Genomic DNA, 52170 nt, shown 5'->3' on the forward strand with positions numbered 1-52170 from the left:
CCCTCCACCCCCGCCACCGAGGCCGGCGCCTCCGCCGCCAAGACAACCCCCAGGAGACTTCGGGCAAAAGTCGGACACGAGCTTCGCGCCTCCACCTCCGCCGCCGACGCGTCGATAAGAACTTTCGCGCATAACGTCCGTTTCGACCTGGCATCTGAGATTGCTTACCAAGCGATCCGGGAGCAGTATTTCGCACGTCTCAATAGAGTGCTTACAGGCGTACAAGTGTTCCTGGGCACGAGTGCTGCGGCCGCCATGTTGAGCTGGGTCCCGGGCTTGGCGGTGTGGCTTGTCAGCGCGTCTGCATTGGCGGGCGTTCTCCTGTTGGTTATGGACCCTGCCGGCGCCGCACGCGACCATCGTGCGTTGCGATCTCGTCTGCAGATGATTAGGGCGGGGCTTGAGGAGCACACCGACACTGAAGAGAGCTTGCGGCGCGCGCGTGCCGGAGTGATCCGCATCTGTGCTGACGCGCCGCCTGGTTATCGGGCGGCACAGGCGATAGCATTCAATAATGCAGTCAATGCATTTTATGACGAAAAAGCAGCGTCTCAGCACCGTTACAAAATAGGCTTTTGGCGTGGCTTGTTGGCAAACGTGTTCCCTATGAGAGGCCATCGTTTCGCAAAAGAACAAACGTTGCCTCACCGGATAGACAACGGCAGCGACGGTTCTGATCTCGTCAGCCATTGATTTTTTCATCAGGAAACTCTCATCGGCATCAGGACGAACAGCGGCTTGATGTCGACCTCGCCGACATCCTCCCGCTGGACCAGCGCCGGCGAGCCGGCGTCGCCCAGGCTGAAGGTCAGACGCTTGCCTTCGGCGGCGCCCAGCATGTCGAGGCAGTATTTCCCGTTGAAGCCGATCTCGACGGCCGAGCCTTCGGCATTCTCGATCGACACCTCGTCGTTGGCGCTGCCGGCATCGGGGTTGTTGGTGGAAAGCACGAGCATGCCTTCCTCGCCGGCGAAGTTGAACTTCACCGCGCTGCCGCGGCCGCTCGACACGGTCGACACGCGATCCACCGCTTTTGCAAGCGCGTCCCTGTCGACGGTGAAGTGGTTGGCGTTGCCCTTCGGAATGACGCGCTGATAGTCGGGGAAATTGCCGTCGATCAGCTTGGTGACCAGCGAGATCGGCCCGAAAGTAACCTTGAGCCTGGTGTCGGCGACCTGCACGGCCAATTTCTTGCCGTCTGCCTTCTGGGTAAGCTTGTCAATCAGCGCGACCACGGTGCGCGGGATGATGATGGCCGGCATGCCGTCGGCGCCGTCGGGAACGGCAAATGCGAATTTGGCCAGCCGGTGGCCGTCGGTCGCGACGGCATTAAAGGCGCAACCGGTATCGCCGGACGAGACGTGCCAGTGGATGCCGTTGAGATAGTAGCGGGTTTCCTCGCTGGAAATGGCGAAGCCGATCGTGTCGAGCATGCGCTTGATGATGCGCGCCTCGACCTCGAAACTGTGGCTGTAGCCGACTTCGTTCATGACCGGGAAATCGGTCGCGGGCAGCACCTGGATGCGGAACTTCGAGCGGCCGGCGCTGACGGTGGCGAAGTCCTTTTCCGCCTGGATGGCGATCTCGGCGCCGTCCGGCATCTTGCGCACGGCGTCGTGCAGCAAGGTGGACGGCAGGGTGAAGGATGCGTCCTTGCCGGCCTGGCAATCGACGCTGGTGCGCAGCTCGCAGTCCAGGTCGGTGCCGGTGATGGTCAGCCGGCCCGCCCCACTGTCCACGGCAAGCAGCATGTTCTGCAGCACGGGGATGGTGCTGCGGCGTTCGACGGCCTTGCTGACCAAGGCCAGCGCGGGAAGCAATGCCTCCCGCGCCAGGATGATGGTGTCCGCCTTGCTCACGCCGACATCTCCGGCGTGCCCTCGAAGGTCGGCAGCGCGGTCTTGTCGCGCGCCTCGGCCAGCGCATTGCGGACATGCTCGTTGATCGCCTGGTCGGGCCGGTAGATCTGATAGGACCACATGATCATCGGGCCGGCCGGCCGATAGCGCAGACGCACGGGGATGCGCACCTTGTCGCCCATGAAGAAGGGCGCGATGTTGAGCATGAACAGCCCTGGCACCTTCAGCGGCTTGCCTTCGGCGTCGTTGTGCGTCTCTTCCCAGGCGATCTGGCCTTCGCCGCTCTGCAGCGTCGTCGCCGTCTTCACCTTGGTGTCGATGTTGACCTTGAGCCCGCGCGACAACTCGACCACCTGCGCCGGCGTCGCGAGCTTGGTCTGGAATTGCTGCTCCAAAGTGACCCGCTCGTGCTCGGTCGGCGAGGAAAGCTCGGCGACGCGGTCCTCGAGGAAGTAGGCGAATTCCGCCTGCTTCATCGCCTCGCCGTCCATGTCGATCCACTTCTTCCACTCCTCGGAAAGCGGGAAGGCGTAGTGGACCCGGTGCTTGCCGAAGGCGGCCTGTGTGCCGGCTTTCTGATGATAATCGATCACGGCGGTGAACGAAGGATGCCGCCAGTCGGCATCGGCGAAGATCGCGCTATTCTCAGTCTTGTGCCGGTTCGTCAGTTCGCAGAACGATTCGAGCGTCTGCGCCACCGCCTGACCGGCCTTGCGTGCCGGGAACAGGCGGAAGTTCTCGAACAGGCCGGCGATGTTGCGAGCCTCCGGGCTCTTGCCGTTGATGAGCGCGACCGGGATTTGCTTCGGCACGCCGGCCAGGCCTTCGGGCGCGGGCAGCGTGGCGATCTCGATGGCGCTGGCGTCGGCGCCGAGCTGCGCCAGGGCTTTCACGTCGAGCCCTGCGGCCGGCGCGATCAGGGCGGCGTCCAGCGTTTCGGCGACAGGCGTGGTTTTGGCATTCATTGCTTTGGTCCTTTCTCGGGTTTTGGGAAGGGTCAGGCCTGCTGGCGATCGGCGGCCGCGCGCGGGCCGCTGAACATGTCGGTCTGCTGGGGGTGCTCGGTCGAAAGCGAGCCGTCGTCGAGGACCCAGTAGAAGGAGGATCCGCGCACCGGCTTCGGCCGCTTCGAATCGATGTCGCAGGTGATGGTGGCGGTGCCGGCCTCGACCTCGAGGTTGATCTTGAGCGACACGCTGCCCTTGACCTTGCTTTTCGGCCTATCGCCGCCAAGTTCCTTGAGCTTGGCCAGCGTGTCGGTGATCTCGGTGCCGAGTGCCGCGGCGACCTCGCCGCCCTCCAGCATGCCGATAATGGTTTGGGCGTCGCGAATGCGCTTCATCGTGGTCTCCGGTTCAGAAGGGGATGTTTTCGCCGTCGCGCTGGCGACGGGTGATGAGTTCGGCGTCGGCATCGGTGAGCAGGCCGCTCAAGACCCTGACGGTCTCCTGCAGGCGGACGTTGCGGTCCAGCGCGGCTTCCAGCTCGCGGTGCGTCTGCTCGTGCTCGCCATGCAGGAACGTGATGCGCGCCTTGAGCGCGTCGATCTGCTTCTGCTGGCTCGCCGCGAGCGAGCGCGCGTTTGGCTTCGCTGCCATGATCTGCCTCCTAAAAAGGGATTTCGTCGTCGAGCGCTTCGCGCATGCCGGGCGATTGCTGCTCGCGGCTCTCCTGCCGGTTCGACGTGCCGCCGCCGCGCTGCGTGCCGTAGTCGCCGGGGTCGCGAGCTGGATGCTCGGCCTTGTCGAGCATCTGGATTTCGCCGCGGAACTTCTGCAGGACGACTTCGGTGCTGTACCGGGCCTGGCCTGACTGGTCTTCCCATTTGCTGGTCGAGAGCTGGCCCTCGACGTAGACCTTCATGCCCTTCTTCAGATACTGCTCCGCGAGCTTGGCAAGCGCCGCGTTGAACACGACCACTGTGTGCCACTCGGTCTTTTCCTTTCGCTCGCCGGTGTTCTTGTCGCGCCAGCTTTCGGACGTCGCGATGCGGAAGTTGACCACCGGGTCTCCGCTGTTCATGCGGCGGATTTCGGGATCGGCGCCGAGGTTGCCGACGAGGATGACCTTGTTGACGCTGCCGGCCATGTCAGGCGGTCCTTTCATCGGAAGAGGGAAGCGCACCGGCCGGGGCGGCAGGATCTGGCGGAGGCGTCAGCACGGCGATCGCCTCGTCGATGTCGCAGAGGAAGGCGGCGCGCAGGCTGGCCATAAAGCCCGCTGCCGGCCTGATCTCGACCGACCTGTGCATGACGTGGCCGATCAGGATGCGGATCGGCTCGCCTTCGACCAGGCGCGCACGCGCAGCGCGGAGGCTTTCGAGATCGCTCATGCGGGCCTCACGACGATGCCGAGATACCGCTCGAGGCGGTCGATGAAGGCGATCTCGGCTTTCATCGCGCCCCAAGGCTCGATCGGTTGGGCCAGACGTGGCGGCGGCAGGTCGAGCTTGGGCAGGCATCGCCGGTCGGCATTCTGGCCAAACAGCGCCAATGCCTCGGCGACCAGCATGCGATTATCCATCTCTCGCACCTGCCGGACATAGATCGGCATGCGCTCAATGTCGGGCAACTGGGCCGCCGCGTAGATCGCCAGGTCGAGGGTGCGCCCTGCTTCCTCAATGGCGCGACGCACCAGTTTTTCGATGAAGTCTGGTCGGTTGAGGCCGGCGCTGACGGCGAGCTTCGCCACGTGGTATTGGATGACGTCGACGGCCGGCCGCGTGACGTCGCCAAACGGGTATTCGCGTCCGTCATGAAGCAGGAAGTAGCCGGCGAGCACGCTGTCGCCCTCTCGCGAAACAGCGCGTCGGCGCCCATAACGGAATGCTGCCCGACGACATAGGCCGGGCAGCGATAGATGCCGTTGAAGCGCGCGATCTTCGACAGCGCGTTGGCCATGTCGGCGAAGTCGATGTCTTCGGCGGTCGGATTGACCAGGTCGAAGGCCTTGCCGTCCGGGCGGAAGGCAGGAATGACGGCTGCCGGCTTGGTCTTGGCCGCGCGCTGCTGCTCAAGCCGTCTTGCGTCTCGCGGGGAAAGGGCCTGGTTCACTGGGTCACCCGCGGCAGCGTTTCGTCGACGGCCGCCAGCACCGCCTTGCGGGCGGTCGGGAAGATCGGCAGCTTGTCGAGATAGGCGGAGAGGACGGTGAGGCATCGCTCGCGCTGGCTGGACCACGGGTCCACAATCAGCGCCGCGCGGGCGGCGCAGTACTTTCCCCAGGCGATGACGAGCGCCTGCGTTTCCGTCGTGTCGCGCGGCAGCGGCAGCCGGTTCGGCATGGCTTGCCGCGCCTTCTCGATGATGTCCGCCATCAGGTCGGGGCGGATGGAGACGTGCCGGGTCGAGAGCTCGGTGGCGAGCTTGCCGGCGTCTTCCTTGAACTCGACGATCTCGGCCGAGGTGAAGCCGGCGCGGATCAGGTCAGCGAAGCGCACGCCGCCGCCGACAGCAAATAGCTCGCGCATGGCTTCTGCCATCTCCAGGCAGCGCGGATGTGTATCTGTGCCGCCCTCGGGCAGGACAGGGCGAGCCTGCGTAGTCGGGCGATGATAATCGAGCATTGGTTCAGGCCTCCTTGGCGAATGGAATGGAGACCGGCCGAGAGCCGGTCAGAGGGCTCCGGCGATGACTGCGGCGCAGAACAGGACGGAAGCGACAGCAGCGAGAGAGGCCAGATTCTTGGCCATCGTCGCCTGCTCGTGATAGCCTCGCGCCCTTTGAAGGCGCTCGCCTTCGATCACGCCGAGATTGCGCGGGGGTGCGACATGAAGCGACTGATGCTGGCGACGGCGCTCGTAACGGCTTGGGCCGGGATCGCGCGTGCAGATGACTCTTTCGACCGGGTCGCGGAAGTTTATGGCGAAGCCGCCGCGTTTGGGGAGATGTGTCCGGCGCTGAAGTTCAGCGACGCAGCCATGACTTTCTATGCTGGCGCGGCCGGCGTGAACATCGACGATGGCGTGATCAGCGAAGCTGGGTTCTTCCAACGCAAAGCGTTCGCCGAGTGGGGCACCAAGCCCGCCGGAATGGCCTGCGCGCAGGCGGACCGACTGTTCGGACCCTCGGGCAGCAAAGCCCCCAGCCTGCTTGTCCGGGAATGACATGAAGTGCTCCATCGGCTGAAAAGTCGATGGAGTGTGAATTACTCACATTAAAGTGTCAAGCAGCAATGTGAGAAAGTCACATTAAGCAGTTTTGAGGCGCAACGGACCTTGCCTGTTGACCTTCTTGAAGGCGAGCGGCGGCAGCACCGCAAAAATCTCGCCGACCCATTCCAGGATCACGTTCTCGATCGGTGCCGCATTCCAGGACAAAAGGTTCACGCCGTTCGCGCCGCGCATGATCGTTTTCAGGAAGCGGCGGCCGTCGGCCGTGCGCACTGCGGCTTCCTCGCCGAAGAATGCTTCGAGGGGCCTCTGCTGTTCTTTGTAGACGATGATGACTGACCCGTTCTTGTAGACCGGCAGCATCGAATCGCCGCGCACGCCAAGCGCTATCATCTCGTCGGGCAAGGGAAAAGGAACCTCAATGGTTTCAAGCCCTTCTTCGGGCACCTGTTCGAAGTCAGGTTCGACTTCGGCACCGGCGCCGACATAGCCCATAAGCTTGACCGTTCGCCTGTCAGTGCCGGCCGGGCCTTCGCCTTCCCCGGTCAGAAGCCAGCCTTCGTGAACCTTGAAGGCCTTGGCGTATTCCTTGGCGGCACGCGTGATGGCGGATTGCCCGCGTTCGTGCTGGGAATAGGTGTTATAGTTCCAATGGAATCGCTCAGCGGCTTCCTTGGCAGTCTTGAAGCCGCGCAGCTCGCGCACCTGGCGCAATCGTGCGGCCTGCTCATCAATCCGGGTAATATCCATAGCGTGAGTTTTTCACATTTCAGTGTGAGTTTCTGCTTGACAGATTGATGTGACTTTCTCACACTGACGGTATGTTCGAAGATCGCATCGACGTGGCCGCGCTTCGCGAAAGGCTAGGGTGGACGCAGCAGCAGCTTGCTGACTACTGCGACACCGACCGCTCGACCGTGTCGAAATGGGAGAGCGAACCGCCGACCAAAGGTCCGGCGCTTATCCTGCTGCGCCAGCTTCGCAACGGCGGTCCTGTTCTGCCGGCCGGTCCCGCACCCTCCCAAGCCGGGGCCGGCCATTGCGAGGTGGCGCGATGACGAGAGTGATCTGCTCGCCTTCACTGACCTTCCTGCAGCCTCCGGCCGACGACCGTCGCCGGCTCGGCGGGGACAGCGTGCGGCTGTTGAAGCTGCTCTCGGCCTTCGCCGGCGAGCATCCGATCGATTTCTGCGCGCGTCTGCTGCGCGAGGAGGCGCGGCGCGTCCTGAACCTTCCTCCGTTGACCTGTCAGGGTAGAGCAGCGGCAGCTCGCCTGGCTCATAACCAGGAGGTCGCGGGTTCAAATCCCGCCCCTGCAACCAATACACCCCGAGCGAAGAGAGGACCCGGGAGGGCAGGCTGCTTGCGGCTGCTCTCCCGGGGGCCGCCCGATTGACCGTCTGATTTGAAGCGCGGGTTTTCATGCCCGCGATCTGAACCCTAAAACCGCTGGCTGATCACGGAAACAATTTTCGCGATTGTTTCCTTGACCGGCGAAGCCTTGCCCGAAGGTCGCTATGGCAGACGCCGACGATATCCGCGCCATCCCGCGCCTGACAACCGACGCCGAGCGGCGCCACCTGAAAGGCCTGACCAGGACCGTCCTTGCCGGCGTCAACGGCGGCGACGCGTTCTCGCCCGTGACCCGCGTGGAGAAGGCCGTGCTGTCGAAATATGGCAGCATCTCCTTCCCCGATCACTTCATCCCGCTCGACGTCGCCGTCGAGCTCGATCGCTTTGCCGACGCGCCGACGCTGATCGGCGGCGCGGCCGCGATGCTCGGCTACCGGCTGGTGCCGACCGGCGACGCCGACGATGCCCACCAGTTGACGGTCGCCGATGCGCAGTCGGTGGCCAAGGAGACCAGCGAGGTCGTCACGCTTCTCCTCACCTTGCTTGCCAGCGGCAAAAAACTCGATGCCGCCGACCGGCAGAGCGTGATGAAGGAGGTAGTCGAGGCCAAGGCTTCGCTCTACCGGGTCGTCAACAAGCTGTCGGGCGGTGCCGCATGAGCTGGACCGCCGAAGAACTCGACTGCCTGAAGTCGCTCGCCGAACAGGGCTTGAGCGCCGGGCAGATCGCCTCGCATTTGCCGGGCAAGAGCCGCAACGCCGTCATCGGCATGCTGAAGCGCGGCAAGGGTGCCTATGGCAGCCTGCAGGGGAAGCCTCGAAACAATGCGCGCGGCCGCACTGCGCCGCCGGCTGAGATCAAGCTCGATCGGCCTGCCTTGCCGCCGCGCGCCAGGATCATCGCGCCGCCGCCGATCGCGCCCGCAGTTATCCAGCCGAAGCCGGAGCCCGTGGCGAACCTCCCGGCGCCGCTGCCGATCACCTTCCTGCAGGCCATCATGACTGATCGCTGCCTGCACTATGCCTGCGCGCCATTCGATCCCGACGGTCCCGACATGCCGGTCTGCGGTGCCGAACGGGCGACCGATCCTATTGGCACGCGCTATTGCCGGCGCCACCTCACCTTGCGCGTGCGGGTGGCGGCATGAAGCGGGCGAGCCGCAAGTGGGGGGTCCTGCGCAACCGTGACGGTAACTGGTGCTGGACGCCCTGGCGCGAATACGTCTTTGGCGGCGGCAAAAACGCGCCCTGCGAGCAGGAGGGCGGCGAGTGATGAAGCGGGCATTCCTCAATGGGCGTGTGACGCTGCACATCGGCGATTGCATCGATGTACTGCGGACCATGATGGCCGACTCCGTCGACTGCGTAGTGACTTCGCCGCCGTATTGGGGGCTGCGCGACTATGGCACGGCCACATGGGAAGGCGGCGACCCGAATTGCGAGCACCGCTCGCCAACGATTCGCGACGGCCGATCAGATACCCATCAGGCGCTTGCGGGCTCCGTATCTACGAATTCGGCGCAGCTGCGCCTGGCGCATAGGACGCCCTGCGGCAAGTGCGGCGCGATCAAGGTCGATCGGCAGATTGGGCTCGAGCCTACGCTGGGCGAGCACCTGGCGGTGCTGGTCGCGTTGTTCGAGGAAATCCGCCGCGTCCTCAAGCCGACCGGCACGCTGTGGATCAACTATGGCGATTGCTATGCCACGAGCCCGAACGGGCGCTCTGCTGCCGATACGAAGGCGACAAGCAACGATGACCGCACTTTCCGCGACAAGCCTTTCTCCACCATCGGCGGCGTGCTGAAGGCCAAAGACCTCTGCATGGTGCCGAACCGCCTTGCGATCGCCCTGCAGGAAGCCGGCTGGTGGGTGCGTAGCGAGATCGTGTGGGCGAAGCCGAACCCGATGCCGGAAAGCATCCGCGACCGGCCGGCGACCAGCCATGAGAAAATCTTCATGCTCACCAAATCGGCGCGTTATTTCTACGACGCCGAGGCTGTTCGGCAGGCGTCCGCAGTGTCCTCCGTAGGACGCTGGTCACAGGATCTCGAAAGCCAGGAAGGCTCGCACAGGGCGAATGGCGGTGCGAAGACCAACGGCACCATGAAGGCCGTCGGCGCACCGCGCCGGAAGCAAGAAGCCACGGCTCAGTCGGCAGCCGCCGTCGGCGGCTCATCCGGTCGTCGCATGGCTGGCTTCAATGCCAGATGGGATGCGTCGGAGCAGGATCAGTTTCGCGGCAACGGTCGCAATCTTCGCAACTATGAACCGGCGCCGGCGGTAGTCTGGAATATCGCGACCCAGCCGTTTTCCGACGCCCATTTCGCGACCTTTCCGCCAGAACTTGCCGAGCGCTGCATTCTTGCTGGCTGTCCAAAGAGAGGGCTGGTGCTCGACCCTTTCGGAGGTGCTGGCACGACAGCCCTTGTCGCCCTTCGTCACCATCGACGCGCCGCGCTGATCGAACTCAATCCTGACTACGCGGAAATGGCGCAACGCCGGATCGAACAGGAATGGAAGGTCTCCAAACCTGTTCACGCGGTACCTGAGTGGACGGGTACTCTGTTTGCCAACGGGGCGGCGGAATGATCGCTCATGCCGCCGCCGTTCAGGGAGAGAATTCAGGCCGCGTCCATCACGGACACGACCGCCGTTTTGCCGAGCGCCGCCAGCGCCGCCTTCATCAGCGCCAGCCCGGTCGGATGATCCGGATCGAGGATCCGGCGCGCCTCCGTCTCGCCACGGCCGATGCGCCGGGCGAGCTCGGACTTGGAAATGCCAGCCGCCTTGAACGCCTCGATCACCGCCAGCTTGAAGGCGGTGTCCGGATCAATCGCGACAGGCACCAGGTCTCGACCCTTGGCGCCAGGCGACGGCAACGGACGGCCATCCTGAAGAATGCCGCGCAGGGCCAGGCCGAGCGCTTCGGATGCATTGGCCAACGCCTCGGCCTCGTCGGCACCGCCGGTGATGGCTTCGGGTACATCCGGAAAGGTGACTTGAAACCCGCCTTCGGGGTCGGGCTCCAATTTCGCCAGGTACTGGTAAGTGGTCTTGTGCATTGCGCTTGTTCCTTGTTGTACGGTTCTTTTTGTTATTGCTTGTTTATTGTTGGGACCACGAAAGGCTGGGGATCAATCGATCCCCAGCTGCTTCCTTATGGTCCGTACTCTCAAATTCGTCAGTTCGCCGGATTGGATGGTGGTCATCTTGTCCCCGAACTTCACGCGGTAGTGCGAACCCTTCCCCTTGTTGGTGAAGACTTCGAAGGCCACGCCCCGCTCTCTGGCAAGGCCCCGAAGCTCCCGGATGAAGGCTTCTCTTTTCATTCGCTCCTCTATCGTCTCGATGAAAGGAATATCGCACTTCCATGTGCGAATTGCAAGAGGGATTCGCACATGCATGTGCGAATTTTTGGAGGTCGCGCATGACCTCCGCAATCGTCAAGGATGCCTTCGACCCGAACCATGTCGACTTCGACGTGTTCGCGATCTTCCTTGAGGCGCGACGCATTCATCGCGGCAAGACGGTCACGCGAGTGGCGAAAGAGGCCGACGTCGAGCCGGATGCCGTGAAGCGCGCCGCGCGCGGCCGCAACCCCGGTTCCTACGAGTTCTTCGCGCTCTGCGACTGGATCGGCGAGCATCCGGCCACCTTCCTGAAAAAGGAGCTGAGGCATGGGTAAGCTTGCCGGCTATGATTATCGCGGGCTGGGCAAAATCCTGCGCGCCCGTCTTGAACAGGACGGCCGTGGCTGGCGCGCCAGCGCCGCCGACATCGGCGTCTGCGCGTCCGACCTTTCCCGCATCTGCAACGGCCAGCCTGTGTCGGCGCCGAAGGTCATTGCCGTCTGCGACTGGCTGAGCCTGTCCTTCCGCGCCTTCTACGACGCGCCCGACAAGCCGGGCGCGCGTCAAATCGATGAAATGTTTCACGGGAAGAGCACTGAAACAGCCGAGGCCCCTGATGTCCGCTGAAGGCCGCTTTGTCTATTGGGTGCAACTGACGAACGGCTTCGGGCCGAAGGCCAAGGCCTTCGTCGTCATCTTCGAATGCCCCTATCCGTCCACTGCCGACATCGACCGCGAGCTTCGCCAGCACGGCATCGTCAACGGTTCGCGCCTGGAAACTGTCGATGACGGCAGGGGCGGGCGCCTCATCCGCGAACGCCGCGGCTTCATGTTCGGCGTCGCCGGCCTGATCGCGGTCCAACCCTACCACAAGCCATGCTGGGAGCCGGAAGAATGAAGACCCCTACGAACACCGGTCCGCGATTCGGCACGCCGGCGAGCATCGATCCGAAGAAGCTTTTTCGGCTGCCGCTCCCGATGCAGGCCGAAGGCGTGCGACTGCTCTTCGAGATGGGCCAGACGATTGGAGAGGTGCAGGCGCGCATCGGGCTCTCGGCCAATGAAATCCGGCAGCTCATCGAGATCGAGGCGCGGTTCAGGCGAGGCGGCGACGTCAACATAGTGGCGGAGGGCGTTTGATGCCCATCAGCCGTCTACTCAGACTAATCGTCGTTGGTCTCGACGAGGTAGTCGGACCAACGAGTGATCCGATTTTCCGCTTCCTCGGGCTGCACCGGTGGCTTGCCAACGGAATAAAAATTACCGTCGGCCCGAAGATCTCGAATGCCGTCACTTGTGCCGAGTATCGCCCCGTCAGAAAAGTCGCACCGCACAAAGCGATTTCTAGACAGATTGAAACTCTCAATCGCGAGCATTGTGCATTCGGTAAAGGTGCAGTTGTCGAACGTCACGCCATACACGCGACGAATGGCGCAATTATAAAAAGTGACGCCGTCAAAGTGCAGGACCGAGAAGTTCTCGTCACCTATTTCGTCCTCAATGAAATAGCCGTGCTGGTAATAAACATAGTTGACGCCAAAAAGCGGTTTCCAGGCTGCGGTCGTGTCGTCGGAGTCCTCAAGTATCTCTTCGAATGCGACCATGTCGTCCAGGTAATCGAGGTTCGACAGAAAAACGGCATTGAAGGCATCAATGGCCGCGGCTACTACCCTGTCGGCGTGGCTGCGGTGGCCGTACTCCCGTATAAAGTCGAGGAGCAATCGCCGCGAAGGCTCATAGAATTTGCTTGTCGTAGCCGTGGCAACGGCATGCAGTGTCGCAACGCCGGCCGAACGCTTGGCCGGTTCCGCGGCGGCGATCAACTCAGCGCCCTTTTGCAACAGAGCAGCAAGGCCTGCTTCTTCGGTAAGAGCAATTTGCTTCTGAAGGCCTGCAAGTTGCTGAGCACTGGTATTTGCCTGTCTTGCCGAAATCAGCCCGCGCCATACTACCGTTGCGAAGGTTATGGCCGCTACAGCGAGAACGCCCAATGGCGAAACGGTTTGAACGCGCTGCAAGCGATCGGCTTCGCCAGGAATGGAAAGAACCCACCACGCCAGGACGCCGCCAACGACAACAGAGATTACCGCACCACTGATTGCCAAGCTGAGCCAGTTATCCTCGCGTTCGTACGCCGCGCGACGATCAATATCCTGCGTATCCATGCTCCGTCCCCTCCGACTGGACAGCTTTCGTACAACGCTGCTCGGTCACAAGTCACGGGCAAAGCAGGATGACCGATGATGTCATCACGCTCTTCGTCGAAGATGCGCGCGCGGTGTCGGTCGAGGACGCCGCGAAGCGGCTCGGGCTGAAGTTCCCGGGCAAGCTGCACGAGCATGCGCAGCCATGCCCACACTGCGGCGGCACCGACACGTTCTCCTTCAACACCAAGAAGAACGCCTGGAACTGCCGCGCGGGCGGCGTTGGCGGCCGCGACGGCATCGGCATGGTGGCGCATTGCGAGGACCTCGACGTGCACCGCCGCGAGAAGTTCCTCGAGGCCTGCTCGATCGTGCTCGACCGGCCGATTCCTGAAGAGGCCGAACGGGAAAGCGAGGACGAGCGGGCGGCGCGGCGCAAGCGCCTCGAGGAACGCCGGCGGCAGAACGAGGCGGAGAGCGAGGCCCGCGCGATCAGCGAGGCCGACTATCGCGAGAAGGAGCGCAACAAGGCGCGCGGCATCTATCGGCCGCTGGCGCCGCTGCGGACATCGTCATTGCCGTATGGCCGATTCTATCTCGGCCGGCGCTGCGCGGGCTATCCGGACGCGACCTGGCTGCGCGTCGGCGCCGACGTCACCTACTGGCACGGACAGGACGAGCGCGGCGCGCCGATCGCGCTCTATTCCGGTCCGGCTATTGTGGCGCCTTTCATCGGTCCCGACCTGGAGCTGATCGGTTGCCACATCACCTGGATCGACCTCGACCGCGCGCCGAAATATCGGCCGCTGCTCTACGGCCTGACCAAGGAAGGCATTGCCGCCGGGCTGGTGCCGTGGCCGCTCGGAGATCGGCCGCCCTCGGCCGAGGATCTTGAGGCTGGGCTTTACGAGCAGCTCGCCACCAAGAAGATGCGCGGCACGAAGAAGGGCGGCCTGATCCCGATCGCCGGCGATCCGCAGGCGCGGCGCTGGGTTGGCGGCGAGGGGATCGAGAACGGCGTCGCCTTCGGCGAATGGGAGGGCTGGCGCGACGACAGCTTCTATTTCGCCGCCGGCGATCTCGGCAACCTGTCCGGACCGGCCGAGGCCTCATCGCGCTTCGCGCATCCGGTGCTGAAGAAGCCCGATGCTAAGGGCGTGCTCAAGCCCGTGATGATCGCTGGCCCGATGCCGAAGCGCGATCAGGAGGCCGACGACGCCATGTGGGTCGGCGACCAGGTCGACGAGCTCGTGCTCCTCGGCGACGGAGATTCCGAGCGCGTGATGACGGCGGCCGCGATGGCCCGGGCGCGTGCGCGGCATGCCCGGCCGGGGCGGCTGATCCCGATCGTCTGGCCGCAGGCCGGATGCGATTTCTCAAAAATGGCGGCAGAAGCCGAAGCGGGGACTTGAGTGGCAAAAAAGAAGAAAACCAGCATGCCCGACGAGGTCGCGGCCGTGCTCGAGGAAGCCCAGCGCCAGGCGGCGGCCTATGGCGACCCCGCACCCCTTCCCGGTGATGGCGCGACTGGTGCAGGTGATGACGAGGATGGCGAACCGGGTACGGGGCCGAAGGACCCCGGCGAGGTCGACTGGGATGTTGTTCGCCATTGCGCCGGTCTCGATCATTCCGACACCGACAACGCCGAGCGTCTGCTTGCGCATTTCGGCGATGACCTGCTGGTGCTGGCGCAGTCGAAATCGCGCAAGGCCGCCTATGCGGTATGGGATGGCACGCACTGGGATATCGATCTGGGCGAGCCGAAGAGCCTTGCAGTGGCGCAGCGTGTGGGCGGACGCATCGCGCTCGAGGTCGGCATGCTGAAGCTGACGGAGGCCGAGCAGAGGCTGGTCGATAGGGCCGACGCCGCAGCCGAGAAGGCTGACGACCAGCTGACGGTCGTTGAAAAGCAGATCATCGCAAAGGCGGAGAAGGCGCGGGAAGCCTATCGCAAGCGCGGGCAGAGCCGTATGCGGCACGCGGTGACCTCGAAGAACAAGGGCAGGCTCGAGGCGATGCTCGCCTGCGCCGCGCCGCATATCCAGCGCGGCCCCGACGAGTTCAACGCCGATCCGCTGAAGGTGGCGGTGCTCGGTCATACGCTGTGCTTTCGCCGCGTGACGAAGCGTGTGCCCAATCCGGCCTACAACGATCCGGACGACAGTCGCGAGGACGTGCCGGAGACCATCCTCGCGCCCGATGGCGAGTTGAAGGTGATCAAGGGACATCGCCGACAGGACCTGATCACGCAGCTCGTGCCTGTCGCCTATGATCCGAAGGCCAAGTGCCCGAAATGGGAAGCGTTCCTTGAGGACAAGCTGCCCGTCGAGCGCGTGCGCCGCATGGTGCAGGTGGCGTCCGGCCTCGGCCTCGTCGGCATCACCGTGCAGCGCCTGTTCTTCCACTACGGCTTCGGCGCCAACGGCAAGTCCGTCTACATGGAGACGCTGTGCCGCCTCCTGGGCGAGGTGGCTGTGACGCTCCCTTCGGAATCGTTCATCGGTGAGGGCAAGGCCGGCGGCAGCGCCAATCCCGACATGGCGCGGCTCTATGGCCGGCGCTTCCTGCGCGTGAAGGAGCTGCCCGAGGGCGAGGATCTTCGCGAGAACCTGGTCAAGGACCTGACCGGCGGCGAGGCCTTCACCGTGCGCGACCTGTTCCAGGGCTATTTCGACTTCAAGCCGGTCTTCGTCGGCCACATGTCCGGCAACGGCTATCCCAAGATTTCCGGCACCGACAACGGCATCTGGCGACGCATGGCCGTCATCCATTGGCCGAAGACGATCGCGGAGGAAGAGCGGCGCGAGTTCGAAGAGGTGCTGGCGGAATTCGTGCCGGAATATCCGGGCATCCTCAATTGGCTGATCGAAGGGGTGATGGTCTTCCTGCGCGAAGGTCTCGTCATCCCCGAGGAGGTGCGCCAGAAGACGCAGGAGTACCGGGACGAGATGGACAAGACCTCGGCCTTCTGCGCGCGGTGCGTGCTGCCTGCCGCAGACGGCGAGGTGACGGCCAAGGAGTTCTACCAGGCCTATGTCGACTTCACCATCGACCAGGGCGGCCGGCCGATCTCGCTCACCGCCTTCGGCCTGATCATGAAACGGAAATACCAGCGCGAGGATGGCCGCATCGTCACCTATCGCGGCATCAGGCTGGTCGACGTGCCGCCGCCCAAGCAGGGCTCGCTCGGCACCGGCAAGGACGATTTCGAAGGGCATTTGCGATGAATGCTGGCCATTTCCCCGCAACCCCTTTTGGCGCGCCTGATCCGCCCTGCAGAGTATCGCCTCCCTTGATTTCATTGCGCTTTTCGACGCGACAGTTGCGATAGTTGGCGACACTTCGCGAGACTCTGCATAGGGCGAAAAAGACAGCGAAATCAAGACGATGCGACAGTCTGCACCAGTTTGTCGGGGGTCTATAGGTGAGGGGAAGGGGGCCGGGGGAAAAGATTTCGCGTCTACAGGGCCTTCAAAACTGTCGCAACTGCCGCAAATTCCGATCAACACATTGAAAACATTCAACAAACTGTCTCCGACAAACTGTCGCTAAACTATCGATAACTGTCGCAAACTATCGCAAGGAAGGTCTGTAGCCATGAAAACGGTGACTATTGAAGAACTGCTGACCTGGGCCTTCGTCCATGAATTGCCGAAGGGCGGCGGTGTGGAAGGGCTGGACAATGCCAATTCGGCTTGGCGGATGCTTGAGGCCTCGTCCTGGGGCAAAATCACCAGCTTTGCCGAACTGGGCACGCTGATCGACAGCGGCACCGGTAACGGCAATTTCTTCATCGAGCAGGGCGAGCCGCATGACGATGCGGTGACCCTCGGTCGCGCCGTGGCGCGGCTGGGGCAATGCGACGTTGCGATCCCGGGCAACTGGCATGCCCTGGCCGACTGGCCAAGAACCGACGATGTCACCGACGGCATGGCCGATGCCGCGGTGAAGCGGGCGATCGATCGCTACATGCTCAGGACGGCGCATCGCCGCGCCGCTGGCATCGTAAGCCTCGTGGTCGGCACCGCCATCCTTGGAAAGGAACTCGATTATCAAGCCGAGCCGAGCAAGATCCGGATGGTCGAACGCGGCGGCAAACCGGCATGGTTCGTCATGCGTCGCATCAACCACGAGGACGGCCAGGCCTATGATATCGAGGTGGACGGTTACAATGGCCGCACGCACCGGCCGGTGAAGGGCGCCTACCGCAAATACGAGTTCTCGACCGATCCGACCGGCGACATTCTTGGCCGGCTGGATTACCAGACATGGGTCGCGGCCTTGCGCCGCCTCGAAGTGGAGATAGCGGCCGACCTGGTCGCGCATCGGCTCGTCCATTCCGACCGCTCGATGACGCCGTGGCTGGACCGGGACATGCCGGGTGTAGCCATCGTCGAGCGGACTGCCGAGCGGCCTGCAAAAAAAACCGCCGTCGCTTGTTGACGTGCGACGCAAACTTGACATAGACCTGATCACGGTAAAAAAGAAATCGCCCCGGCGCTCCCGCGACCGGGGCTTTTCATTGTCGGGAGACAGGGTTTTGTCCGACCTGCAGATCAGGTGGGCGGACCTCTCCGGGCTGAAGCGGATGGACAATTCGCTTGGCCGTTTGAGCGAAATTCAGCGCAGCATGGCGCTGGGCCGCGCCGTCAACCACGTGGGCGACAGGCTGCGCACCAAGCTGTCGCGGACGCTGGCCGATCAGACCGGCCTGCCGTACCGGACCATACGCAAGGCGATCAAGGTCGAGCGTGCCACCTATGGCAGGCTTGCCTACACCATGCGCACGCAGGGCGGCGACATCTCGCTGAAGTTCTTCAAGCCGCGCGAGACGCGCGCTGGCGTAACCGCTTCGCCCTTCGGCAAGCGCCGGCTTTTCGCTGGCGATTTCACGAAGGCAGGTCGGTTTCCCAGGCGCGTTACGGCAAAGGGCTTGGGCGGCCACGTCTATGCGCCTGACAGGTCCTCGACCAAGTGGGGCAGGCCTGTATCGTTCGTAGATTCGGGTGTCGTCATCCCGGCCGAGATGGTGAAGGGCGATACCGCGCAAGAGTTCACGTCGTTCGCCAACGCCGAGCTGCCGCCTCGGGTTATGCATGAGATCAGCTTCATGCTGCCCGGCTTCTTCGACTGATCGGGGCAGGGCGGCCCGCCTCGACCTCACCCCCTGTAGGGACCGTATGCCGCCCCTCGACCGCCGACGGGCAAACCGGCCCCTGAATTATCGCCAGTAAGCGGGTTTGAAACCGGTACACGCACGATGCGTGCTGCACGCGTGCTGCACGCACGGGTCAAAAATCGGAAAATCTCATGATGGAGGGAGCCGAGACCGGCGACGCCGGCGAGTGGATATCTATTACCGATGCCGCCGCACGGCTGACCGAGGCCGGCGACTTCGTCGAGCGCTCGACTCTGTCGCGCTACATCAAGCAGCACGCCGAAGCATTGCCGACCCGCCAGGATGGCAAGTCGAACCTGGTCGAGTTCAACGCGCTGCGTCAGCACCGGTCGGAAAACATCCGGCTGAAGCCGGCGCCGGCTCGCGAAACATTTCCGACCCGCCCGCTGACCGGCAAGCCGTCGCCGCGGTTCGCCGGCAGCCAGTCGGACGGCCTGGCGCGCAAGGCGCAGGCAGATGCCGAGATGCGCGAGATGGACCTCGCGCTGCGCCGCGGCGAGCTGACGCCGACCTCGGAAGTCGATCGGGCCGGCCGCGACGCCATCGCGCTCATGCAGAGCGCTTTCGAGCGAGCGGTCGAGGCCGAGGCGGCCACGCTCAACGTACGTTACGGCTGGGAAGAGCGCCTGGTGCGCATCGCGCTCAAGGCCTTCACGACCAAAGGTCTCGAGGTGTTCAACCGCGAGATGCTGAAGCTGATCGACCAGCATCAGCGTGAGGCGCTCGACGGTGCGGGACCCGCATCGGATGGGCCGGGCAGCCTGCAATGAGCTATCACGACACGCGGCTGCATTTTCCGGAAACGCCGCGAGGATCCGCGATCCTCTTCACGGCGCTCGCCGCCGCGAGCAAGCCGGTCGACGCGCTGACGATCAGCGAATGGGCCGACCGTTACCGCAAGGTGTCGGCTGAATCGGGATCGCCGTGGCCGGGCGATTTCCGCACCGACCGGGTGCCGTATCTGAGGGAGCCGCAGGACTGCCTGCATCCCGACCATCCGGCCCGCCGCGTCACGGCCCGCTGGGCGGCACAGCTCGGCAAGTCGACCGCGATCGAGAACTGGTTCGGCTACACCGTCGACCAGGCGCCCGGCTCGATGATGATTGTGCTGCCGACGCTGGAAGAGGCGACCAAGTTCAACCGCGTCAAGCTGCAGCCGACGATCGACGCCAGCCCGCGCATCGCGCACAAGGTGGCGCCGGTGTCGAGCCGCGACGAGCAGGGCTCGACGACGGCATTTAAGCGCTACGCCGGCGGCTTCTGCCAGATCGTCAACGCAGGCTCCTCCAAGGGCCTGCAGATGGTGTCGATCAAGAACCTCGCCATGGACGAGGTCACCGGCTACCCGCGCGACGTCGACGGCCGCGGCAGCCCGCGCGACCAGGCGCGGGCACGGCAGAAGATGTATGGCGATCTCGCAAAGGAATGGCAGGGCTCGACGCCGGGCATCGTCGGCGAATGCGTGATCAGCGCCGACTTCGAGGCCGGCGATCAACGCCACTACTACGTGCCGTGTCCGCACTGCGACGTGTTCCAGGCGCTGGCCTTCGAGCAGATGCGCGGACCGGAACCCGATCGCGGCCTGTCGGCGCATCTCGCCTGCCAGTCCTGCGCCGAGCCGATCGTCGACGGCCACAAGCACGACATGCTGGCGCGCGGCCGGTGGATCGCGATCAGGGTGCACGATGGCGAGCCGCCGGTGCCGGCGCTGATCCCGGCAGCCGAGCTGGCGGACTGGATTTGCCCGCCCTGCGAGGGTCGCTGCCGTGACTGGCAGCCGAGCTATCATCTCTGGGCAGCTTATGCGCCCCGAGAGCGCTTCGGCGACATCTGGGCGCGCTGGAAGGATGCCGAAGGCGACACGACCAAGCTGCGCACCTTCATGCAGCAGGATCTCGCCGAGCCGTACGATCCGGGCGGCGTCGCCGTCGAATGGGAAAAGATCGTCGAGGCGGCGAAGGGGCATCCCTATCCGACGCGGGCGGTACCGGCCGAGGCCGGCCTGCTTGTCTCGGCAGCCGACGTCCAGAGCTATGGCATCAAATGGGCCGTCTATGCGATCGGGCCCGGCGACCAGTCATGGCTGATCGACCGCGAAGTGTTCGTCGGCGCGCCCGACCAGGTCGACGACGCCTGGATCGCGCTGGCCGACGCGCTGGGGCGGACCTACAAGACGGCCGGCGGCGGCGAGAAGGCGATCGACCTGTCGGGCGTCGATTCGGGCTTTGCGACCGAGCGGGTCTACCGCTTCTGCGCCTCGCGGCCGAACTGCTTCGCGCTCGACGGTCGGCACGCGGCGGGACTGCCGTGGCTGGGCACGCCGGTCAAGAAGGATATCCGCGATCATCGCAAGCGGATCATCGCCAAGGTGATGCTCTATCCCGTGGGCACCTATGACGTGAAGACGGCTGTCATGGCCGGCCTCGCCAATTTCGTGCTCGGGCCGGACAAGACGGGAGCCTGGCCGCGCGGCACGCTGCACCTGACGGGCGATCTCTGCGACGAGGAGTTTGCCAAGGAGATGACCGCCGAGCGGCTGGTCGACCCGGACGAGGAAGCCCGCGCCACGGTCGGCCGCCGCGCTCGCAACCTGATCAGCCCGAAGGCGCCGCGGGAGTGGAAGAAGATCCTCGGCCGCGCCAACGACTGGTTCGACGCCACCGTCTACGCCCTGGCGATCGGCTGGCACCTTCGCCACAAGCGGCGGCTCAACGCGGCGCGCTGGGCGGAGCTCCTGCTCGACGTGCACGGCAAGCCCGCCGAGCCTGACCTCTTCGAGGCGGCTGAAGCCGGGCCGTTCCAGAAGAAAACGAAACCCGCCGATCCGGACCGCGAAGCGCGGCGGGAAGCGCGCAGAAAGAAATGGGCCAGCCGCCAATGACCGGAACAGCGACGGAAAAGCCGCGCATCCGCGTTCCGGCCGGGCGCGCCGTGGCGGACATCGCTCGCCCGCGTTCGCATTCGGGGTACCTGCGCGACACGCGCTCGGGCATCATCATGGCGCGCGGCGCGACGCTGACCGAGCATCGCGAGCAGGTCCGGGCCGTGTGGCGTCGCGCGGCGGCTCTTGTCAGCGATATCGTGCAGAATTCCGGTCGGCTGCGCGGTGCCGTCGACCAGGTGCTCGCGGACACCGTCGGCGAAGAGCTCGTGCTCACACCGAAGCCGAAGCTCGCCAAGCTCGGCTATTCCGACAAGGAAGCGATCGAGTTCGTCGCACTGGTCAAGGATTGGTGGAAGCGGCGCGCCTGGAACCCGCGCGAATGCGACTTTCGCGGCAAGTTCATCATGCCGCAGCAGGTCGACATGGCGATCCGCTCCGACATCGTCTTCGGCGAAGCCATCGCGGTGCTCGAATATTGGCCGAAGGCCCTGCGCCGTCGCTATGGTGTGGTCAGCGGCACCAAGGTGCTCATGATGTCGCCGGCGACGCTGGTGCAGGACACCAACTCGCTCGAAGGGCTCTATCAGGGGGTCATCCACGACGAGAACGGCCGTCCGGTTGCCTATCGCTTCCGCGAGAATCGTGACGGCATGATCGTCAAGAAGGATTATCGCGCCTTCGATCGGGAGGGCCGCCCGAACGTCGTGCATGTGTTCGATCCCGCCGAGCCGACCGACGTGCGCGGCATCTCGCGTCTCGCCGCGGCGATGCGCCGGTACCTTCAGCACGACACGCTGGTCGACACCACGATCCAGATGGGGATCCTGCAGACCACCATGGCATTCGCCCTGACGAGCCCGAACCCGTCGAAGGATGCTTTCGAGGCGCTCGCCGCGATCGAGGACGATGAATTCAGCGAAAGCTACATGGATTATTTCCATGGCGCGCTGGAAAGGGCGGAGAAATCCAAGATCTCGATCTCCGGCGACCCGCAGATTTCGCAGCTCGGCCCGGGCGAGAAGCTCGAGCTGCTTTCCACGGGCGTGCCCGGGCCGCAGTTCCTGCCAGTCTCGGCCGAGCTGTCGCGCGATCTCGCCCGGGCCCTCGGCATCACCTATGGCGGCCTCACCATGGACAACACCTCGGCGACCTATTCGTCGGTGAACATGGACAACGCCTCGATCTGGCCGATCGTCACGCGCCGCCGCAGCCGCACCGCGGCGCCGATCTGCCAAGCATATTACGAGGCAGGCCTCGACGAGGAGATCGGCGAGGGCCGCATTCCCTTCAAGGGCGGCTACGAGGCCTTCGACGCCAACCGCGAGGATGTCCTGTGGACGCTGTGGAACGGCCCTGCCAAGCCGACCGCCGATGACGGAAAGTCCGCCAAGGCGGCGACCGAGCGTCTCATCAACGGCACCGGCACCTTCGAGGACGAATGCGCCGCGCGAGGCTTCGATCCGGAAGAGGTCTTTGAGAGCCGGGTGCGCTGGCACAAGCGGTTCGTTGACGCCGGCTTGCCGTCGCCCTTCGTCGCCCAGAACAAGGGCGGCGGTGGCGATGCCGGCGCCACGGAAGACACCCCGCCGGCGAAGCGGCAGAACGCCTGATGCCGAACATGGTCAGCATCAATGGCGTCGCCGTCGACGCGGAGGATCCGTGCGCGCTCTACCAGGCGCTCTACGCCGTCAAGCTGCGCATTCTCTCCGGCGAGCATGTCGAGGAGCTGCAAATCCAGTCGCCGGTTACGCGCGAACTGATGCGGTTTTCATCGGCGAACCTGAAATCGCTCGATGCCGAGCTGATGCGCCTTGCGGCCGCGTGCTCGGCCAAAAGCGGCCAGCGCACCCGCTACGCGAAGCGCATCCGCTTCACCTGCTGAGGTTCCGATGACATCGCTGATCCATATCGCCGACCGGGTGCTGAACCGGCCCCTCCTGATCACCCGCGACAAGGCCGAGGTCGTTCTTTCGGTTCTGGCGGGGCGCATCGGCATCAACGCGCCCGAGGCCTCGCGCTTCGAAGGCTCGTCGGTTGTCGAAGACGAGAACGGCGCGCGCCGGGCCGTGCCGTATCGCGTGACGCGGGAAGGCGTCGGCATCATTTCCATCACCGGCTCCCTGGTGAACCGCGGCGCATGGGTTGGAGCGAGCTCGGGCCTGACCTCTTATGAGGGCATCGGCTACCAGCTCAAGTCGGCGGCATCGGACCCAGCCGTCAGGTCGGTCATTCTCGACATGCATTCGCCCGGCGGCGAGGCCGTTGGCGCCTTCGAAACGGCGGCGCTGGTCCGCGATCTGGCAGCGAGGAAACGCACCGTCGCCGTCGTCAACGGCATGGCGGCATCGGCCATGTATGCCATCGGTTCGGGCGCCACCGAGATAGTCACCACGGAAACCGGCATTTCCGGCTCGATCGGCGTCGTTCTGCTGCATGCCGATTTCAGCCGCCAGCTCGATCGCGAAGGTGTCACGCCGACTCTGATCCATGCCGGCGCCCACAAGGTCGACGGCAACCCCTTCGAGCCGCTGTCCGACGCCGTGCGCGAGGATCTGCAGGCCGAGGTCGACGCCTTCTACGAGAGCTTCCTGGCCACCGTCGCCAAGGGGCGCGGCAAGCGGCTCACCGCCGATGCCGCCCGCAAAACGGAGGCCCGCACCTTCATCGGCCAGGCGGCCGTAGATGCCGGCATCGCCGACCGTGTCGGCTCGTTCGAATCGGTCCTCTCGGACCTGACCCGCGCCCCTGGGCGCTCCACCTCGCAACCAAGGAGAACTTCCATGAGCGAGAAAACCGGCGCGCCCGCAGCCGAAGATGATGCGGGCATTCCGAAGGCCGATCACGACGCGGCGGTGAAAGCCGCGCGCGCCGAAGGCGAGGCCGCCGGCGCCAAGACTGCCACCGACCGGCTGGTCGCGGCACTCTCGGCCGAGGGCGTGAAGGGCGATGCCGCTCGCATGACCGCAGCGCTCGACCTGGCGCAGAAGTCGCCCGGCATGTCGGGCGAAGACGTCGCCGCCTTCGTCTCGGCGAATGTCCAGTCCACCAAGCCTGCCGCCGCCTCCTATGAGGATCGCCGGCTGGCGGCGGCTGGCCTCGCCCAGCCGGGCCGCTCCGAGCAGCGGAGCGAAAAGCGCGCAAGTCTCAACCCGGACGCGATCTACAAGTCGCGCGCCAAGCAGGAGGGCTGATCCATGCTGGACATCAAGACCATGGGCCCGCGCAATCTGGCCTTCGTCCTTTCCGAGCAGGAAGGGAACGGCGAAATCTCGCGCGAGGTGGTCACCATCGCCTCCGGGGCAGGGAAGCTCGATCCCGGCTATGTCCTGGGCCAGATCACGGCCTCGAAGAAGTACGTCGGATCGCCGGCCGCTCAGGTCGTGGGCAAAGAAGGAGCCGAGACGGCCTCCGCCATCCTCGCCTACGAGGTCGACGCGACCAGCGCCGACGCCGAGGCCGTCGTCATCAAGCGGATCGCCGCGGTCAAGAAGCCGATGCTGATCTTCGACCCGTCGGTCAACGACGACACCAAGAAGGCCGCGAAGCTCGCGCAGCTCGCCGCGGTCGACATCATCGCCCGCTGAGCATCCCGCTCGGCTTCAACACAACCGCATCGTTGCGAACAGGCCCCCAAAGCCCGGTCGCACATGCTTAGGAGGCCTAAATGGCTGGAGAAATGGCAGACATCTGGGACGGTGATGGCTTCACCGTCGAATCGCTCACGGCGGCAATCAACAACCAGCCGTATCGCCCGGGGCAGGTCTCGGCGTCCGGCATCTTCGAGGAAGACGGCGTCACCACGACCCGCATCTCGATCGAGCAGCGCGACGGCAAGCTCTCGCTGGTCGAGCCGACGAAGCGCGGTGCCGCCGGCGAAACGGTCGATGACGACGACCGCTCGCTGGTCCCGTTCGACATCGACCACTTCCAGCGCGACGATTCCGTCCTGGCCGACGAGGTGCAGAACGTTCGTCAGTTCGGCACGACCGATCAGCTCGAGACGATCGAGCAGCGCGTCGTGAGGAAGGGTGCCCGTCATGCCCAGGACCTGACGATGACGCTCGAGCATCTGCGCGTCGGCGCGCTCAAGGGCATCGTCACCTCGAAGAGCGGCAAGACCCTCATCGATCTCTACAATCGCTTCGGCATCGCCGTGCCGGCACCGGTATCGCTCGAGCTCGACGTCGATACCACCAAGGTCGGATCTCTCTGGCAGGACGTGGTCTATTCGATCGAGGACGATCTCGACGAACCTTACAGCGGGATCCACGTCTTCACCGGCCGCGACTTCCATAAGGCCCTGTGGACCCACAAGTCGGTCACCGAGACCTTCTTGTACCATGGCGGCGCCGCCGTTCTGCGCCAGGACGTGCCGGACGTGTTCCCGTTCGGCGGCGCGACCTGGGAGCGTTACCGCACCGGAGCGAAGGCAACGGCCGATCTCGGCGCGCCCTACATCGCTGCCAATGAGGCCCGGGTGGTCGTGAGGGGCGTCCCCCAGCTCTTCATCACGCGCTTCGCGCCGGCGGACTATGAGGAGACCGTCAACACCATCGGCCTGCCCTTCTACATGAAGCAGGAGCCCAAGCGCTTCAATAAGGGCCGCGACATCCAGGTGCAGATGAACCCGATCAACCTGTGCACCAAACCGAAGGTGCTGCGCAAGCTGACACTGACCTGACCGGTCCGACCGAAACGGAAACCGGCGCCGTATCGGCGCCGGCTCCCGTCCGGCAAGTCCTCTTGGGAGGGCTTCCCAGACAGGAGCAGGAGAACCATCATGAGCAAGTCGATTTGGGTCGCCTTCAGGAATGGCGGCATGATCCCCGCCGCGGTCACGGGCGGAAAAGAGAAGAAGGTCGGCCCGCATGAGCCGGTCGAGGTGCCGGAAAGCTATGGCCAGCATCTGATCGACGACCGATTTGCCTACAAGGCCGAGAAGCCGGCCGCTCCCAAGCCGGCGAAGGACCAAGGTGGCAAGGGTGCCAGGCAGGATGCCGCCAAAGCCGCGCGCGCCGGCGAACTGGTGGCCACCATCAACGAGCTGAAGAAGGCGGTTGAGGCTGCCTCCGACCTTGAGGCCAAGACGAAGCTCGCGGCGGACCTTGCCACGGCCGAAGACGAGCTGAAGACGCTGGAAGCGGCCTGACCGGATCCTCTCATGGACATTCGTGCAGCCCGCTCGCGCCTTGTCCATGAGACGCGCTCCCGTCTCGGCGCCCTGATCACTATTCGCGCCAAGGTGCGGGGCGAGATGTCGGTTGCCGACGATCCGTCGCGGCCGGCCATGGTCGACCTGCAGGGCCGGTTCGACATCAACCCGGATCTCGAGTTCCTTGGCGGCCACGACCGCGGCATGGCGCCCATCCGGTTTGCCGGGCGCTTGTGCACGATCTCGATCCCGCGCGCCGACATGGCCTGGCTGCCGAAGGCCGGCGACCAGTGCGAGGTCACCAGCCGCCCGGCCGAGCCGATCTACGCGATCGAGCGCGTCGTCGACGACCTGCCCGAGGTGATCGTGTTCTTTCTTTCCGTGCTGCAGCCTGTCGTTTGATTGCTCGGGATGTGTCCTAGTTGCCCCTCCTCGTCGGCTGAGAAGGGCTTGCGCTTGCCACGTTCGGCCGCCGTGGCAATCGCGCCGCAGCTCATTCCGAACTCAGCCTGAGCCATGTCGCTCTCAAGTGAACCATCCACATCGAGCCGAGAAAACATATTGGAAGCATGCGAACCAGTGTCTTCCACTGGATGACGATCACAGAGTCTGTCGTGTGATAGGCGGCCCAGGCCCCGCGACCAATCGCGTGATTGTTAAAGCCATCGAACTGAAGGCCGATAAGCATCAAACCCATGAGCAACGTAGTTGAAATCGGCCGTGGCTCCATAGCTGGCCGAGCTCTCGATATCAAAACAAAAAAGAAGATACTGAACGCTGCGCAAAATACGGACAGCATGGATTCCGTTGAAAAAAGATCGCACTCCTCGTTTTGGGCTCCTTGCCAAAGAATGAGGTCGTTATATATCGCCTGATTTCCAGGCCATAGCCACCGAAGGATCGGCCTGTCGCGGAATTCGCACGTATAGTCTAGAGGCAAGTGCGGTATTGTCAGCCACGTAACTGCAGATGCCGTAATTAGAAGACAAAAAGCAATGAGCAGAGCTCTCTGCCTCTGTCGAATGCCTTCAGTATCTTTTTGGGAATTCGACATGGTTTTCATCCGGCCGAGGAGGCACTGGTGGCTCATAGGCGAACTGTATTTTGATCGTCAAGCGAAGCGGTAGCAAACACACGCTGTTTTGATGGGGAAGCCATAGCGATCGAGGCAATCGCCGTTTCGTACGGCCTCTTCGGCCGAGATGGAAATCGAGACATCCTGCAGGCCAGGAAGGTCCGGCCGCCGGGCTCATTCGCCCAGCGGTGAAGCCGCAGCAATCATAGGACATAACTGCCATGAGCCTGGTCAACGCCATGCTGAGGATGCTGGCCGTCCAGGCCTTGCGCGGCAACACCATCGCCGCCGACGGTGTGACCGATTCCTCGATCGAGGCCTTGTCTTCGATCATGAGCAACCGGCAGGCGCCGGTCATCCTGGTGCGGATCGACGAGGCCAAATACAGCGGCCGGAACGAGGGTTTCTTCGTCACCTCCGGCACGGTGACCTTCGCGCTCGACCTGATCGTCGCAAGTGCCGTAACCCACAAGGTCGACGGCCAGACCGTGACCGATCTCATTATCGAGCCGACCGATGCCGGTCTCGAATTCTCGCTCGACATGCTCGATCGGCAGTGGCGAAGGGTCTTGTCGGACCCGAACAACGCCTTCGCCGAATGTTTTCGCGACCTGATCGCCGCAATCGGCCCCGTGAAGGCCGCGCGCGGCGTCGACCCTGAGGGCGGCCGTAAACATGCCATCCGCATGGTCGAGATCGAGATCGAGCCCGTCTGCGATCCGGCTCCCGGCGCCGCGTTGCCATCCGTCATCGACGCGGCGCTGACCAGGCTCGCGACTGTCACCGACTATCAGGGGGCGGTTGCCATCATGCGCGCCGAGCTCGGCAAGGGTGCCGATCTGACGAGCTGGCAGAAGGTGCAGTCGACGCTGATGACCACGGCGGCGGTGCCCGGCATGTTGGGCGTGGCGCCGCCGGACGCGCTCCCCGGCCTCGTAGAGGCCGTCGATTTCGACAATGTCGGCACCGTGATCAACGGCGCTGAGACCGAGCTGACGGAAGACATCTTGCCCGATCCTGATCTTGGCGGGTCGGCATGAAACGGCCGCAGGCCGCAAGCCCGACCGGGCGTCGCGAAGCGCCCCGCCGGAGCCGCAGGCGGCGCAGCCGCCGGTGCGCGGCGTGAGGTAGAAGAACATGCACGACGCGGAGCTTGTGAAGGTCATTCTCGGCCTGCAGGCCGACATCGCTGCGCTCAAGCGCATGGTTGCCGGCAACCTTCGTTTCGGCACGGTCAAGAAGGTAGACCACGACGCCCACCGCGTGCAGCTCCTGCTGTCCGATGCCAACGGCCGCGAATTCCTCTCGCCGCTGCGTCCTTGGGGCGAGATCGCGGGCAGTGAGAAGTCCTGGCGCCCGCCGACGGAAGGCCAGCAGATGATGCTGGTCGCGCCGCATGGCGATATCCGCCAGGCCGTCGCGCTGCCGATGACCTATTCGGACCAGAACGCCTCGCCGTCGTCGGACCCGGGCACGCGGATCCTGTCGAAGTTCGGCGGCGCCTCCATGCTGTTCGACGGCGGCGGCGACCGTGCCGAGCTGTCGGCCTCGCGCGTCGATCTCGGCGCCGCCGAAGGCAAAAAGGTTGCCCGCGTCGGCGATCACGTCCACGTCATGTCGGGCTCCTCGACCGGCTTCTGGCCGATAGTCGAGGGGTCATCGAAAGTCTACGCCGCCGACTAGTGGCGAAAACCGGAAACGACCCACAGTAGACTCCAGCAACCGCCGGCCCAGACCAAATTGACACATCCAATCAGCTACTCAGTAATGTTCGGCATGTAAGGATCGAGACCGGCCTGGGGATTGATGAATGAGCAGATTGGGAAAAATCCTGCGGACGGCCTGGATTGTCGCGCTATGCGTGGCGGGAGCGTTGGTTGGCAGCATGACAGGCTATCAGAATGCCGGATACTCCGGTGCCATAGCACTGGGTCTGGGAGGTTGGGCTGCCGGAGCCATTCTCGGAATGGGCGGTCTTGCCGGCGCAAGAATTCTGATGCGCGTCTTAACCTAACGGCCGCTCTCCTTCGTTGGCGGCCGCACGCTTCGGGTACCAGCGCCATGCGTTCACCACTAGGAGCCTTTCAATGAAGCTCGTTGTCACGGATCGCGCGCCACACTTAGGCGCGCCGGGCTCGACCGTCGAGATGTCGCCTTCGCAGGCCGCTTATGAGCGGCTGCGCGGCCATGTCGTCGAGCCGATCAAGCCGAAGCCCGCAGCCGAGGAAGAGGCTGTCGCGAAGCCCGCTGGGCGCGGGAAGCGCACGTGACGCAATTCGGCATGGACCGCTCGACCGGCTTGCGCCAGAGCGGCTGGGACAATGTCATCCAGGCGATCGAGATCCTGCTGACGACCCGCTATTTCGAGCGCGTGCTGCGCGAGTATGTCGGCAGCCCGGTGCCCGCGCTGCTCGGCGAACTGGCGAATGTGCAGACCGTCATCCGCTTCCAGTGGTCGGTGGCGGCCGTCATCCTGCTCTTCGAGCCGCGTTTCACGCCGACGCGCATTTCACCGCTGACGCTCGACCGGACAGGCGCTTCCGACTGGGTCATTGAAGGCATCTATCGGCCGCGCGCACATCTGGGCGATATGACGCCGGCCGGAACCGTCTCGCTGCGCCTCGGTCAGGCGGGCGACCAACTGATCGTAACGGGGTAATCCGGGCGAAGCCCGCAAGCCCGACCGGGCGTCGCGGCTCGTGCCGCGCCCGCCGAAGCCGCGTTCGCGGCGTGAGGCAAACAGGAAACACCATGCTCGATCTGTCCACGCTCGAGGGGCTGCCGTCGCCGCAGGCGATCTCCGTCACGTCGGAGGCCGATGCGCTCGCTGCGATCAAGGCCGTGTTTGTCGACCTGGCGACCAGCTATGGGCTCGACGTTTCCGGCATCATCGACCTCGAGGGCGAGCCGGGAAACATCCAGCTGCAGGTCGGCGCATTCAGAGAGGTCCTCTACCGGGCGGCCATCAACGACGGCGTCAAGGCGAACCTTCTGGCCTTCGCCGCCGGCGCCGATCTCGACCATCTCGCCGCCTTCTATGATGTCGTCCGCCTTGCCGGCGAGACCGATGCGCGGCTGCGCGCCCGCACCGTCGTGGCGATTTCCGGCCGCTCCACCGCCGGCTCCGAGGACTGGTACAAGAGCGCCGCCTTCCGGGCGAGCATTCGCGTCAAGGATGTCGCCGTCTATCGCGTCGGCACCGGTCCGGATATCCGCCTCGCGGTCCTCGCCACCGACAATTTCGGCGAGCCCGATGTGGCCTTGCTCGCGGCCGTCGACGCCGAGGTGCAGAAGAGCAGCGTCCGGGTGATTTCGGACCGCGTCACCGTCGTGTCCGCCACCAGCGCCACGGTGAATGTCGCCGCCGACATCTGGCTCTTGCCGACGACGCCGATGACCGTCTTCGACAGCCTCGAAACGCTCTTGCGCCAGGCTCTCGCCGACGAGGGCGGCCTCGGCTTCAACCTCACGCGCTCCTGGCTGGTCTCGAAGCTCCAGGTGCCCGGCGTGCAGAAAGTGTCGCTGACCGCTCCTGTCGCCGACACGATCGTGGATGACGGCGCCGCGGCAAAGCTCGGTACCGTGGCGCTGACCTACAAAGGCCGCGACCGGTGAGCGAACGGCAGAACCTGCTGCCGCAGAACGCGACGGCCTTCGAGCGCGCGCTGTCGGAATCGCTCGACCGGCTGCCGGAACTGCAGCCCGGCTTCGACGCGCTGCGCGGCTTCAAGGCTGCACCCGTGCAGCCATCGATCCTGCCCTGGCTGGTCGTTGAATATGGCCTTGGCGGCATCACGCAATATCTGCCGGACCTCGCCTCGGTCATCGAATATGGGCTGCGCTGGCAGCGGGTGAAGGGCACCCCGCAGGGCGTCGCCGAAAGCCTGACATGGGTCGGCTACGCCTTCTCGACCTTCCATGAGGCGCCGCTGCGCCGCACGCGCTGGCATCTCTACGAGCTCGAGCTGGACCGCTTTCGCGACAGCGAGGGCGACCTCGCCACGATCGAGGCCGTCGTGCGCCTCTCCGATCCTGTCCGGTCGGAATTCTATCGCGCCTGGAACGGCTACAATGTGCGGGAGCACGATTGGTCTTGGTCCAGGTGGGGCGATGGCATCTGGGGCGACACTTCCGGCGTCTTCCTTCATGCTGGCGGGGTCAAATGGTCGTTCGGCCGCACCTTCGATGCCGGCTTCCACGAACTGACCGAGGCCGAGCTGACAGCGCTTGGCGCATGGGTCGAGCCGGTTGAGGGCGGGTCCATCAGCTGGGGTCCGTTCCCCTGGAACACGCCCGGCCTGCAATGGGTCTCCGATGCCGCGGCATCCCGTGCTCAGATCATCGCGACCGCGCTTCTGGCGAGGTCCTGTTGGATCGGGGTCTACCGCCAGGACGGCTCGCCGATCGGCTTCCGCAAGGCGCGGGTCTACCGGCCGGTGCGCGCGCTCTTCGGCGGCTACTACCAGGCCGCCGGCCAGGGCTGGATCGTCGCCGATGCCCCGGGCTCCAACATCTATGTCGAAGCTCTGATGGATTTCGGCGAAGGCGAAGGCGAGACCGTCCATTCCTGGAGCGTCACGCTGGGCGGCGCGCCGGTCGGCGCGCACCCGGCCGGAATAGTGTGGCTGCCCGGCGCCGGTGTCGCCGGCGGCGCCATCGTCGGCGGCTTCGATCTCGCGCCGGCCCTCCTGGGCAAGACATCGCGCGAGCGTTTTCGCGCAATCCTGAAAATCGTTTGAGGCAACATGGCTTACGAGCATAAGTCCGGCCTGTCGGGCGCATACGATCGCTCGGTTGCGTTTCCCCTTTGGGACAGCGTGCTGACGCGCGAGGGCAAGATCGGCCAGGCGGCCGAGATGTTCGAGGCGCAACAGATCCTGCAGAGGAAGATCCGCTCGATCGGCAATCTCGTCGCGCGCGATGGCGATCGGGTCGAGGGCGCCGACGTCATCATCGACGCCGAGGCCGGGACTATTACGCTGACGGCCGGCCGGCTCTACATCAACGGCCGCGTGCTCGATGCGCCCGCGGCTGCGCTGACCGCCGTTCCAATGACCGGCGCGGTGCATATCGGCGTTCGGCTGGTCGAAACCTATGTGACCGAACTGGATGAGCCGGCGCTCTACGGCCTCATGCCCGGCGCGCTGTCGGAAGGCGAGGCCGGCGCCGCGCGCGTTGTCCAGACGCTCTCCTGGGGCTTCTCGGGCGATGCCGGCACGGGCGACCTCTATTCGGTCTACCTGCTCAAGGACGGCGTCGCGATCGACCAGACGCCACCGCCGAACCTGACCGGCATCAACGCGCAGCTCGCGCTCTACGATTTCGACGCCAACGGCAACTATGTCATCGGCGACAAGGACTGCCTGGTCACCGCGCTCGGCAAGAGCGGCACAGACCAAGTCTTCTCGATCGCCGAGGGCGTCGCCAACATCAAGGGCCAGAAGCGCACACGCTATGCCGCGCTGCGCCACCGCGAGGCGGAAACCTTCGACCTCTTCCGCATTCCGACCGAGGTGCACACCTTCGGCGCCAACCCGACCGTCGTGACGCTCAATCACGGGCCGATCGCCACCATCCGCGAAGTCCTGGTCGAGAAGGAAGTGACCGAGACCGTCGTGCGCGGCGGCACGCCGAACGGTTCCGACGCGCTGGTCAATACCGGCGTGACGGCCATCCTCGAGGTGAAGCAGGGCGCCACGAACTATGCCACGCCGGCGGATTACACCAAGGTCGGCGACCTGGTGTCCTGGGCCGCCGGTGGCGCGGAGCCTGCGACTGGCTCGAGCTACACCGTCAAGTATCGCTATCTCGGCATCGTCTCGCCTTCCGACATCACCGCCACCTCGATCACCGTGGCAGGCGGCGTGAACGGCGGGCAAATCCAGGTCGACTACGACTTCAAGCTGCCGCGTGTCGACGTGCTCGGCATGGATAGCGACGGCAACTCGGTTTACCTGAAGGGCGTGTCGAGCCGCACCAACGCCCTGCCGCCGACGGTGCCAGCCGACGTGCTGCCGCTGGCGCTTATCGAGAACAACTGGACCACTACGCCTGATGTGACCGACGTGCGGGTCCGCGCCTACACCATGGCGAAGATCGACCGCATGTATAACAGCCTGGTCGACGCGCTGGACCTGATCGCGCTCGAGCGGCTGCAGCGAGACATCGACAGCCGCGAGCCGATCTCGAAGAACGGCGTCTTCGTCGACCCGTTCACCTCCGACCGCTATCGCGACGAGGGTGAGCCGCAAACTGCGGCCGTGTTCGGCGGGCTGTTGCGCCTGGCCATCGACCCGACTTTCCACCCGATCAACCTGCCGGGCGTCACGCTGCTCAACTGGACCGAAGAGGTCGCGGTCGAGCAGGCGCTTGCAACCCGCTGCACGAAGATCAACCCCTATCAGAACTTCACGCCTCTGCCGGCGTCGATGACGATCAACCCACCGGTCGACTACTGGACCGAGAGCGCCACCGAATGGGCGTCGGACAGCGCCGCCGCTCTGTCATCGCCGGTCGTCGTCAGCACGACCCGGTCGACCAGCGGGCGCACCACGACCACCACGACGACGACGCAAAGGGAAACGATCCAGAGCTCGACGCGCGAGGAGACGCTGGCCTATCTGCGGCAAATCTCGCTTCAGTTCACGATCAAGGGCTTCGGCGCCGGCGAGAACCTCACCAAGCTCGAGTTCGACGGCATCAACGTCAATCCCGGCGGACTGTCGGCAAATGCCGCGGGCCAGATCGTCGGCAATTTCACGATACCGGCCAATGTGCCGGCCGGCTCGAAAGGCCTCGTCGCGGAGGGCCAGGGCGGCTCGAAGGCGGCGGCCATCTTCGTCGGCCAGGGCACGATCGACATCGAGACGCTGCGGCGCGTCATCACCACTACCGTACAGCAAACGTCGGTCACCGCGCCGCGCGAGACCGGCGGGTCTGGCGGCGGAGGTGGCGGCAATGGCGGCAGCCGGTCCGACCCGCTGGCGCAGACCTTCACCTTGACCGAAGGCCGGCATATCGCCGGCGTCAATCTCAAGGTCTGCCTGGTCGGCGACCCGGACAATCCGATTGTGATCGAGCTGGTCGAGGTCGAGAACGGCATCCCGACGGTCAATGTGATCGCGCAGGCCTTCTACGACATGAATGGCGCGGTCATCGGCCAATGGACCGCCATACGCTTCCCCTATCCGGTCTGGCTGCCGGCCGGCGTCGAATATGCCTTCGTCGTCAAGACGAATGACGGCAACCATTCGATCAAGACGGCGAAGCTCGGGGATTTCGACGCCGAGCTTCAGCAGCCGGTCGCGGCCCAGCCCTATTCGGTCGGCGTCATGCTGTCGTCGTCGAACGCGGTCACCTGGACGCCGCATCAGGATGAGGACATCTGCTTCCAGTTGATCGCCGCCAAGTTCGCGCCGGCGACCAAGACGGTCAATGTCGGCACTTTCGCGGCCGTCAACATGAGCGACCTTCTGATCCGCGCCGAGGTCGAGCTGCCGACCGCGGCGGCGGGCATGCACTTCGAGGTCCAACTCGACGATGGCTCGGTCACGCTGCTCAACCCGGGGCAAGCCTGGGAACTGCAGACCTTCTACACCGGCAATGTCCAGGTGCGGGCAGTGCTGACCGGCTCGGCAAAGGTCTCGCCTGTCGTGTTCCCGGTCATCCTCGCAGTCGAGGGCGAGCTGCAGACGACCGGCACCTATGTCACACGCGCCTTCGACATGGGCACCGGCGTCGACATCCTGTCCTACCTGAAGACGAAGATCCCGACCGGGGCGACTATTCTCCTGCACGCCGATGCCGCCAACGACGTTTGGACAGCCGTTCCGCAGGTGACGCAGACGCCGCTGCAGGACGCCGGCTGGATCGAGCGCAAATACAGCGTCCTCAACTTCAACGCCAATCCGGTCGGACGCATCAGGATCACGCTCACCGGCACGCCGGCGGCGCGCCCGATGGCCTACGACTTCCGGGCGATCTCTGCCCCGTAACCGCACCAAGGACCGCCATGTCTGTTGAAAACAGCACGCCGAACCGGGGCTACCAGCTTCCGTTCGGCAGCAACAACCTCGAGGACGATGTCCTGCGGCTGATCGCGGCCCTCTCCGCGATCGACGTCGACGTTGCCGGCCTGCTCGTCTCGGTCGCCCAGCGCGCCCTGCTGGTCCACAGCCATGTCATCGCCGACACGACCGGTCTACAGGCGGCGCTCGACGCCAAGCAGGACGAGAGCGAGAAGGGCAACGCCAACGGCTACGCATCGCTCGGCTCGGATGGCAAAGTGCCGGCCGCGCAACTGCCCTCGACGCTCTTCGGCTCGCTCAATTATCAGGGCGACTGGAACGCCAACACCAACACCCCGACCATCCCTGCGGCTGCGGCCGGCAACAAGGGCTGGTACTACATGGTGTCCGTCGCCGGCGCGGCGAGCGTCGGCGGCATCACCGACTGGAAGGTCGGCGACTGGGCGGTCTCGGACGGCACGAAGTGGGTCAAGATCGACAACACCGACGCCGTCGCCTCGGTGGCGGGCCTGACCGGCGCGATCACGGCGGCGGCGCTGAAGACGGCGCTCGCGATCGCAGTCGCCGATGTGGCGGGCGCGAACAATGCCGCAAACTTAACGACGGGCACCCTTCCGGACGCGCGCCTTCCTGCCCGTCTTGGCTTGGTTTGCCAAACCGTCACCGACGCGAACACCGCCACGGCGAACGGTTGGTACATGGGCAGCGCTATGGCCAATGCCCCGAGCGCGTCGTGGTGGTTGATCGAGACCGTCACCCACATCGAAGCGCTGTGGTGCGTTCAGACCGCCTACCCCTTCACGGCCATGACTGCCGCTAGCGGCGGCATTCAACGCCGCGTCCGCACGAATGGGACGTGGGGAGCTTGGTTCTCGGTGATTGATCATGCTGCCGAACTCGATGCTCGCTATCTTCGAATGGCTGCAGATGCCATCTTGACGGCTGGCTACACCGGGACGGACGTTTCTGACGGCGCCAAGACGACGGGAACCTATACGCCCGCGCCAGCCGGCGGCAATTTCAGGTCGGTCACCAACAACGGCGCTCACACCTTGGCGGCGCCAACGGCCGCAGGATCGTATTCGATCATCATCGACTATACGAACGGGGCAACGGCCGGTGTGATCACTGTGTCTGGTTTCACCAAGGTTACGGGTGACGCCTTCACCACGACCAATGGATCGAAGTTCCGCCTCTTCATTTCGAAGGGACAGGCCGGAACTCATCTGCATGTTCAGGCGCTGCAATGACGTTTCCCATGCCTGGATTTTGTCCGGCGGCCATCGTAGCTCCCGCGACGCAAGGGGCGGTTGTCAACGAGATCGTTACCGCAGACAGCGCGTCCTTCACCTTCACTTCGCTTACCGCCGGCATGACTGCCGATGCTTATCCCATCATCGGGGTAATGGCGCGTTCGGGCTCTCCGTTCGATTTCACATCCGTCACCCTCGGCGGGCAGCCGTGCACCGAATTGTACAAGCAATTCAACGGCACTACCGCATTAGCCTTCTTTTCCGCACCGAGAGGTGTAGCGGGAAATCTCATCGTAGCGGCCAATGCAACGATGGTTCGTGGGGCGGCCTGCCTTACGCCGGTCTTCAATCTTAAGAGTGCAATTACCCCGACGGGGGTCGCCATCAATCTGAGTGACCCGATGACTGCGACGATCAGTTGCGAGGCCGGCGGATGGATCGGCGGTCTCGCCTACAACGGTTCGACATCGGACAGTATGACGTGGACGAACTTGACTGAGAAATTCGATGTTCGCCCGGAGAGCGTCTCCGTATTCAGCGGCGCTTCCGATGTGTTTGCCACAGCGCAGACCAACCGTAGCGTCACAGCCAATCCGCTGAACGCTGGCAGCGGCCAAATTATGATCTTGCTCTCTTTGAGGTAATAGAATGCTGGCCCTGATCAAAGACCAAGGCATTGTGACGACTGTCTCCGAAGGAGGGTGGGTCGACCTCGGGAATGGATCATTCATTTCCCCTGCCGAGGCCGGGTGGTCAGATGAGGACGGCTACTCGCTTGCGGCCGTCCAGGCGGCGGACGAAGTGCCTGCCGGGAAGCGGGCCGTCAACGTCCGTGTCGAGATGGTGCAAGGCGTTCCGAAGTTCGTGTTTGACGTCGAAGATGTTCCGGTCCCGGCCAGTGTGTCTGCGCGCCAGTTCAAGCTGCAGTTGTTATCGAATGGCTTGCTCGATCAAGTCGAGGCCTTTGTAGCCGCGCAGGGTCAGGCGGTCCAAATCGCTTACGACAACAGTGGGACGTTTGTTAGGTCCGAGCCGATGATGCAGGCAGGCTTCGCAGCGCTCGGCTTTGCCGATGAGCAGGTCGACGCGTTTTTCGTTGCGGCCTCTAAGCTCTAAAACTTTCGGCTCTGGCCTTCCCAGTCCTCGTCGTCGAGGCGGTCCTTTCTGTCGGCCCAACTGTCGAGCGCTAAAATCGCTATGGCGATGACGCCTGCTGCGACAGCCGACCACAGGATCCAATCATGCATCGGCGACCTCACAGGCGTTGTCAGCGTTTGATCGCCAACCATTAGGCTCGCACAAAGCCAATTTCAACTGGGAGCGTCGACAAGCTCCCAAGACAACCTACTCCACCGCCCGCTTTCGCGGGCTTTTTATGCCCGCACTTCTCAATCCACAGGAGAGACTGTCATGACCGACCCCGTCTTCGGGATCACCATCCGTCGCGACGCCAACGAGGCGGCCGTCCCGTCGAACGCGCTGATGAGCGTCGTCGGCATCTGCATGCCCTTCGCCAAGGCCGCCACCGCAAGCCAAGAGGCATTCGACGCGGCGTTTCCCGTGGGCGTCGCGGTGCGGATGAACTCCAACGACACGACCAAGTTGGCGCTCTGCGCCCCCGATTCGCTCTTCATCGATGCCGTTGAGGGCATCAACGCGCAGCTCGGGCCCTACCAGGTCGCAGCCCAACTGGTGGTCAACCGCGTCGCCGAGGGCGCCGACATCGCGGCCACCATTGCCAACATCGTCGGCACGTCGGTCAACGGCACCGGCATCAACGCCTTCGTCAATGCCGGCGCCGATCTCGGCGTTTATCCGCGTCTCATCCTGACGCCCGGCTACACGACCCAGCAGTTCGGCGCGCTCACCGGCCTGGCGCTCACCACGCAAGGCACCAACATGACGGCCGCGCCCGATGTCGCCTTCACCGGCGGCGGCACCGACCCGAACAAGGTCCTGCCGACCGCCCATGCCGTCATGGGCACCGGGCCCAATGCGCAAAAGGTGGCCTCGCTGGTCATCGACAGCCCCGGCGCCTATCTCTCCGCGCCGCTCAACGTGACCTTCTCGGGCGGCGGCGCGGATGCCGGCAAGGTGCTGCCGACCGCGACCGCGACGGTCGAGGAACTCGCCAATGCCGTCTGCGCGGCGCTTCCCGAGGTGCTGAACAAGATCCTCGCCGTGGCGATCGTCGACGGGCCGAACGGGCTCGCCGCCTTCACCCGGTGGCGCGAGACCCTGTCGTCCGACCGCCTGATTCCGGTCACGCCGGGCGTCAAGCGCATCGACAAGGACGGCGATGTCGTCACCCGGCCGGCAGCGCCCCGCATCGCCGGCGTCGCCGTGCGCCGCGATTACGAGAATGACGGGCGGCCGTTCCGCTCCTGGGCCAACCAGGCGCTTTACGGCATCGTTGGTCCGGAGCAGAACTATCGCTTCTCGCTCACCGACGGCTCGACCGAGGGGCAGGAAATCCTCGCCGCGCAAGGCGGCATCATCGTGCGCGGCGACAGCGGCGACGACTTCGCCATCGCCGATGGCGGCTTCGTCTATATCGGCACCGACAATTTGTCGGCGCAGACGATCTGGCAGCAGTATCACAAGGTGCGCGGCCGCGACTTCATCGAGCTTACCTGCCTGCGCACGCTGCGCCAGTTCTTGGGGCGTTTCAACCTGACGACCCAGACCATCCAGTCCGTCGTCAACACCGTGCACGACATTCTCGCCAAGGCGGAAGCCAATGGCGACATCCTCGGCTTCAAGGTGCGCTTCGACCCGGAGCTCAACAACGCGCAGGATCTGCGCGCCGGTCACATCTATATCGACGCGCAATTCGAGGAAGCGCCGGTGTTCCGCCGCCTGACCATGACCAGCCGGCCTTACGCGCCCGCGCTGCAGGCGACGATCGACGAGCTGATTGCGCGCCAGAACCTCATTTCCTGATCGCGTCGGCGCGTCGCGCGCCGGCTCGCCCTTCATCCCAACTCCCGCCTGAAAAGGAACGCCAGCCATGGCCGAAAAACTGCTGCTGCTCGAACAGGTCAACCTCTTCGTCGGCGACCAGAACCCGGAAGATTCGAACCACATCAAGCTGCAGTCGCTCGGCTTGCCGACGCTGGAGCAGGTGACTGTCAACCATCTCGGCGGTGGGGCGCCCGGCGAGGTGGAATGGGGCATGAACGCTATCAAGGCGCTCCAGCCGACCTTCAAGCTCGCCGGCTTTGCCGAGTCGAGCTACCGCGCCATGGGCGTCGGCACCAACCAGCCGCTGAACTTCACCGGCTACGGCGTCTTGAAGAACAAGCAGACCGGCGACGCTTTTCAGGCGAAGACCATCATTCGCGGCATCGTCAGCCGCATCGCGCCGGATGCCTTCGATCGCTCGTCGGCCTTCGGCCACGACCACCAGATCGGCGAGGTCACCCACTACGAACTCTCGGTCGACAACAAGGAGTGGTTCTACTGGGACTACTTCACGACCCGGCGCCGGCAGTTCGGCGTCGACGAGCTGGCCAAGGCCCGCGTCCTGCTGGGCATTGAATGATGCCGCCCAAGAACGCGATAGAGGACTTCATGACGGGCGCGGACGAGGCGCCCGTCCCGGCCGGCGAGCCTCTGGCGGAAGCCGCAGTCGACGAGGAGGAAGTCTCCCTTGAGCTCACGGACGCTGATTACCGCTATCTGACCCTGCGGCGCACCGTCAGGCGCGGCGGCGAGAAGATCGCGCGGATCAGGGTGCGGCCCGTCATGCTCGAGGATATTGACGACTGGTCTAATGCCGAGATCAGCAATCGCGAGCTGCTGGCGCGGCTCTGTGAAGTCCCGCCCGCCGTGCTGAAGAAGCTCGCCTGGGATGACGCGGAAGCCTTGATGGAGATATTCCACCAGGTCGTGCCGGAATTCGTCTTCGCCGCCGCAAAGGATGATGCCTGATGGCCAGAATGTCGGCGGAGCTGATCGTCAGCCTGCTCGATCGCGTTTCGGGCCCGGCGGCGAAGGCGCGGACCAGCCTGACCGCGCTGCGGCGTGCCGAGCGCGACGTTTACCTCGCGCGCAACAACACGCGCCTGACGCGCACGCAGGTCGCCGAGGATCGGCTGTTGGCGGCGCAGGACGCCGAGCGGCAGAAGCGCATCGCGCAATGGGCGACCTTCGGCAAAGTCGCCGGCGTCGCGACGGCTGCCGCCGGCTATGTCGCCATCCGCACTGCGCGCGACTACGCGCAGCTCGAGCGCGCGATCGGCCGCATCATCATTAATGCCGACAAGCCGGTGACCGCGATCAAGCCGACCATCGCTGTGCTGCAGGAGCTTGCCGACAAGTCCAAGCTGCCGTTCGACAATGTGGTGCAGGGGCTCGAGACGCTGATCGCTTCAGGCCGATCTCTCGAGGAGGGGCTTGCGTTCCTGCCGACCGTCGCCCGCACCGCCCAGGCCTCGGGCGCAGAGATGTCGGATATCGCGCTGACGGCCGACGCGCTGGCCAACTCGCTGGGCATCACCGCCGACAAGATGCAGGAGGCTTTCGACATCCTCGCCTTCGAGGGCAAGGCCGGCAAGTTCGAGCTGAAGGACATGGCCGCGGAACTGCCGGCAATCACGCCTGCTTTCGCCGCGCTCGGCTACAAAGGCACGGAAGGCCTGAAGCAGCTTGCAGCCATGCTGGAGATCGTACGCAACCAGACCGGATCGTCTTCCGAGGCCGCGACCAACTTTTCGAACATCCTGCAGAAGGCTTACGGCAACGAGGTCGCCAAGAACTTCAAGAAGTATCACATCGATATCCGCCGCGAGATGGACCAGACACGGAAGGAGGGCGGCAACGTCATTATGACGCTGGTCGAAGCGACGCAGAAAGCCCTGAAGGGCGACCTGTCGAAGCTGCCGCTGATCTTTACCGACATCCAGATGCAGCAGGGCATGCGTGCCCTGCTGACGCAGTTGCCGGAGCTCAAAGAACACCTTGAGGCGCTACACAATGCCTCCGGCACAGTGGCGAAGGACTTTGCCCAGATCACCGGCGATTCCGAAGGCAACTGGCAGCAGTTGATCAACAACATCCAGAAGACGGCGACCGCGCTCGGCGACCTGTCCGGCAGGGCGCTTAATCCGGCACTGGAGAAGATGAACAGCCGGCTGTCCGACATGATGGCGCTCGACAAAGGCTACGAGGCCTTGCGCGGCAGCGGCCGCGATCCGCTGTCCTATGCCGCTGAATTCAAGGAGCGCTATCATCGGCAGCATCCCGAACTCGGCATGTTCGACCGCTTCACCGGCGCGTCGGCCGAGAAGGCTTTTCGTGACGCGCTGACGCAGCTCGGCCGCGGCGAGATCAATAGCGTCTTCGACGCGCTGCAGGCGAAGATCCTCGAGGACCGCCAGACGCGCGAGCCAAATGCGGGCATGCCGGCTTCCAGCATCCCGGTTCCGACGCCGCGGCCGAAGAGCTGGGCGGAAATGACGCCCGCCGAACGGCAATATCAGGTCTATGCCCAGGGGCGGCACGCCCCGGCCCGTGGCGGTCAGGCCTATGTGCCGCCCGGGCCGGGCAATCCCGGCATCGGCCCGAACGTCGCCGGTTTCGATGCCGACGAATTCGAACGCCGGCTGCAGTCAGGCGGCGCCGATGCCGGCTCCAAGATCGCCGAAGGCGGCACGCAGGCGGGCCAGAACGCGGCGCAAACCTTCACGTCCGGCGTCGCCGGGGCCGGATCATCGTTCGGCAAGAGCGCCGCGGCGGCCTTCATCGCCGGCGTCAGCGGCTTCCTCTCTTCCGCCAAGGCCGACCTGATGCGTCCTGTCGGCTCGCTCGGCGGCAAAACGACCGGCCAGCAGGTGCAGGCCGATACGCGCGGGCAGGCGATCGATTTCGGAGGGCCGCGCTGATGCTCATGAAAATCGGCCTGGTTGAGTGCGACCTCTCCTTCAACATCGATACGCATGCGCGCGAGACCACCCACGACTATGCCGAGAAGCCGGTGGTTGGCGCGATGCCGCCGCTCGAAGATGTCGGTGTCGGATCGGAAACCCTTACGGTCTCCGGACGCCTGCTCCCGACCAAGCTCGGCGGGCTGGGTACGCTCAACATCTTGCGCGGCGCTCAATCTGCCGGCACGCCGCAGCTCGTCACCCGCGGCGATGGCAGTATCTTCGGTTTCTATGTTGTTCAGTCGGTGAACGACGAACACACTTTCCTCGACCGCGACGGTGTCGGCCAGGTCGTCGATATCACCGTCAAGCTGCAGAAGTCGGCCGCTCCGGCGCCAGCTGATTTCTTCGCCTCGCTGTTCTCTCTCATCGCCTGAAGGTCCGATCCATGACCGAGACTGTAACCGTCAAGACGGAAGGCACGACGCTGTCCGCGTTGCTCGCCCGTCACTACCGCAAGGTCTTTGCGGGTATGGTCGCCCAGACCTATGCCCTCAACCAGGACCTCTCTAGCGCCAGGCCATTCCTGCCTGTCGGCCGCGTCGTCACCGTGATGACGCCGGCTGAAATGCAGGCGGAGGGCGCCGCGGCCAGGCCGGTGGTTGATCTGTTCGCATGAGGAAGGGGCATTTCCGGGTCGTCGTCGGTGGGCAGGACGTCACCTCCCGCTTCGTGCCGCTGCTGATCTCGCTGACCATTACCAAGTCGAGCACCGAGGCGACGCAATCGGCCTCTTTCACGCTCGACGACAAGGACGCGACGGTGCGGTTTCCGAAGACTGGCACGCCGGTGTCAATTGAGCTCGGCTGGCAGGGCGGCGCGATCCGGACCTTCGAGGGCGAGGTCGACACCTGCGACTGGTCGCTAGACAGGGGATCCGGCAGCGTCCTGTCCATCACCGCGCGCTCGGCAAGCCTGAAGGGCAAGGTCAAGCAACCGGCTGACCGGCACTGGGAAAAGAAGACGCTCGGCCAGGTGCTGCAGGACGCGGCGCAAGATGCAGGCCTCTCGATCAAGGTGCATCCGTCTCTCGCCAGCCGCGAGCTGGAATACGAGGCGCAGGACAATGAGAGCTTCCTCGCTTTGGCCGACCGGCTGGCGCGCGAGCATGGCGCGACCTTCGCCATCAAAGGCCAGCAGGCCGGCTTCGTGCCGCGCAATGCCGGCGTTTCCGCAACGGGCCAGCCGCTGCCGACGGTTCGTATCACCCGCGGCATGGTGATTTCCGCGAGCGGCCTGACGCCGGTGACCGACCGGCCGCGCTTCAAGAAGAAGAAGGGCCGCTGGTACGACCTCAGACGCGCCAGACAGGTCATCGAAGAGGTCGAGACCGGCGACGATGTCGAGCCGGAGGACGTGCTACGCTTCATGGAGCCGGACGAGACGGCGGCCAAGACCCGCGCCGATTCCGACCGCGTCGACGGCGCTCGCAGCAAGGGCTCCGGCTCGGTCACCATCGAAGGCGAGCCGACCGCCGAGCCGGAAGGCACGGTGATCATTGAGCTGCGGCCCGGCGTCGACGGCAGCTACACCATCGCTTCGATCACCGACACACTCGACCGCGGCAGCGGCTACACCACGCAGATCGCGCTCGGCAACCCGCAGGGCTCGGCCGGGGCTGACAGCCGTTAGGCCATCGCACTTCTCTTCACCCGAAAGGAACCTCTCATGGACCGCAACTTTGCGCGTGCGCTTTCGCTTGTCCTCGCGAATGAGGGCGGCTGGTCCGACAATCCTGCCGATCCTGGCGGCGCCACGATGAAGGGCGTCACCCTGGCGAACTTCCGTCGCTATGTGAAGCCGAACGCCACCAAGGCCGATTTGCGCGCCATCTCGGATGCGCAGCTCGGCACCGTCTATCGCCGCTTCTATTGGGATGCCGTCGTCGGCGCAGAACTGCCGGACGGCGTCGACTATGCCGCCTTCGACTTCGCCGTGAACAGCGGCCCGGGCCGAGCTGCGAAATATCTGCAGGCGGCCGTCGGCGCGGTTCAGGATGGCCGTATCGGTCCCGCGACCCTGGCCGCGGTGAACGCCGCCTCGAAGGAGGCGATCATCGACCGCCTCTGCGACGCTCGTCTGGCCTTCCTGGAGCGCCTGCCGACCTGGCCGACCTTTGGCCGCGGCTGGGACGCCCGCGTCGGCGCGGTGCGCCGCCAGGCGCTTGCCTTGGCGCGGCAGTGACATGGCGCACCATGACCGCAACGTTGTCCGCTCGTCATGGACGATCCGGCGTCGCATCATCATCGCCGTGCTGCTCTGGTGTGGCGGCATAGTGACCTACCTGGCCGTCTTCGGCCGCCCGAACAGCCTGTCTGAGACCACGGTGAACGGCTGCCTGCTTCTGATGGCATCCGTCATCGGCTCTTACGTTTTCGGCGCCGTATGGGATGACAGGAGCCAATTGCTCCCGCCCGCCGGCGGCGTGGTTGAAAGCTATCAGCGGACGGGCTCGCAGCCGACCGATGCGCCGATGCCGCCCATGCCTGATCCGGGAGACCAGTGATGGAAGGTCTGGTCAACGTGCTCGCGCCGATCATCGACTGGGTGCTGCGCATCGCCGGCTGCGCGGCGCTCGTCATCATCGCCTTCTTCATCGCCTGGTGGTGGTTTGCATGATCGCCCTCGCCGAAATCCCCTATATCGGGCCGTTCCTCGCCTTCGCCGCCTCGCGCTTCGGCCTGCCGATCGTCGTCGCCGGCGGCATCGTCCTCTTTTACGAGGGCATACCGATCGGCCCGCTCCGCCACATTCCCTTTGCCGGTCCGGCCTTGTCCTACCTGGTCGACGGTCGCGTCGATCGGCAATACGCCGCCGGGCAAGCGGCCGAGCGTGCCGATTGGCAGGAGAAGGAGCGTCTCGCCGCGCGCGTGAAGGCCGCGGCGGAAGCCGCCAAGCAGCGCGAACTCGATGCGATCGAGGCCGAGGCGCTTAAGGCGCGCATCAAGTCGTCCGACGACGACAAGCGCATCGCCATCCTCGAGGACGATCTCGAAACACTGCAAAGGACCAACCCCAATGATCCGCCAACCGGCGCGCCGCGCTCTGCTCCTTGCATTGCCACTCCTCGCAGCGTGTCAAAGCAGCTCAATGCCATCGGCCGATGAGATCGTGCCTAAGGCGCGGATCAGCCAGAGCCTGCTGCAGGAATGCGCCGAGCTTGTCGACGTGCCTGACCGCGATCTTCCTCCTAAGGAAACCAACAAGCTCTGGGCGATCGACCGCAAGAATTTCGGCGAGTGCCGGCGCGATAAGTCCGCGCTCAACCGCAGCGTCAAGGCGCTGGCAAAATAGCAGTGCAGGGAAGGGGCGACATAAGTGGACGAGGTCAGCGAGATGCCGAATGCATCGCAGAAGATAGCTGAAAACGTGCTTCTCCTGGCGATCGCCAGGGTTTCCATGGCCTTGGCTCTGCCGACTATCGGCCTTCTGTTCTGGCTCTATTCCCAGTGGCAGGACACACGCCTCGACGCTGTGCAGGGGCAGATCGTCGAGGCGCAGCAATCCGCTTCCGAAGCGTCCTCGAAGGCGACAAAGGTGTCGGACCGGCTGATCGCCGTCGAAACCAAGCAGGTGCAGGACGCGGCGTCGAGCGAGAAATTCCAGAATGCCACGCTCACCAGGCTCGACCGCGTGCAGGACAGCATCGTCGGCCTGTCGAACGCCGTCGCCGCGCTGACGGCTACCCTGCAGGGCGTCGTCGAGGAGCGCAAGGCGAAGAATCCGTGAGCGATCGGCAGCCGGGCAGGCTAAACGAATTGCGGAGGGTCCCGCTGCGTCAAAATACCTTTTCCTTCCAATCGCTCGTCTCGGCGACGAGTTTTAGTTTGCTGAAGAGGCACTTAACGGTGTCTGAAACCTTTGATTCCAAGCACTCTTGGCACGCGTTGGCAAACGCCGTCGCAGCCGCTTCGAGTCCAAGGCCCCCCGTTACCAGGGCGAGTGCGCCGGTTTCCTCCGCAGCTGATATTAGGCAGCTAATGATTGCCTTCTCCAAATTTCTTTTGAGTTGATCTTCTGTCATCGTATAGCACCAGAGCGCCTGTTTAGTTATACGAGAATATGTGATGGGGATCTTTGTCTTCATAATTCGACACTTCCCAACTCTTATTTCGCGCACCTCCATCACGGTCTTCCACTCGTAATATTGGAAGGCTGTTCCGATCCTATGCAGCGTAAGTACCAATCCGTCACACGGGTGGTCTTGGCCTTGTTCATAATCTCCGATCGCCTTCCCAGGATCATCGACCGGCGCCTCAATGGTGTCAGCGTCGTCGTGGGCATTGGTAGGAGCGTCGCACTCGTACTTGACAGTATCCAATACTTTTATAGTGTATATAGCGTTTCCCCGCTCGTCCTTATAGCCTTTCATTTGGTCAACAAAAGCTTTTAGGTTGATTCCGAGGTCTTCTGCGGACGAGAGTCTGTCTAGTTCGAAAATTGGTATTATCTGATAATCGTCGATTTTTGCTCCGAAATTGATTATATATGTCTCGGCAGTTGCTATCAAAGCAGGATCCGAAAAGTCGGTCTTCTGGAATACACTTTTCATCTCCGCGACTAGCTTGGGATCGAGACCCTTCTTTGCAAATAACAGCGCATATATTTTCAGGCTTATGTTGTGATCGACCGCGTCGGTGATTGTTGACGACAACAGTAGACGTTTTGCTCGGGTGTATACCTCGACCTGCCGAGATATGTACGTTCGCATTGCTTGCTTTTGTTCAGCCAGCAATCGCTTCCCGCCCGTTACAAAGTCGTACCCTTCTGCACTCCATTCAGAAGTCGCTGCACTCTCTTGGCTATAATTAGGGCCACCAGATCGTAGGAACTCGCATACTTCCGGGGCCTGCAGATCCGGAGATATTTCGCGCTGTATGGGCATTCTCCCCTCCCATGGCTCACGAGTGCCCGCGCTCCGGTAGGGCGCAGCATTATCGGCTGATAATATAGCACGAAATTCGGATTTTGCAGCGGGTTTTTTAGATGAGTCTAAAACTATGATCGGCATTGAAAACATTGATTGATCTTTAGTTGGCGATCGACTTAGCTTCTCGACCGTGGGATTAATAGCAAGCGCCTCCGCCTCATGTTCGGCGCCGAGCCACAATGTCGTTGACCATGTCGTGACTTTTGGGTCCTCGCCCTTCACGAGCGCGAGGCGCCCGCCACGAATAGATTGAGTTAAGGTAGCTGGGGGCGAGCAATTCTCTACCTGACCGCAGTCCACGAATAGGTCAGTGCCTCATAGGCTGCGTAGCGGCACGCGCAATGCAATTCGATCACATGGGACACTGTTGCACCGTCCATTTGGGAAGGGCCTCCGTCAAACCGTGACCCGAACCGGAGGTTGGATTGACTCAGGCAAAACTCGGTTGACATCGCCACCGCTGTTGCATTCATTGCTTGCAGGCCGTGAGATCCGGCGGTGCTCTAACTGGGTCTAACCAAGGCCCGAGTTGGGCGGTACATCCCAAGCGGGACGCCTTTTCTGTGTAGCGGGCCGTCTACCTGGTTGGATATCATGCATGGCATGGTTTGGTGACTTGTCTTCGGTGCTTGGGATGCCAGTTGGCGGGGCTCTTGCTGCCGCCGCGCTCTATCATGCGTCCACTGTGGCGGAAAAAGAAGCGAGCAGAGGCGCTCTTCGAGATGTCGCGTGTATAATTAAAGACCCATCTTGGTCTCGTGCCTTTCGCCCAAGTGCAGCGATTGAGAGATTGTTCTGCTTGACGTTCGGAGAACGACATTTGAGTTGGAAGTGCATTCGACGGTCGCTCTATGCGACACTAATATTTACACTTTCGCTTAGCCTTCAATTCTGTATTGCAGCCAAGGTATGGCCAGAAGAACTGTGGCAGACGTACTATGTTAAGGGTACAATTGCGATTGTGGCTGCTGGGTTTTTTGCGGATTACGTTGCGCTTTGGAAGACGAGACGCTTGCTTTTCTTGGTTGGCAAATACCGAAGCGTGACTTTCATTTTGCTAATACTTGACATACTTTCATCAATCTTCATATCGCTTGTTATGATGACGGCGTTCGACCTAGCGGAGACCTTCATCGATGAGCCTGGCATGCGTGACATGGTTTTCACAACTTTTATATATGATGAGTATCAAGTGTTCCTGCCAAGAGTAACCGATATGATCGGTCTATTTAATCACGATCCGCAATTCCTGCCCTTGATCGCAATTTTGCAATTGTCGACACTTGTAACGTCGGCATGGATGCTGATTATTCTCTTATCGGGGACAATTCTAAAGCTTCTAGAGCCGCTCCGTCGGTTCGCTAATTGGTTCTTTCCGATCGAGGAGCACCCCATCCGTGCAATAGGGGTCGTGGCAGCGTCACTTGTTTGCGTCGGTTCTCTTTTGGCCACACTTATATGAAGGTCAAACCGGGCGTTGCGCTATCGTTCGGACTTTTCCGGTGCAACAATCTGGTGCACTAGTGTTGGCACGCGTTGGTCGCTCCAGCCGACGAGACGTACGGCCGGGAACCACTCGAAACCGGCCATCTGCCGGCGGGCGCCAAGCGTTTTCACCACTAGTCCGTTAATGTCGCGTCAGCCAATGCCCGCGGACCTCTCTTCTGAGCCTATTGCCGTGCGCGCAGCTCGGCCGCGAACGCTTCGAGCGCTTCCACGTCGGGAGCGTATTGGGCAGCGTGAGCCGGATATCGTTCCTGCTGCTGGCGATAGAACTTCAGCCACTTCGGCAAGTCAGCAATCGGGAACGTTCCTCGCCAGATGCCCTTCTCCAGCGTGAATGTGCCGGCCTTCGAATCGTAAATCGCAATCGCCTTCATAGGGGCGTTATAGGTTCGGGTTCGTGAAACAAAAGCCGCGGTCCGATCGTTTGCGTTTTGCAGACCAGCGGGTGCGCCATGCCATCCACCTCGATCAGGAAAACCGAATACGATCCGGTGAACCGAGTTCTCTCCGTCTGGTTCGTGGCCAATGGCAAGCGCTACGATTTCGAGGGGGTGCCTCCGGAGACTTACACCGCGTTTCGGTCGGCATTTGTCAAAGGCCGCTTTTTCAACGACCATATTCGCAATCACTTCCGCTATCGCCGCATTCCGGACTAGCTGTCTAGTTCAAGCGGCTCGTGATCCCCCTGCAGCTGGTGCCACATGACCTGTCGCATGTCTTTGAGATCGACGATTTGGCCGCAGGTCTCGCAACGATAGAAATCTGAATCGTTCCTGGCGTCGGGCGGAATATGTACGGTGACCGCGTGCTGCGGCCCGAGTTCAGAGAGTTTTGTCATCCGGTGAGCTTCTCCACCGTCGCAATGATGGCTTGGCCAGCGCCTCGGCCTGATGGATCGGCTCTGCGGAGGTCGTAACCCAAGGTAGTGCGAGAAGGTCTTCAAAGATCTCCGATTCAGCGTCAGTTGCCCCGGAGCTTGTGGGCTTCACTTTCAAGCGTCTTTCGGTCATTGCCATGCTGCTTAATCAGCTCTCGTACCTGTTGCACCGTGAGGCCAACCTTGTTGGCGAAGTGACGCACTTCGTAATCCTCGTCGGCTGAAACTCGGTCCCGGTCTCGGGAATCCCGTTTGCTCTTGTCGTCTGCCATCGTCGCATCTCCCGGCCTGTCCTTTGTGAACAGCGGCAGCGAAGGAATGTTCCCATTAGCTGTATCTAATGGAACTGAGGCGACCCTGCGCTATTGAATCGAATTCGAGTAAATGCGTGGAGTTCCAATGCGTAAGCCTGCCGGCGCGGATCGGTTATCCTTCATTCCGCCAATGGTGCCCAGGCTGTTCCGGAATCCTCCCAAGGGCGACGAGTGGATTCATGAGGTCAAGCAGGACGGCTATCGAACGCAGATCATCAAGGACGGCGGCGGCATTCGGCTTTTCACCAAAAGGGGCTATGACTGGACCGGCGTTTTTGCGGAGCTGGCGGCCGAGGCAACCGCGATCGGAGCTAACAACTTCATTCTTGAAGGCGAGACCATCAAGATCAATGCCGCCGGCCTCGCCGACTTCAACGCGCTTCAGAAAGCTATCGGCACGGGCAGGGCCAGGGATATCTATCTGGTCGCTTTCGATCTTATCTATCTGAACGGCGAGGACCTTCGCGACGAGCCCGTGGAGCGGCGGCGCGATATCCTGCAAGGCCTGATCCCCGCCGGCAATCGCATTCAGTTCAGCGAAGCCATGCCGGGCACCGGCGACGCGGTGCTCCACCTGGTCGACATGGCCGGTGTGGAGGGAATGGTTTCCAAGCGGATAGGGAGTCGCTATCGCAGCGGACCAACCATAGACTGGCATAAGGTGAAATGCTTCCAGACAAAGACGCTGGAGATCATCGGCGTCCAGCGCGACCCGGGACAGGCCGTGCGTGTGCTGATGGCGGACAATGGTCGCTATGTCGGCGCGGCCATCGTCAACTTCAAGCTCGACCAGCGGCAGAAACTATGGGACCAGGTGCAGCGCCTGACCGGCGCGCCACCTCCCAAGGAGCTGAAGAAGGAAAAGGCCGAGTGGTTGAGGCCTGGCCTGGTCGGCGAGGTCGAAACTCTGAAAGGCGAGGAGAAGCTGCGTCACGCCTCCCTGAAACGAGCCTGGAGGCGATGAAATGGCAGTCGCCAAGAACGACCAGGAGCGCGTCACCTACTACAGGATGTAGGTAGTGTCTCAGTTTGAAATTTGCTGCGCTCTGACGCGGTCTAAGATCGTAGTGACGTAAGGCTCAATCTCAAGTCGGCGAGCGGTCGAAAGAACGCTTGCCCAAGTATCTCGCGGGTCTCGACCGGCTCCAATCATGCTCGGTGCATTGTGACATGCGTCAGCAAGCATCCGGGCTTTATCCAGATTGTCAGTCGCACGAATTTCGATGAGAACAATATGCAGAACGCGAAGGATAAGGTCGTTGGTGATCGGCCGGGTATCAATCAACTAGGGTACAGCACCTGTATCAGTGGACATTTTGGCCGAAGCCCACTATACAGAAAGGCGGGTGGCAACGCCACCCGCCCAGGTTAGGCTCTTAACAAGAGCAAGGGGTACCGGACTGGCGGCAACCAGTCTTTCCCCAGACCGTACGGTTTAAGCACGGTCCTGACCTCCTTCCCGGAACCAACACTTCCGGGTGTGCCCGCACCACGGGATGACTAACCAAAAGCGCTCGTTCCCCTCAGGGTTCGGGCGCTTTGCCGTTTCAGCACCGCTGATCGGCAACATGCCTTGTAGTGCAGGTTGCAGGAGGTGTCAAACTGATTCCTCGGCGGGTTCCTATTGAAAGCTGTGAATTGTAGTGCTACATGGTTGCCAAACGGAGATTGGCACCATGGACGCATTTGAACGGGCACAGCGGCGGCGCGAGGAAATCCGCAAAGAGCTAGAAGAAATTGACCTTTTCCTGAGGCTCCACCAAAAATTTAGCGGTGGAACGGTGCCGGAACAGGACATCGTAGCCACGTCTCCGGACGGCACCATGACTGTCTTGGAAGCGAAGACTGCGCCTGCACCGACCCGCAACCTGTCAAAGCACAAAATGGCGAAGCAGGTCATGCAATTCATGTACGACCGCAAATATCCGATGACCAGAACCGACATTGTAGAAGCGCTGGAACTGAAAGGAATTCCTGTCGCTGGCGTGGACAAGGCTAGAGCCATCGGCACGATCATGTGGAGGCTTCGTGACAGGTTTGTAAACCTGCCAGGATACGGCTATTGGCCCATCGATCAGAATTTCGAACCAGCCGGATACCGTGCGAAGGAAGATCACATGGCGCCGCACAATGCGCCGTTTGACATCCCCACTACTACTCCCAAGGCGGACATGTTCTCTGAGCCGGAGAACTCCACCGAATGAACTGGCCTAACCGGACAATTCAAGGT

At 63.4% G+C, this 52170-nt stretch carries 67 protein-coding genes and 1 tRNA gene (1 of these 68 only partly in view); 51 read left to right on the forward strand and 17 right to left on the reverse strand.

Features of this window, described 5'->3' with window-relative positions:
* A partial coding sequence (locus tag LB528_RS23000) for a hypothetical protein (protein ID WP_224716405.1) occupies positions 1 to 693 on the forward strand: 693 nt, incomplete at its 5' end.
* A gap of 8 nt (positions 694 to 701) precedes the next feature.
* Here LB528_RS23000 and dnaN read toward each other — a convergent pair.
* The 8 genes from dnaN to LB528_RS23040 form a co-directional block, all read right to left on the reverse strand.
* Positions 702 to 1859, reverse strand: a complete 1158-nt coding sequence (gene dnaN, locus LB528_RS23005; protein WP_224716406.1) for a DNA polymerase III subunit beta — start codon at positions 1857 to 1859, stop codon at positions 702 to 704.
* Entirely contained in the window at positions 1856 to 2824 is a 969-nt protein-coding gene (locus LB528_RS23010; protein ID WP_224716407.1) for a DUF2303 family protein, read from the reverse strand. Before LB528_RS23010 ends, dnaN begins: the two co-directional genes overlap by 4 nt.
* Before the next feature lie 32 nt (positions 2825 to 2856).
* On the reverse strand, positions 2857 to 3201 hold the full coding sequence (locus tag LB528_RS23015; protein ID WP_224716408.1) for a hypothetical protein: 345 nt from the start codon (positions 3199 to 3201) through the stop codon (positions 2857 to 2859).
* A gap of 13 nt (positions 3202 to 3214) precedes the next feature.
* Positions 3215 to 3457 carry a hypothetical protein gene (locus LB528_RS23020; RefSeq protein ID WP_224716409.1) on the reverse strand — a complete coding sequence of 81 codons (243 nt, stop codon included), beginning with the start codon at positions 3455 to 3457 and terminating at the stop codon, positions 3215 to 3217.
* A gap of 10 nt (positions 3458 to 3467) precedes the next feature.
* On the reverse strand, positions 3468 to 3947 hold the full coding sequence (gene ssb / locus LB528_RS23025; RefSeq protein WP_224716410.1) for a single-stranded DNA-binding protein: 480 nt from the start codon (positions 3945 to 3947) through the stop codon (positions 3468 to 3470).
* Between the two features lies 1 nt (position 3948).
* On the reverse strand, positions 3949 to 4191 hold the full coding sequence (locus tag LB528_RS23030) for a hypothetical protein (protein ID WP_224716411.1): 243 nt from the start codon (positions 4189 to 4191) through the stop codon (positions 3949 to 3951).
* Positions 4188 to 4640, reverse strand: a complete 453-nt coding sequence (locus LB528_RS23035) for a hypothetical protein (protein ID WP_224716412.1) — start codon at positions 4638 to 4640, stop codon at positions 4188 to 4190. Before LB528_RS23035 ends, LB528_RS23030 begins: the two co-directional genes overlap by 4 nt.
* 268 nt (positions 4641 to 4908) lie before the next feature.
* Positions 4909 to 5424, reverse strand: a complete 516-nt coding sequence (locus LB528_RS23040; RefSeq protein ID WP_224716413.1) for a hypothetical protein — start codon at positions 5422 to 5424, stop codon at positions 4909 to 4911.
* A gap of 204 nt (positions 5425 to 5628) precedes the next feature.
* Between LB528_RS23040 and LB528_RS23045 the strand changes: the two genes are divergently transcribed.
* Positions 5629 to 5964 carry a hypothetical protein gene (locus tag LB528_RS23045; RefSeq protein ID WP_224716414.1) on the forward strand — a complete coding sequence of 112 codons (336 nt, stop codon included), beginning with the start codon at positions 5629 to 5631 and terminating at the stop codon, positions 5962 to 5964.
* A gap of 84 nt (positions 5965 to 6048) precedes the next feature.
* Here LB528_RS23045 and LB528_RS23050 read toward each other — a convergent pair whose 3' ends face one another.
* Positions 6049 to 6675, reverse strand: coding sequence for an XRE family transcriptional regulator (locus LB528_RS23050; protein WP_224716415.1), 627 nt, complete (start codon positions 6673 to 6675; stop codon positions 6049 to 6051).
* Positions 6676 to 6791: 116 nt separating this feature from the next.
* On the opposite strand from LB528_RS23050, the gene LB528_RS23055 reads away from it, so the two are divergent.
* From LB528_RS23055 to LB528_RS23075, 5 genes are all read left to right on the forward strand, one after another.
* On the forward strand, positions 6792 to 7028 hold the full coding sequence (locus LB528_RS23055) for a helix-turn-helix domain-containing protein (RefSeq protein ID WP_224716416.1): 237 nt from the start codon (positions 6792 to 6794) through the stop codon (positions 7026 to 7028).
* A gap of 188 nt (positions 7029 to 7216) precedes the next feature.
* Positions 7217 to 7292 (forward strand) — tRNA-Met (locus tag LB528_RS23060).
* 195 nt (positions 7293 to 7487) lie between these two features.
* On the forward strand, positions 7488 to 7982 hold the full coding sequence (locus LB528_RS23065) for a hypothetical protein (RefSeq protein WP_224716417.1): 495 nt from the start codon (positions 7488 to 7490) through the stop codon (positions 7980 to 7982).
* A complete protein-coding gene (locus LB528_RS23070; RefSeq protein ID WP_224716418.1) occupies positions 7979 to 8470 on the forward strand; it encodes a GcrA family cell cycle regulator in 492 nt (163 codons plus the stop codon). Before LB528_RS23065 ends, LB528_RS23070 begins: the two co-directional genes overlap by 4 nt.
* A 124-nt stretch (positions 8471 to 8594) precedes the next feature.
* Positions 8595 to 9911: a DNA-methyltransferase gene (locus tag LB528_RS23075; protein ID WP_224716419.1), complete on the forward strand. Its 1317-nt coding sequence runs from the start codon at positions 8595 to 8597 to the stop codon at positions 9909 to 9911.
* Positions 9912 to 9943: 32 nt separating this feature from the next.
* Here LB528_RS23075 and LB528_RS23080 read toward each other — a convergent pair whose 3' ends face one another.
* The gene (locus tag LB528_RS23080; protein WP_224716420.1) at positions 9944 to 10384 is read right to left on the reverse strand and encodes a type II toxin-antitoxin system HicB family antitoxin; all 441 of its coding nucleotides are present in this window, start codon (positions 10382 to 10384) and stop codon (positions 9944 to 9946) included.
* 72 nt (positions 10385 to 10456) lie between these two features.
* Entirely contained in the window at positions 10457 to 10651 is a 195-nt protein-coding gene (locus tag LB528_RS23085; protein WP_224716421.1) for a hypothetical protein, read from the reverse strand.
* A 98-nt stretch (positions 10652 to 10749) separates the two neighbouring features.
* On the opposite strand from LB528_RS23085, the gene LB528_RS23090 reads away from it, so the two are divergent.
* Genes LB528_RS23090 through LB528_RS23105 form a run of 4 tightly spaced genes read left to right on the forward strand, consistent with a single transcriptional unit; the run spans position 10750 to position 11812 of the window.
* Positions 10750 to 11007: a helix-turn-helix domain-containing protein gene (locus LB528_RS23090; RefSeq protein ID WP_224716422.1), complete on the forward strand. Its 258-nt coding sequence runs from the start codon at positions 10750 to 10752 to the stop codon at positions 11005 to 11007.
* Positions 11000 to 11299 (forward strand): hypothetical protein, encoded by a 300-nt coding sequence (locus tag LB528_RS23095; protein ID WP_224716423.1) that lies wholly within the window; start codon positions 11000 to 11002, stop codon positions 11297 to 11299. Before LB528_RS23090 ends, LB528_RS23095 begins: the two co-directional genes overlap by 8 nt.
* The gene (locus LB528_RS23100) at positions 11289 to 11570 is read left to right on the forward strand and encodes a hypothetical protein (protein ID WP_224716424.1); all 282 of its coding nucleotides are present in this window, start codon (positions 11289 to 11291) and stop codon (positions 11568 to 11570) included. The genes LB528_RS23095 and LB528_RS23100 overlap by 11 nt, the downstream gene beginning before the upstream one ends.
* Positions 11567 to 11812: a hypothetical protein gene (locus LB528_RS23105; RefSeq protein WP_224716425.1), complete on the forward strand. Its 246-nt coding sequence runs from the start codon at positions 11567 to 11569 to the stop codon at positions 11810 to 11812. Before LB528_RS23100 ends, LB528_RS23105 begins: the two co-directional genes overlap by 4 nt.
* Positions 11813 to 11835: 23 nt before the next feature.
* On the opposite strand, the gene LB528_RS23110 is transcribed toward LB528_RS23105, so the two are convergent.
* Positions 11836 to 12837 (reverse strand): right-handed parallel beta-helix repeat-containing protein, encoded by a 1002-nt coding sequence (locus LB528_RS23110; RefSeq protein ID WP_224716426.1) that lies wholly within the window; start codon positions 12835 to 12837, stop codon positions 11836 to 11838.
* A gap of 68 nt (positions 12838 to 12905) precedes the next feature.
* Between LB528_RS23110 and LB528_RS23115 the strand changes: the two genes are divergently transcribed.
* The 23 genes from LB528_RS23115 (at position 12906) to LB528_RS23225 (ending at position 37502) form a co-directional block, all read left to right on the forward strand.
* On the forward strand, positions 12906 to 14228 hold the full coding sequence (locus LB528_RS23115; protein ID WP_224716427.1) for a P4 alpha zinc-binding domain-containing protein: 1323 nt from the start codon (positions 12906 to 12908) through the stop codon (positions 14226 to 14228).
* On the forward strand, positions 14229 to 16043 hold the full coding sequence (locus LB528_RS23120; RefSeq protein WP_224716428.1) for a phage/plasmid primase, P4 family: 1815 nt from the start codon (positions 14229 to 14231) through the stop codon (positions 16041 to 16043).
* Positions 16044 to 16413: 370 nt separating this feature from the next.
* Positions 16414 to 17259: a hypothetical protein gene (locus LB528_RS23125; RefSeq protein WP_224716429.1), complete on the forward strand. Its 846-nt coding sequence runs from the start codon at positions 16414 to 16416 to the stop codon at positions 17257 to 17259.
* A gap of 97 nt (positions 17260 to 17356) precedes the next feature.
* Positions 17357 to 17950, forward strand: a complete 594-nt coding sequence (locus LB528_RS23130) for a phage tail protein (protein WP_224716430.1) — start codon at positions 17357 to 17359, stop codon at positions 17948 to 17950.
* A gap of 176 nt (positions 17951 to 18126) precedes the next feature.
* A complete protein-coding gene (locus tag LB528_RS23135; protein ID WP_224716431.1) occupies positions 18127 to 18765 on the forward strand; it encodes a hypothetical protein in 639 nt (212 codons plus the stop codon).
* On the forward strand, positions 18762 to 20876 hold the full coding sequence (locus tag LB528_RS23140) for a phage terminase large subunit family protein (RefSeq protein WP_224716432.1): 2115 nt from the start codon (positions 18762 to 18764) through the stop codon (positions 20874 to 20876). The genes LB528_RS23135 and LB528_RS23140 overlap by 4 nt, the downstream gene beginning before the upstream one ends.
* Positions 20873 to 22489 (forward strand): phage portal protein, encoded by a 1617-nt coding sequence (locus tag LB528_RS23145; protein ID WP_224716433.1) that lies wholly within the window; start codon positions 20873 to 20875, stop codon positions 22487 to 22489. The genes LB528_RS23140 and LB528_RS23145 overlap by 4 nt, the downstream gene beginning before the upstream one ends.
* Positions 22490 to 22497: 8 nt before the next feature.
* Positions 22498 to 22761, forward strand: coding sequence for a hypothetical protein (locus tag LB528_RS23150; protein WP_224716434.1), 264 nt, complete (start codon positions 22498 to 22500; stop codon positions 22759 to 22761).
* Between the two features lie 7 nt (positions 22762 to 22768).
* A complete protein-coding gene (locus LB528_RS23155; RefSeq protein WP_224716435.1) occupies positions 22769 to 24070 on the forward strand; it encodes a S49 family peptidase in 1302 nt (433 codons plus the stop codon).
* Between the two features lie 3 nt (positions 24071 to 24073).
* Complete coding sequence (locus tag LB528_RS23160; protein ID WP_224716436.1) at positions 24074 to 24463, forward strand: head decoration protein; 390 nt, start codon at positions 24074 to 24076, stop codon at positions 24461 to 24463.
* 80 nt (positions 24464 to 24543) lie between these two features.
* Positions 24544 to 25560: a major capsid protein gene (locus tag LB528_RS23165; protein ID WP_224716437.1), complete on the forward strand. Its 1017-nt coding sequence runs from the start codon at positions 24544 to 24546 to the stop codon at positions 25558 to 25560.
* Positions 25561 to 25659: 99 nt separating this feature from the next.
* Positions 25660 to 26028 carry a hypothetical protein gene (locus LB528_RS23170; protein ID WP_224716438.1) on the forward strand — a complete coding sequence of 123 codons (369 nt, stop codon included), beginning with the start codon at positions 25660 to 25662 and terminating at the stop codon, positions 26026 to 26028.
* A 12-nt stretch (positions 26029 to 26040) separates the two neighbouring features.
* Positions 26041 to 26433 carry a hypothetical protein gene (locus LB528_RS23175; RefSeq protein WP_224716439.1) on the forward strand — a complete coding sequence of 131 codons (393 nt, stop codon included), beginning with the start codon at positions 26041 to 26043 and terminating at the stop codon, positions 26431 to 26433.
* An 894-nt stretch (positions 26434 to 27327) separates the two neighbouring features.
* The gene (locus LB528_RS23180) at positions 27328 to 28146 is read left to right on the forward strand and encodes a hypothetical protein (RefSeq protein ID WP_224716440.1); all 819 of its coding nucleotides are present in this window, start codon (positions 27328 to 27330) and stop codon (positions 28144 to 28146) included.
* A 97-nt stretch (positions 28147 to 28243) separates the two neighbouring features.
* Positions 28244 to 28789 carry a phage baseplate assembly protein V gene (locus tag LB528_RS23185; protein ID WP_224716441.1) on the forward strand — a complete coding sequence of 182 codons (546 nt, stop codon included), beginning with the start codon at positions 28244 to 28246 and terminating at the stop codon, positions 28787 to 28789.
* Between the two features lie 404 nt (positions 28790 to 29193).
* Positions 29194 to 29376 (forward strand): hypothetical protein, encoded by a 183-nt coding sequence (locus LB528_RS23190; RefSeq protein WP_224716442.1) that lies wholly within the window; start codon positions 29194 to 29196, stop codon positions 29374 to 29376.
* Positions 29373 to 29765: a GPW/gp25 family protein gene (locus LB528_RS23195; protein ID WP_224716443.1), complete on the forward strand. Its 393-nt coding sequence runs from the start codon at positions 29373 to 29375 to the stop codon at positions 29763 to 29765. Before LB528_RS23190 ends, LB528_RS23195 begins: the two co-directional genes overlap by 4 nt.
* A 92-nt stretch (positions 29766 to 29857) precedes the next feature.
* On the forward strand, positions 29858 to 30721 hold the full coding sequence (locus LB528_RS23200) for a baseplate J/gp47 family protein (RefSeq protein ID WP_224716444.1): 864 nt from the start codon (positions 29858 to 29860) through the stop codon (positions 30719 to 30721).
* Positions 30718 to 31845: a phage tail protein gene (locus LB528_RS23205; protein ID WP_224716445.1), complete on the forward strand. Its 1128-nt coding sequence runs from the start codon at positions 30718 to 30720 to the stop codon at positions 31843 to 31845. Before LB528_RS23200 ends, LB528_RS23205 begins: the two co-directional genes overlap by 4 nt.
* 6 nt (positions 31846 to 31851) lie before the next feature.
* Positions 31852 to 35100 (forward strand): DUF4815 domain-containing protein, encoded by a 3249-nt coding sequence (locus LB528_RS23210; RefSeq protein WP_224716446.1) that lies wholly within the window; start codon positions 31852 to 31854, stop codon positions 35098 to 35100.
* A gap of 17 nt (positions 35101 to 35117) precedes the next feature.
* Entirely contained in the window at positions 35118 to 36383 is a 1266-nt protein-coding gene (locus tag LB528_RS23215; RefSeq protein ID WP_224716447.1) for a pyocin knob domain-containing protein, read from the forward strand.
* Positions 36380 to 37030, forward strand: a complete 651-nt coding sequence (locus tag LB528_RS23220; RefSeq protein WP_224716448.1) for a hypothetical protein — start codon at positions 36380 to 36382, stop codon at positions 37028 to 37030. The genes LB528_RS23215 and LB528_RS23220 overlap by 4 nt, the downstream gene beginning before the upstream one ends.
* A gap of 4 nt (positions 37031 to 37034) precedes the next feature.
* Complete coding sequence (locus tag LB528_RS23225) at positions 37035 to 37502, forward strand: hypothetical protein (RefSeq protein ID WP_224716449.1); 468 nt, start codon at positions 37035 to 37037, stop codon at positions 37500 to 37502.
* On the opposite strand, the gene LB528_RS30290 is transcribed toward LB528_RS23225, so the two are convergent.
* Positions 37499 to 37633 (reverse strand): hypothetical protein, encoded by a 135-nt coding sequence (locus tag LB528_RS30290; protein WP_263487438.1) that lies wholly within the window; start codon positions 37631 to 37633, stop codon positions 37499 to 37501. The genes LB528_RS23225 and LB528_RS30290 overlap by 4 nt on opposite strands.
* A gap of 163 nt (positions 37634 to 37796) precedes the next feature.
* Here LB528_RS30290 and LB528_RS23230 point away from each other — a divergent pair, with 163 nt between their 5' ends.
* The 12 genes from LB528_RS23230 (at position 37797) to LB528_RS23285 (ending at position 46042) form a co-directional block, all read left to right on the forward strand.
* Complete coding sequence (locus LB528_RS23230; RefSeq protein WP_224716450.1) at positions 37797 to 39329, forward strand: phage tail protein; 1533 nt, start codon at positions 37797 to 37799, stop codon at positions 39327 to 39329.
* A gap of 67 nt (positions 39330 to 39396) precedes the next feature.
* On the forward strand, positions 39397 to 39930 hold the full coding sequence (locus LB528_RS23235; RefSeq protein ID WP_224716451.1) for a phage major tail tube protein: 534 nt from the start codon (positions 39397 to 39399) through the stop codon (positions 39928 to 39930).
* Complete coding sequence (locus LB528_RS23240) at positions 39927 to 40319, forward strand: phage tail assembly protein (RefSeq protein WP_224716452.1); 393 nt, start codon at positions 39927 to 39929, stop codon at positions 40317 to 40319. Before LB528_RS23235 ends, LB528_RS23240 begins: the two co-directional genes overlap by 4 nt.
* Entirely contained in the window at positions 40319 to 42271 is a 1953-nt protein-coding gene (locus tag LB528_RS23245) for a phage tail tape measure protein (RefSeq protein ID WP_224716453.1), read from the forward strand. The genes LB528_RS23240 and LB528_RS23245 overlap by 1 nt, the downstream gene beginning before the upstream one ends.
* Positions 42271 to 42690, forward strand: coding sequence for a phage tail protein (locus LB528_RS23250; protein ID WP_224716454.1), 420 nt, complete (start codon positions 42271 to 42273; stop codon positions 42688 to 42690). Before LB528_RS23245 ends, LB528_RS23250 begins: the two co-directional genes overlap by 1 nt.
* A gap of 11 nt (positions 42691 to 42701) precedes the next feature.
* On the forward strand, positions 42702 to 42932 hold the full coding sequence (locus tag LB528_RS23255) for a tail protein X (protein ID WP_224716455.1): 231 nt from the start codon (positions 42702 to 42704) through the stop codon (positions 42930 to 42932).
* Positions 42929 to 43945: a phage late control D family protein gene (locus LB528_RS23260; protein WP_224716456.1), complete on the forward strand. Its 1017-nt coding sequence runs from the start codon at positions 42929 to 42931 to the stop codon at positions 43943 to 43945. Before LB528_RS23255 ends, LB528_RS23260 begins: the two co-directional genes overlap by 4 nt.
* 36 nt (positions 43946 to 43981) lie before the next feature.
* Positions 43982 to 44497, forward strand: a complete 516-nt coding sequence (locus LB528_RS23265) for a glycoside hydrolase family 108 protein (RefSeq protein ID WP_224716457.1) — start codon at positions 43982 to 43984, stop codon at positions 44495 to 44497.
* Position 44498: 1 nt separating this feature from the next.
* Entirely contained in the window at positions 44499 to 44819 is a 321-nt protein-coding gene (locus LB528_RS23270) for a hypothetical protein (RefSeq protein ID WP_224716458.1), read from the forward strand.
* A 109-nt stretch (positions 44820 to 44928) separates the two neighbouring features.
* On the forward strand, positions 44929 to 45420 hold the full coding sequence (locus LB528_RS23275; protein WP_224716459.1) for a hypothetical protein: 492 nt from the start codon (positions 44929 to 44931) through the stop codon (positions 45418 to 45420).
* Positions 45404 to 45607, forward strand: coding sequence for a hypothetical protein (locus tag LB528_RS23280; RefSeq protein ID WP_224716460.1), 204 nt, complete (start codon positions 45404 to 45406; stop codon positions 45605 to 45607). The genes LB528_RS23275 and LB528_RS23280 overlap by 17 nt, the downstream gene beginning before the upstream one ends.
* A 42-nt stretch (positions 45608 to 45649) precedes the next feature.
* Positions 45650 to 46042 (forward strand): hypothetical protein, encoded by a 393-nt coding sequence (locus LB528_RS23285; RefSeq protein ID WP_224716461.1) that lies wholly within the window; start codon positions 45650 to 45652, stop codon positions 46040 to 46042.
* A gap of 49 nt (positions 46043 to 46091) precedes the next feature.
* Here LB528_RS23285 and LB528_RS23290 read toward each other — a convergent pair whose 3' ends face one another.
* Entirely contained in the window at positions 46092 to 47465 is a 1374-nt protein-coding gene (locus LB528_RS23290) for a hypothetical protein (RefSeq protein ID WP_224716462.1), read from the reverse strand.
* Between the two features lie 376 nt (positions 47466 to 47841).
* On the opposite strand from LB528_RS23290, the gene LB528_RS23295 reads away from it, so the two are divergent.
* Positions 47842 to 48705: a hypothetical protein gene (locus LB528_RS23295; protein ID WP_224716463.1), complete on the forward strand. Its 864-nt coding sequence runs from the start codon at positions 47842 to 47844 to the stop codon at positions 48703 to 48705.
* A 208-nt stretch (positions 48706 to 48913) separates the two neighbouring features.
* Here LB528_RS23295 and LB528_RS23300 read toward each other — a convergent pair whose 3' ends face one another.
* Positions 48914 to 49123, reverse strand: a complete 210-nt coding sequence (locus LB528_RS23300; RefSeq protein ID WP_224716464.1) for a hypothetical protein — start codon at positions 49121 to 49123, stop codon at positions 48914 to 48916.
* A gap of 78 nt (positions 49124 to 49201) precedes the next feature.
* On the opposite strand from LB528_RS23300, the gene LB528_RS23305 reads away from it, so the two are divergent.
* A complete protein-coding gene (locus LB528_RS23305; RefSeq protein WP_224716465.1) occupies positions 49202 to 49405 on the forward strand; it encodes a KTSC domain-containing protein in 204 nt (67 codons plus the stop codon).
* Here LB528_RS23305 and LB528_RS23310 read toward each other — a convergent pair.
* Together LB528_RS23310 and LB528_RS23315 are read right to left on the reverse strand one after the other, a co-directional pair.
* Entirely contained in the window at positions 49402 to 49587 is a 186-nt protein-coding gene (locus LB528_RS23310) for a hypothetical protein (protein WP_224716466.1), read from the reverse strand. The two genes, LB528_RS23305 and LB528_RS23310, sit on opposite strands and share 4 nt — an antisense overlap.
* A gap of 122 nt (positions 49588 to 49709) precedes the next feature.
* Positions 49710 to 49898 (reverse strand): DUF3606 domain-containing protein, encoded by a 189-nt coding sequence (locus LB528_RS23315; protein ID WP_224716467.1) that lies wholly within the window; start codon positions 49896 to 49898, stop codon positions 49710 to 49712.
* Between the two features lie 127 nt (positions 49899 to 50025).
* Here LB528_RS23315 and LB528_RS23320 point away from each other — a divergent pair, with 127 nt between their 5' ends.
* The 3 genes from LB528_RS23320 to LB528_RS23330 all read left to right on the forward strand — a co-directional run.
* On the forward strand, positions 50026 to 50904 hold the full coding sequence (locus LB528_RS23320; RefSeq protein WP_224716468.1) for an ATP-dependent DNA ligase: 879 nt from the start codon (positions 50026 to 50028) through the stop codon (positions 50902 to 50904).
* A 712-nt stretch (positions 50905 to 51616) separates the two neighbouring features.
* Complete coding sequence (locus LB528_RS23325) at positions 51617 to 52144, forward strand: hypothetical protein (RefSeq protein WP_224716469.1); 528 nt, start codon at positions 51617 to 51619, stop codon at positions 52142 to 52144.
* A protein-coding gene (locus LB528_RS23330; RefSeq protein ID WP_224716470.1) for a hypothetical protein crosses the window boundary here: on the forward strand, positions 52141 to 52170 show its 5' portion. It continues 468 nt past the right edge of the window; 30 of the gene's 498 nt are visible here — the first part of the coding sequence; the start codon lies at positions 52141 to 52143; its stop codon lies beyond the right edge, outside the window. Before LB528_RS23325 ends, LB528_RS23330 begins: the two co-directional genes overlap by 4 nt.

The sequence above is a fragment of the Mesorhizobium sp. CA4 genome (assembly GCF_020165075.1).
In the GTDB taxonomy this organism is placed as follows: Bacteria; Pseudomonadota; Alphaproteobacteria; order Rhizobiales; family Rhizobiaceae; genus Mesorhizobium.

Excerpts from the sequence above, each read along its gene's own strand:
- LB528_RS23180 (WP_224716440.1), top strand. The coding sequence starts at position 27,328 with ATGAGCCTGGTCAACGCCATGCTGAGGATGCTGGCCGTCCAGGCCTTG.
- LB528_RS23110 (WP_224716426.1), bottom strand. The coding sequence starts at position 12,837 with ATGGATACGCAGGATATTGATCGTCGCGCGGCGTACGAACGCGAGGAT.
- LB528_RS23225 (WP_224716449.1), top strand. The coding sequence starts at position 37,035 with ATGCTGGCCCTGATCAAAGACCAAGGCATTGTGACGACTGTCTCCGAA.
- LB528_RS23075 (WP_224716419.1), top strand. The coding sequence starts at position 8,595 with ATGAAGCGGGCATTCCTCAATGGGCGTGTGACGCTGCACATCGGCGAT.
- LB528_RS23065 (WP_224716417.1), top strand. The coding sequence starts at position 7,488 with ATGGCAGACGCCGACGATATCCGCGCCATCCCGCGCCTGACAACCGAC.
- LB528_RS23245 (WP_224716453.1), top strand. The coding sequence starts at position 40,319 with ATGGCCAGAATGTCGGCGGAGCTGATCGTCAGCCTGCTCGATCGCGTT.
- LB528_RS23155 (WP_224716435.1), top strand. The coding sequence starts at position 22,769 with ATGACATCGCTGATCCATATCGCCGACCGGGTGCTGAACCGGCCCCTC.
- LB528_RS23115 (WP_224716427.1), top strand. The coding sequence starts at position 12,906 with ATGACCGATGATGTCATCACGCTCTTCGTCGAAGATGCGCGCGCGGTG.
- ssb (WP_224716410.1), bottom strand. The coding sequence starts at position 3,947 with ATGGCCGGCAGCGTCAACAAGGTCATCCTCGTCGGCAACCTCGGCGCC.
- LB528_RS23300 (WP_224716464.1), bottom strand. The coding sequence starts at position 49,123 with ATGAAGGCGATTGCGATTTACGATTCGAAGGCCGGCACATTCACGCTG.
- LB528_RS23235 (WP_224716451.1), top strand. The coding sequence starts at position 39,397 with ATGGCCGAAAAACTGCTGCTGCTCGAACAGGTCAACCTCTTCGTCGGC.
- LB528_RS23095 (WP_224716423.1), top strand. The coding sequence starts at position 11,000 with ATGGGTAAGCTTGCCGGCTATGATTATCGCGGGCTGGGCAAAATCCTG.
- LB528_RS23200 (WP_224716444.1), top strand. The coding sequence starts at position 29,858 with ATGCTCGATCTGTCCACGCTCGAGGGGCTGCCGTCGCCGCAGGCGATC.
- LB528_RS23010 (WP_224716407.1), bottom strand. The coding sequence starts at position 2,824 with ATGAATGCCAAAACCACGCCTGTCGCCGAAACGCTGGACGCCGCCCTG.
- LB528_RS30290 (WP_263487438.1), bottom strand. The coding sequence starts at position 37,633 with ATGCATGATTGGATCCTGTGGTCGGCTGTCGCAGCAGGCGTCATCGCC.
- LB528_RS23190 (WP_224716442.1), top strand. The coding sequence starts at position 29,194 with ATGAAGCTCGTTGTCACGGATCGCGCGCCACACTTAGGCGCGCCGGGC.
- LB528_RS23030 (WP_224716411.1), bottom strand. The coding sequence starts at position 4,191 with ATGAGCGATCTCGAAAGCCTCCGCGCTGCGCGTGCGCGCCTGGTCGAA.
- LB528_RS23165 (WP_224716437.1), top strand. The coding sequence starts at position 24,544 with ATGGCTGGAGAAATGGCAGACATCTGGGACGGTGATGGCTTCACCGTC.
- LB528_RS23265 (WP_224716457.1), top strand. The coding sequence starts at position 43,982 with ATGGACCGCAACTTTGCGCGTGCGCTTTCGCTTGTCCTCGCGAATGAG.
- LB528_RS23140 (WP_224716432.1), top strand. The coding sequence starts at position 18,762 with ATGAGCTATCACGACACGCGGCTGCATTTTCCGGAAACGCCGCGAGGA.
- LB528_RS23260 (WP_224716456.1), top strand. The coding sequence starts at position 42,929 with ATGAGGAAGGGGCATTTCCGGGTCGTCGTCGGTGGGCAGGACGTCACC.
- LB528_RS23135 (WP_224716431.1), top strand. The coding sequence starts at position 18,127 with ATGATGGAGGGAGCCGAGACCGGCGACGCCGGCGAGTGGATATCTATT.
- LB528_RS23210 (WP_224716446.1), top strand. The coding sequence starts at position 31,852 with ATGGCTTACGAGCATAAGTCCGGCCTGTCGGGCGCATACGATCGCTCG.
- LB528_RS23020 (WP_224716409.1), bottom strand. The coding sequence starts at position 3,457 with ATGGCAGCGAAGCCAAACGCGCGCTCGCTCGCGGCGAGCCAGCAGAAG.
- LB528_RS23280 (WP_224716460.1), top strand. The coding sequence starts at position 45,404 with ATGCCATCGGCCGATGAGATCGTGCCTAAGGCGCGGATCAGCCAGAGC.
- LB528_RS23275 (WP_224716459.1), top strand. The coding sequence starts at position 44,929 with ATGATCGCCCTCGCCGAAATCCCCTATATCGGGCCGTTCCTCGCCTTC.
- LB528_RS23145 (WP_224716433.1), top strand. The coding sequence starts at position 20,873 with ATGACCGGAACAGCGACGGAAAAGCCGCGCATCCGCGTTCCGGCCGGG.
- LB528_RS23150 (WP_224716434.1), top strand. The coding sequence starts at position 22,498 with ATGGTCAGCATCAATGGCGTCGCCGTCGACGCGGAGGATCCGTGCGCG.
- LB528_RS23015 (WP_224716408.1), bottom strand. The coding sequence starts at position 3,201 with ATGAAGCGCATTCGCGACGCCCAAACCATTATCGGCATGCTGGAGGGC.
- LB528_RS23070 (WP_224716418.1), top strand. The coding sequence starts at position 7,979 with ATGAGCTGGACCGCCGAAGAACTCGACTGCCTGAAGTCGCTCGCCGAA.
- LB528_RS23160 (WP_224716436.1), top strand. The coding sequence starts at position 24,074 with ATGCTGGACATCAAGACCATGGGCCCGCGCAATCTGGCCTTCGTCCTT.
- LB528_RS23045 (WP_224716414.1), top strand. The coding sequence starts at position 5,629 with ATGAAGCGACTGATGCTGGCGACGGCGCTCGTAACGGCTTGGGCCGGG.
- LB528_RS23125 (WP_224716429.1), top strand. The coding sequence starts at position 16,414 with ATGAAAACGGTGACTATTGAAGAACTGCTGACCTGGGCCTTCGTCCAT.
- LB528_RS23215 (WP_224716447.1), top strand. The coding sequence starts at position 35,118 with ATGTCTGTTGAAAACAGCACGCCGAACCGGGGCTACCAGCTTCCGTTC.
- LB528_RS23085 (WP_224716421.1), bottom strand. The coding sequence starts at position 10,651 with ATGAAAAGAGAAGCCTTCATCCGGGAGCTTCGGGGCCTTGCCAGAGAG.
- LB528_RS23170 (WP_224716438.1), top strand. The coding sequence starts at position 25,660 with ATGAGCAAGTCGATTTGGGTCGCCTTCAGGAATGGCGGCATGATCCCC.
- LB528_RS23255 (WP_224716455.1), top strand. The coding sequence starts at position 42,702 with ATGACCGAGACTGTAACCGTCAAGACGGAAGGCACGACGCTGTCCGCG.
- LB528_RS23100 (WP_224716424.1), top strand. The coding sequence starts at position 11,289 with ATGTCCGCTGAAGGCCGCTTTGTCTATTGGGTGCAACTGACGAACGGC.
- LB528_RS23090 (WP_224716422.1), top strand. The coding sequence starts at position 10,750 with ATGACCTCCGCAATCGTCAAGGATGCCTTCGACCCGAACCATGTCGAC.
- LB528_RS23305 (WP_224716465.1), top strand. The coding sequence starts at position 49,202 with ATGCCATCCACCTCGATCAGGAAAACCGAATACGATCCGGTGAACCGA.
- LB528_RS23315 (WP_224716467.1), bottom strand. The coding sequence starts at position 49,898 with ATGGCAGACGACAAGAGCAAACGGGATTCCCGAGACCGGGACCGAGTT.
- LB528_RS23285 (WP_224716461.1), top strand. The coding sequence starts at position 45,650 with ATGCCGAATGCATCGCAGAAGATAGCTGAAAACGTGCTTCTCCTGGCG.
- LB528_RS23230 (WP_224716450.1), top strand. The coding sequence starts at position 37,797 with ATGACCGACCCCGTCTTCGGGATCACCATCCGTCGCGACGCCAACGAG.
- LB528_RS23325 (WP_224716469.1), top strand. The coding sequence starts at position 51,617 with ATGGACGCATTTGAACGGGCACAGCGGCGGCGCGAGGAAATCCGCAAA.
- LB528_RS23295 (WP_224716463.1), top strand. The coding sequence starts at position 47,842 with ATGGCATGGTTTGGTGACTTGTCTTCGGTGCTTGGGATGCCAGTTGGC.
- LB528_RS23270 (WP_224716458.1), top strand. The coding sequence starts at position 44,499 with ATGGCGCACCATGACCGCAACGTTGTCCGCTCGTCATGGACGATCCGG.
- LB528_RS23185 (WP_224716441.1), top strand. The coding sequence starts at position 28,244 with ATGCACGACGCGGAGCTTGTGAAGGTCATTCTCGGCCTGCAGGCCGAC.
- LB528_RS23105 (WP_224716425.1), top strand. The coding sequence starts at position 11,567 with ATGAAGACCCCTACGAACACCGGTCCGCGATTCGGCACGCCGGCGAGC.
- LB528_RS23310 (WP_224716466.1), bottom strand. The coding sequence starts at position 49,587 with ATGACAAAACTCTCTGAACTCGGGCCGCAGCACGCGGTCACCGTACAT.
- LB528_RS23320 (WP_224716468.1), top strand. The coding sequence starts at position 50,026 with ATGCGTAAGCCTGCCGGCGCGGATCGGTTATCCTTCATTCCGCCAATG.
- LB528_RS23220 (WP_224716448.1), top strand. The coding sequence starts at position 36,380 with ATGACGTTTCCCATGCCTGGATTTTGTCCGGCGGCCATCGTAGCTCCC.
- LB528_RS23040 (WP_224716413.1), bottom strand. The coding sequence starts at position 5,424 with ATGCTCGATTATCATCGCCCGACTACGCAGGCTCGCCCTGTCCTGCCC.
- LB528_RS23055 (WP_224716416.1), top strand. The coding sequence starts at position 6,792 with ATGTTCGAAGATCGCATCGACGTGGCCGCGCTTCGCGAAAGGCTAGGG.
- LB528_RS23240 (WP_224716452.1), top strand. The coding sequence starts at position 39,927 with ATGATGCCGCCCAAGAACGCGATAGAGGACTTCATGACGGGCGCGGAC.
- LB528_RS23175 (WP_224716439.1), top strand. The coding sequence starts at position 26,041 with ATGGACATTCGTGCAGCCCGCTCGCGCCTTGTCCATGAGACGCGCTCC.
- LB528_RS23250 (WP_224716454.1), top strand. The coding sequence starts at position 42,271 with ATGCTCATGAAAATCGGCCTGGTTGAGTGCGACCTCTCCTTCAACATC.
- LB528_RS23080 (WP_224716420.1), bottom strand. The coding sequence starts at position 10,384 with ATGCACAAGACCACTTACCAGTACCTGGCGAAATTGGAGCCCGACCCC.